Here is a 43230-nt window from a genome sequence, read left to right as displayed (position 1 = left end):
AGTATTCAATTTTGCGTCACGTTTTTCAAGCACGATATCAAACGGTTTCGCGCCTTCATCCAGCTCAGTCACGTTGATGTTTGGAGCAATAAAGTCATTTTGCATCATCAGAACCGAATAAATCGCTGTGAGGAATTAAACGTCTCAATTGCGCTAGCACCTTTTTTTCAAAAGCATCTTTCAAATTATCATTTTTTATATTTAACAAATGAGGAAATGAGTCAGCTTGTTAGACATGCTTTGGATGATGATTCACTGCATGACAATGTTTTAGAACGGCTGAAAAAAACCTTTATAGAGTTCCCTCAGGTTTCTATTTATCCATATTTGATTGCACAATTTTATAGTGATTGTGAAAGTGATTTTGATGAGCAGAATAAAGATATGAATTATCTTTATCATAGATATTTGCAAGGTAAAGAAATTAGTCCAACTTGGAAAGCAGGCTTAGATAATTTTATTAAAGAAAAAGAACGTAATGATGAATATAAAGATAACTATATAAAGTATTTAAAAATTGCTGCTGATTTAGGAAGTTTTCCTGCTCAGCTAGAACTTTATCAATTTGGAGATAATGATCATTACGTTGATGACGACGATTTTGATGAAGATATGTATGACTATAGTCATTCAAATTATCCATCAGATATAGAATTGGAATTAACAAAGCGTGGTAATGAAGAATGCCTAAGAGATATATTTGATCGAATCGTCTGTGATGGATTCGATGAAATCAAAAAATTAAAAGAGAATGATTTGATTGAAGCATGGAAATGGCAAAAATTTGCTCATTATTTTGGTCATGATTTAGCTCAAGGTAATTACAAGACAGAAGCAATATATGATCAGGGTAATATTTTTGCAGCCGAAAGTGGTCGTCATGATATACATTTGCCAAAATTAACATTAGAGCAAGAAAATATAGTCGATCGAGAAGTAAATAAATTAATTCATTTTTATGAAAATTTAAATGAATTCACTTTTACTCGTTATTTAGATGATTCTTCTTATATCAATTGGGAGGATGAGGATTTTGATTGGGAAGAAGAGTAAATAAAAATCCCCTCATTTGAGGGGATTTTTTGAATCAAATTACAGCATTAAAGCGCCGCAATCTGCTCCATATTTGCTTTAATCTTCGCTAACTGATCAGCAAACTCAGCAAGTTTCACTTTCTCGCCTTCAACCACAGCCGCAGGTGCTTTCGCTACGAAACCTTCGTTAGAAAGTTTAGTTTCAATTTGGTCATGCTGTTTTTGAACCTTGTCTAAGTCTTTTTGTAGACGACCCAATTCCGCTTTAGGGTCAATTAAGCCCTTCATTGGAACGAATACAGATACATGACCGATAACACTTGATGAAGACAATGGCGGTTGTTCAGCATCGCTCAAGAACGTAATGCTTTCAACTTTCGCCAATGCTTTAAACAACGGTTCAATACGAGCAATCTGTGCTTTTTCTGCATCTGTCGTGTTTTGAAGCAGAACAGGCAACAAACGCGCATTACCTAGACCCATCTCACCACGAATGTTACGTACCGCACCAATCAAACCTTGCAGCCATTGCATATCTGCTTCAGCTTGGTCGTTGATGAGCGCTTGGTCAGCAACAGGGTACTGCGCTAACATGATTGTTTCGCCAACGATGTTGAGTTTCGGCGCAAGTGTTTGCCAGATTTCTTCTGTTAAGTAAGGCATCAACGGATGCGCTAAACGTAAAGATGCTTCCATTACAGCAAGAAGAACACGACGAATTTCAGCTTTACGCTCAACTGAAATGTTTTCATCATTTAGAACAGGCTTGGTTAACTCAACATACCAGTCACAGTATTCATTCCAAATGAACTCGTAAATTGCTTGTGCAGCCAAGTCTAAACGGTAAGTAGCAAATGCAGTTTGCACCGCTTGTTCCGCTTTTTGCAGACGGCTGACGATCCACTGTTCAGGCAATTCCCAAAGGTCTTGGCGAACTTCCTGACCAATCACTTGCTCTTCACAGTTCATCATCACGAAACGGGTTGCGTTCCAGATTTTGTTGGCAAAGTTACGGTAACCTTCCACACGTTTCATGTCGAATTTGATGTCACGACCGGTGTTGGCAAGCGCACAGAATGTGAAACGAACCGCATCTGTACCGTAAGATTGAATCCCTTCAGGGAATTCTTTACGGGTTGATTTTTCAATCTTCGATGCCTGTTTCGGGTTCATAAGTCCTGTAGTACGTTTTTGTACTAAGGTTTCAAGATCAACACCGTCAATCAAGTCTAATGGGTCAAGCACGTTACCCTTAGATTTAGACATCTTCTGACCTTCGCCATCACGTACCAAACCATGTACATACACCGTTTTGAACGGAACTTGTGGCGTACCATCTTCATTTTTCATGAAGTGCATGGTCATCATGATCATGCGGGCAACCCAGAAGAAGATGATGTCGAAACCAGTAACAAGTACATCAGTCGGATGGAAGGTATTTAAGAAATAGTTTTCTTTATCTTTCGCTTCGTCGCCCGTCCAACCTAAAGTTGAGAATGTCCAAAGACCCGATGAGAACCATGTATCTAACACGTCTTCGTCTTGATCTAATTGAACATCAGCAGGGATGCCATTTTTCTCACGCACTTCAGCTTCATCACGACCTACGTAAACATTACCTTCAGCATCGTACCAAGCCGGGATACGGTGACCCCACCACAATTGACGAGAGATACACCAGTCTTGAATGTTGTTCATCCAGGCCATGTACATGTTGCTGTATTGCTCAGGTACGAATTTGATGTCGCCATCTTTAACCGCTTTGATCGCAGGTTCAGCAAGCGGAGCGATCTTCACATACCATTGGTCTGTCAATAACGGCTCAACGATCACACCTGAACGGTCACCGCGAGGTGGCTTCAATGTGTACGGTTGAATTTGTTCTAACCAGCCTTCAGCTTCGGCCTGTTCAACAACTTTCTTACGTGCTTCAAAACGCTCTAAACCAATGTACTCTGCAGGTGCAGTAATAGTTTTAGAAATTTGCTCGCCCGCTTTGGCGATATATTCAAACTCAGCAAGCACTTCAGCATTTTTGTTGAAGATGTTGATGATTGGCAATTCGCAGCGTTTACCTACTTCATAGTCATTGAAGTCGTGTGCAGGGGTGATTTTTACACAGCCGGTACCGAATTCTTTGTCGACATATTCATCTTTGACAATGGCAACACTACGACCGGTAATTGGCAGGATAATGTTTTTACCCACCAAGTCTGCATAACGTTCATCATCAAGGGCAACTGCAACCGCAGTATCACCAAGCAATGTTTCAGGACGTGTTGTTGCAACAACGATGTAATCCTTACCATCGTGGGTACGAAGTGACTTGTCTTCAAAGAAATATTTGAAGTGCCACAGTGAACCTGCTTCTTCTTTATCAGACTCAACTTCCAGGTCAGACAGCGCAGTTTGGAGTTTTGGATCCCAGTTAACCAGGCGTTTACCACGGTAAATCAGACCTTGTTCATGCAGTTTAACAAATACTTCTTTAACCGCATTGGATAGACCTTCATCCATGGTGAAGCGTTCACGTGACCAATCTACAGACGAACCTAAACGACGGATTTGACGGGTAATGTTACCGCCAGACTGTTCTTTCCATTCCCATACTTTTTCGATGAACTTTTCACGACCCAGGTCATGACGGCTAATGCCTTCTGCACCGAGCTGACGCTCAACAACCATTTGCGTTGCAATACCTGCATGGTCCGTACCCGGCTGCCACAGGGTATTTTTACCCGACATACGGTTATAACGCGTCAATGCATCCATAATGGCATTGTTAAAACCATGACCCATGTGCAGGTTACCGGTGACATTCGGCGGCGGAATCATGATACAGAAAGACTCGCCCTTTTCAGACGGCTTGAAGTAGCCACGTTCTTCCCAAGTTTGGTACCATTTTTTCTCGATCTCAGTCGGATCGTAAGTTGTCGCGATATTTTGCGCTGAATCAGTCATAGTCTAAACAGATCAAAAGTAGATGAAAAATTGGATCTATTGTAGCAAAAAAAATAGTGCATGCGGCAGCTTAACCAAATGCAAACTTTAGACAATTGGCATGCAGAGCAACTCGTCGTATGATGCAAAGATAAAAAACGCGACTCATCGCAGAAGATTAAAAAGGATAACAAGATGAGCTATAGCATTTCCCTGAAGATCCAGCCTGAAACCCATCAGCGCTTTATCGACCTTCATTCTAGATTAAATGCCGGTGATCCAGACAGTCTGGCTAAACCGCTCGGTGAAAATCTGGCCGATATGGCCTGTGAAATTATTGACCAGATTTTTGGTCAGATGGTGCAGATCGCGAAATCTCCCGACAGTGAATCTGAAAAAGTGATTCAGCACATTATTGAGACGACACGTAAATATATGCCTTGGTCGGTTTCCTTATTTGGCAATGAACGGCTCATGCCCATGGTGAATTATCTGCATCGCATGACCTATACGCATGACGGCGATGTTTTTGTGCGTTATCCGGTGGAAAAGATGCTGGTGATGGAGTTACTGGGTTGTGTGGATCAGATGAAAACCGGCAATCATCAGTATGTCTCGCCGGCACTCAAAGCCTTTACCCAGGTCGTTGATCAGGGCGTGACCTGTCTGATCCGTGAACCGAAAAACCTGTTGAAGTTTAATGTTGTGGTCGATAAAACCTTAAATGGGGTGATTCACCTAACCACCCAGCTCGGCTATAAACGTTTTGACAAGCTCGGTAGCATCTATGATGCTGATACGATGCGTTATTATTTCGAGCATTTACTGGCATTTCTGGAAGATGAAAGGCCGCACCATATTTATTAAAACAAAGGAAACAGGATTTCATGGCGAAAGTTGAAAGTTTAAATGGAAAAGTGGTCTGGATTACTGGCGCATCTTCAGGGATTGGCAAGGCGATTGCACAGCAATGTGCCGCACAGGGAGCGCAGGTGGTATTGACTGCGCGCCGTCATGAAGAACTGGAAAATGTGCGCCAAAGCCTGATCAATCCGGATCAGCATATTTCCATCACGGCTGATATCACCGATGAAAGTCAGGTTCGCCATGCCTATGAGCAGGTTGTGCAACAAAAAGGCCGGATTGACTGGCTGATCAATAATGCCGGACTCAGTCAGCGTGCCCTGATTGCAGAAACCACCATGCAGACTGAACGCGCCATTATGGAAGTCGATTATTTCTCGCAGGTATTTTTGACCAAAACCGTACTGCCAAATTTTCTGGCACAAAAAACCGGCCGTATCGTGTTTATTTCCAGTGTTGCAGGTTTGCTCGGTACACAATATCGCGCGTCTTATTCCGCAGCCAAAGCAGCAATTCATATGTGGGCCAACAGCCTGCGTGCTGAAGTGACAGATCAGGGGGTTGGCGTATCGGTGATTTTCCCCGGTTTTGTTAAAACCAATGTGTCCCTGAACGCTTTAAATGGTCAAGGGAAGCCGCAAGGGCATGCAGATGAAGCGATTGAAAATGGTCTGTCCGCAGAAGATTTTGCCCGTCAAACTGTACAAGCTTTGCAGAGTGGCGAAGAATATATCGTGATTGGCGGCAAGAAAGAAAAACTCGGGGTACTGGTGTCGCGTATTTCGCCAAAAGTCCTGTACAAGATGATTCGCAGAACCAAGGTGAAATAGATCATCCAGACTCAATAAAAAGGGCAGTATTGCCCTTTTTTGATCGCTCTTAAAAAGAAAATTATGAACAAACCTACAATTTAATTTCTGGAGGAGCTGACGCAAAGTGTGCACAACCCATCACACAGATATGCAGAAAATTACCTTTTCACTCTGGTACTTAAGTCAAAAACCGCTATGTTAGTTAAAAATAATAGTGAATTGGAATACGCTCATTCGATGAAAACACCGGTGCCAGATTATCTCAAGCATGTTTTAAGCTCCTGCCAAGACAATGATAAAGGGGCCTTGGCCGACTATATTCCTGAGCTGGCAGCAGTCGATCCAGAGAAGTTTGCTTTGGCACTCTCCACCGTAGATGGCACGATCTATTCCACCGGTGATGACGAGGTTGAGTTCACCATGCAGTCCATGTCCAAGCCTTTTGCCTATGCCTTGGCCTTGCAGAAAGTTGGCCTGACCAAGGTCATGGAAAAAGTGGGCGTGGAACCTTCGGGCGAGGCCTTTAACCAGATTTCACTGGAGAAAGACACCAATATTCCGAAAAATCCGATGATCAATTCGGGTGCCATTACTGCCCATTCCCTGATTCCCTATAAACGCACAGTATCCCGGGCGGAACAGTTGCGCCGTTTTTTAAGCGGTTTGGCTGGACGTGAACTGAGTTTTGATACCGATGTATATACCTCCGAACTGAAAACAGCGTTTCGTAACAGATCCTTGGGTTATATGCTGCGTACAGTAGGAGTATTGGAAGAAGATCCAGAAGCGATTGTCAATGGTTATATCAAGCAATGTTCAATCAAGGTGACGGTCAAAGACCTGGCGATGATTGCCGGGGTACTCGCCAACGGTGGGATTCAGCCGCAGACCGGTAAAAAATTATTGGATCGTTCTGTGGTGCGGCAAGTCCTGAGCGTGATGCTCACTTGCGGGATGTATGATGCTGCCGGTGACTGGCTGACCACGGTGGGCATTCCGGCAAAAAGTGGGGTCGCAGGCGGCATTATTGGCGTATTGCCTGGACAGGTGGGCATCGCCGTATTTTCTCCACGAATTGATGAACATGGGCATAGCGCGCGTGGGGTCGATATCTTTGAACGTATATCCCGGGAAATGGGGCTACATTTAATGGAAGGGACGCCGTCGGCACAAACCATTTTACAAAACCGTTATCTCACTGGAAAACGCGATCATGTGGTGGTGTATGAACTGCGTGGCGTATTGCAGTTTACTGAATCGGAAATGCTGCTGCGTATTTTGGAAGATGAACCGGAAGGCAAAAAACGAATTATACTGGATCTGACCAATTTGACCCTAATTCATAATGTCGGCGCCCGCATGTTATTTGAAGGCGTGGCGCGTTTGAAAAAGGATGGTCATCCTGTTGTGGTGGTTGACTCGGAAGGAATTTTGAGTGAAGCACAGATGAAGGGCAATAAAAGGGTCGTGGTCAAAGAAAACCTGAACAAGTATCTAGAAAAATTTCAATAGACGTTCTTTCTGCTGTCTTGCTTGAGCACCGGCTGTATCCTGGAAATAAAAAAAGCCCCGATGATTCGAGGCTTTTTTAATAAATGATTTATTTAATATGTGCTGCAATGTCGCTAAAGATCACACCTAAACCATGTGCACCGGCATCCGGATAGCCTAAGCTACGGTCACCGACCGTACCGGCACGGCCCATACGTGCCACAATCTCTTGAGTCGATTCTGCACCTTTTACCGCAGCCGCTGCACCCAAGACAAAGTTTTCTTTAAAAGTCTTGCCGGTATTGGCAGACCATGAATCTGCACATGGTACTAGGGCATCAATCAGGGTTTTATCCCCCACCACGGCACCACGACCAAATGAACGCTCACCGGTCACTTGAATGCCTTTGACTGCCGCCTGCAACATTTCAGCAAAGTCAGCGACAGTTAAACTGGTTTTATCTTGAATGGCCTTACTCGCGGCACGGAAGGCTGAACCCCAGATTGGACCTGATGCGCCGCCACAGTGTTCCATAATGATCATTGAGCAGTTCAGCATGAATTCATCCATATGCTGTGCTTGAATCAGACTTTGCCATTCACGTTTTAGCTGTTTAAAGCCTTTGGCCACGCTCATGCCGAAATCACCATCGCCGGCATGTGCATCTAACTCGCAGAAAGGCACTTCATTTTTAATAATGCAAGCCGCCATGACATCGACGACATAACGCATATTCTCAATCGTGAATTGCTCATTGCTGATTATTGCATGTTCAGGTTGGGTTTCAACTTCGGTATTGGCGCTGCGTTCAGCTGCTGCATTTTTTGCTGCAAATTCAAAAGGTAGTGCAGGTGAACCATCCGTTTTAAATGCAGGGGTATTGGCTTCTGCATCTAAATAGGTTTTAAGTTCAGCATCCAGCGCAAGTAAAGATACTGATGCACCGTTCATGTCGATACTGGTCATGTAGTTACCGACAAAAGTACGATAAATTTTGATGCCTTTACGTGCCAAATGTTCGCAAACATCGTTGTTAAAGACATACAGCTCCTGCATTGGCGTTGAACCAAAACCATTGACCAATACCGCTACTTCAGTCAGGTCAGGACGGTCAAGAAACAGGTCATCGATAATACGTTGTGCCAGTTCTTTTGATGGCAATATTTTTTCACGACGAATCCCTGGTTCACCGTGGATGCCCACGCCGTATTCCATTTCATCATTGGCAAGAGTAAAGGTTGGTGTGCCCTTGGCAGGAACGGTACATGAGCTATAAGCAAAACCAAGACTAATGACATTGTCCGCAGCTTTTTGAGCCACAGCTTTGACTTCCGCAAGCTCTAAACCTTTTGATGCAGCTGCACCGGCAATTTTATGCACCAATACTGTACCGGCAACACCACGACGACCGACAGTATATAAGCTGTCTTTGACTGCAATGTCATCTGCTACTTTGACGTAATCCACGTTAATGCCGTCATCTGTTGCAAGCGCTGCACCATTCTGGAAATTCATCATATCGCCAGAATAGTTTTTAATGATCATCAGCACGCCTTTGTCTGTTGCGACATGCTGCAATGCTTTGTAGACCTGAATTTGTGAAGGTGATGCAAATACGTCACCACAAACGGCTGCGTCTAACATACCTGCGCCGACAAAGCCTGCATGTGCCGGCTCGTGACCGCTGCCGCCACCACTGATCAGTGCGACATTATTATGTTTTGCTTTTCTTGAAATGATTTTGTGTGACTCGGTAAATGCGAGTTCTGGATGAGCGAGGACAAAGCCTTTGCACATTTCGACAACCAGGTTTTCAGGGTTGTTGATGAGTTTTTTCATTGGAACACCAAGAGTGATTGATTTGGGAGATAAATTTATTGCTCTATTATTATAGAAAGTAATGATTTTTGCAGAGTTAAAAATGTAAAAGCGGATAAATTTTAATGAATGAGTCAGAAAAATAACGTTTTTGATATGTATATTGTTTGATTTAATTTCTCTATTAAGAAGTAAAACCTATTACCTTTTACAAAGATGAACTGGAATTTGATTGTGCTATTAGATTAGTGAGCTTTCTTTGATATATCATTCAATTTATTAATTAAGATTTAGAGAAAATATTATCGTGGCTGAACTCATTCCTCCAAATATACAACACTTAAGATCTGCCAGTAGTGGGGAAAGGAAAGTTTACCAATTATTGGAACATATATTTCAAGATGAAAATGCTATTATCTGGTATGAACCGAAAGCATTAAATCGTTATACTGATTTTTTGGTGTGGTTGCCAAAGCATGGTTTATTAGTAGTTGAAGTCAAGGATTGGTCAAAAGAACGATTTGAAACACTAAATCCAGATACATTCACAGGACGTTTTTATAATAAAAATGACACTAAAATAGTGTCTGTTCAGAATCCTGAAATGCAAGTACGTAAGTGCATGCTAAATATTTTAAATCAATTCAAAAAGACTGCGATATTTTTACAAAAGAGTGGTCCCTATCAAGGAAATGTTAAGTTTCCGATCAGTAGTTGTGTGATTTATACTGAATTAAAACAAGAGGATGCTAAGGGGATTGGACTCAGCTTTCCAGCTATTAGCTCCGAGCATAAGACCATATACAAGGATGATTTACGTTTAGTTGCCGAAAATAAAACGTTTAAACAAAAATTAATTAAGGCTTTCCAAGATGTTGCATTTCCATTTGAACCTTTAACTCAGGCGGAAGAGAAATTTCTTCGGTATATGATTTTTCCGGAAATTCGTGTCAATGAGTTTAAACAAGATGAGCTATTTGCCTTAGAGCCACAAGAAATTAAAGCTTTAGATTTAACACAAGAATCAATTGCCAAAAATATTGGTGATGGGCATCGTATTTTAAAAGGTGTAGCAGGAAGTGGCAAAACTTTGGTTTTAGCATGCCGTGCCAAGTATCTAAAAACAATTTATCCTGACTATAAGATTTTAGTGGTTTGTTATAACAATTCTTTATGCAACCATTTAAAGCATATGTTCGGTGATGATTTTAATAAGAAAATTGAAGTTCTTAATTTTCATAGCCTTGTCAAGCAGCTAACTGGAGCGAATTTATCTATGCTGCTTCAGGAAAAGCAGTCCGAATATAATACCCGGGTGGGGCACATTTTACTGGATTACCTGGAAAAGAAGGATGTACTAGACGCTGAATTATATGACGCTATTCTGATTGATGAAGGACAAGACTTTGCGCAGGAATGGATTATTGGGCTATCTAAACTAGTGAAATCTGAGAGTAACAATATTTTGTTCTGTTATGACCCTGCACAAAATATTTTCAACCGCAAAAAGCCAAGCTGGCGCTCTGTTGGCTTGCAGGTTCAAGGTAAAAAACCAGTAGAACTATATAAATGTTATCGTAATACTAAAGAAATTTTAGATATTGCCAAAGCATTTTTGAATTCTAAACAACCGGATAGCTTACAAAATAATGACGAATACGATCGTATTTTAGATCCTGACACAGGCGAATGTAAAACAGGAGAATATCCAAGTATTTATCATAAAAATGATGTCCGTCACTTGGCCGATTTGATCGCTCGGAAAATTCGTCAATTGTTGCAATCAGAAACTGCACCAAGGGAGATTGCTGTATTACAGGCAAAATCAGCCGTATACGATATTTTTGTGAGTGAGTTGAAGTCAAAATTAAATACTTATATACCAAATGTTGAAGCAGAATTTATTTTTAGCAGCGTAGAGAAGAAGGCATTAGACTTAAATAAAAATTCAATTAAAATTATGAATGTGGAGTCATCCAAAGGTTTGGAGTTTCCACATGTTTTTTTCGTTGGGCTAGATTACATGCCACGACTCGGTGAAAATCGTGATTTAGATTCCGAGCGAAAACTTGCTTATGTGGGTATGACTCGTGCACAAAATAAACTATTTATCCTGGGATGTGAAAATAAAGGATTTCTTGCCGATGTTAAAAAGATCTATGAGCAAGCAACTAGTTTATTGGACGTCGAAGAAAGCTCGGTGGAAGTTAGTATTGAAAAATCTGAAGTAACCATTTCCCAAGAAGATATAGAAAATATCAATGATTCAATGATTGGGCAAAAGTGGACAGAAGATGAGGAAGTTCGTCTGATTGATGCATTTATGGATGAAAAGCTGTCTATTAAAGAAATTGCAAAACGACATTCACGTAAAGAGGGTGGTATTCGTTCGCGATTGAGAAAGTTAAGACTAATTGATTGAAAAATAAAAAATCCCCTCACTTGAGGGGTTTTTTATATTCGATACGAATGGAATCTTCCCCCTTTATCAAAGGGGGATCGAGGGGGATTAAACCACTGAATCATCCAAATTCGGCGCTAACCAACGTTTCGCTTCATCCAGCGTCCAACCTTTACGCTTCGCATAATCTTCCAACTGGTCGCCAGAGATTTTACCCACGTTAAAGTATTCAGTTTCAGGATTTGCATAATAGAAACCGCTGACTGATGAAGGTGGCCACATTGCAAAACTAGAGGTTAAGTAAGTTCCAATCTTGTCAGTTGTACCTAACCAGTCAAAGAGTGGCGCTTTTTCAGAATGTTCAGGACACGCAGGGTAGCCCGGTGCAGGACGAATACCGACATACTTCTCTTTAATCAAATCTTCATTCGACAATTGTTCATCTGCTTGGTAGCCCCAGAATTCTTTACGGATACGCTGGTGCAAATGTTCAGCAAATGCTTCAGCAAATCGGTCACCTAAAGCCTGCGCCATAATTGCAGAATAATCATCGCCTTTGGCTTTGTATTCTTGCGACAGCTCTTCCGCACCAAAGATTGAAACTGTAAAACCACCCAAATAATCCTGAGCCACATCTTTCTGTGCAATAAAGTCCGCCAAAGAATAGTTGGCTTTGCCTGTCACTTTATCCGACTGCTGACGTAGATGTTCAAAAGTATGGGTCACATTGCCATTTTCATCTGCCACAGCAACAGTGTCGCTTGCCACACGGTTGGCAGGATAAATGCTGAAGGTGGCACGCGCATCGAAACGTTTATTCTCGATGATATCTTTCAGCATAATTTGTGCTTGTTCAAACAAGTCACGTGCTGCTTCGCCAACTACGTCATCTTCCAGGATTTTCGGGAATTTACCCGCCAGACTCCAAGAAATAAAGAACGGTGTCCAGTCAAAATATTCCACCAAGGTTTCAAGTGGATAATTGGTGAAAGTTTCCGAACCAATGAAGTTTGGTTTTACTGGAGTGTGTGCACCAAAATCAATTTTAAAGCCATTTTCAATTGATTTTGCATAAGACAATTTGGCGGCTTTCGGCTGCTTATTGGCTAAACGTGTACGGATTTTTTCATAATCCGCCGCATAGTCCGTTGCCAGTTTTGGTTTCATCTCGGCAGAAAGCAATTGTGTTGCCACACCCACGGCACGTGAAGCATCAGCTGTGTAGTACACACCATCATTTTGATATTGCGGTGAAATCTTCACAGCCGTATGCGCTTTAGAGGTAGTCGCACCCCCAATCATTAGTGGAATGTTAAAGCCTTTACGCTGCATTTCTTTGGCAACAAAGACCATCTCGTCCAGAGACGGCGTAATCAAACCAGACAAACCGATAATATCGACTTTTTCATCAATTGCGGTTTGCAGGATTTTCTCGCACGGCACCATCACGCCCAGATCCACGATGTCATAACCGTTACAGCCCAGCACCACGCCGACAATGTTCTTACCGATGTCGTGTACGTCACCTTTTACCGTCGCGAGCAGGATTTTACCTTTGGCTTCAGCTTGGGTTTTCTCAGCTTCAATAAACGGATTCAGCCAAGCCACTGCCTGCTTCATCACACGCGCAGATTTTACCACCTGCGGCAAGAACATTTTACCGGCACCAAACAGGTCGCCAACCACGTTCATACCTGCCATCAATGGGCCTTCAATCACATCCAGTGGACGGGTTGATTTTAAACGGGCTTCTTCAGTGTCTTGGTCAATATACGTCGTGATGCCTTTGACCAGTGCATATTCAAGACGTTTTTCAACAGATTCATTACGCCATTCCAGGTTTTCTTCGGCTTTTTGCGTACCACTTTGACCACGATATTTTTCAGCGACAGCCAGCAGCCGTTCTGTTGCATCCTGACCACTTTCGCCTTGATTCTGGTTTTGAACCACATCTTCAACGGCAGCTTTTAATTCTTTATCAATGTCATCATAAATCGCCATTTGACCGGCATTCACAATCCCCATGGTCATGCCTTTTTGAATGGCATGGTACAAGAACACTGAGTGAATCGCTTCACGTACTGGCTCATTACCACGGAATGAGAACGAGACGTTAGAGACACCACCTGAAATCATGGCATGGGGTAGATTTTCTTTAATCCAGCCAGTCGCTTCAATGAAATCAACCGCATAGTTATTATGTTCTACAATCCCTGTCGCAATCGCAAACACGTTCGGGTCAAAGATAATATCTTCAGCAGGGAAGCCCACTTCATTGACCAGCACATCATAAGAGCGCTTACAGATCTCTTTTTTACGTGCTGCTGTATCGGCCTGACCATCTTCATCAAATGCCATCACAATCACTGCTGCACCGTACTGACGGCACAGGCGGGCACGTTCGACAAATTCGTCATAACCTTCTTTTAAGGAAATCGAGTTCACCACGGCTTTACCTTGCACGCATTTCAAACCTGCTTCGATAATCTCCCATTTAGAAGAATCGAGCATGATCGGCACACGTGAAATATCCGGCTCAGACGCAATCAGATTCAGGAAGTGCACCATGGCACCTTGTGAATCCAGCATGCCTTCATCCATGTTGATATCGATAATTTGTGCACCGGCTTCAACCTGCTGACGGGCAACATCGAGTGCTTCGGCGAAGTTTTCTTCACGAATCAGACGCAGGAATTTTTTCGAACCGGTGACGTTGGTACGCTCGCCGACGTTCACAAACAATGAATCCTGGGTGATGTTAAATGGTTCTAAACCGCTTAAACGACAGGCAGGCGCAATCTCAGGAATTTGACGCGGGCTAATGCCTTCCACTGCTTGTGCAATTGCGCGGATGTGATCCGGTGTGGTACCACAGCAACCACCGGTAATATTGATCAGACCGCTTTCCGCAAATTCTTTAATGAAAGCTGCAGTTTCTTCCGGTGTTTCATCATATCCACCGAAGGCATTTGGCAAGCCAGCGTTAGGATGTGCTGAAACAAAAGTATCCGCTACATCCGACACGGTTTTGACGTGTGGACGCATCGCATCTGCACCAAGCGCACAGTTAAAACCAATCGAGATCGGTTCTGCATGACGCATCGAGTTCCAGAACGCTTCTGCGGTTTGACCGGTTAAGGTACGGCCAGATGCATCGGTAATGGTGCCTGAAATCATGATTGGCAGTTCATAGCCCAGTTCTTTAAAGACTTCTTTCACCGCAAAGATCGCAGCTTTGGCATTTAAAGTATCGAATACAGTTTCAATCAGGATGATGTCGACACCACCTTCAATCAGCGCTTTGGTTGATTCAATATAATCCACTTTTAAGGCATCAAAAGTGATGTTGCGGAAGGCTGGATCGTTAACGTTTGGAGAAATAGACGTGGTACGTGATGTCGGACCAATCACACCTGCCACAAAACGTGGTTTTTCTGGGGTTGAATATTTGGCACAGGCTTCTTTGGCCAGACGCGCGGCTTCACGGTTAATCTCGGGAACCAGATCTTGCATATGATAGTCAGACATCGAAACCCGCGTACCGTTAAAGGTATTGGTTTCAATAATGTCGGCGCCAGCTTCCAAGTAAGCTTCATGAATACCTTGAATGATTTGTGGTTGTGTCAAAACGAGCAGGTCGTTATTGCCTTTCAGATCATAAGCCCAATCAGCAAAACGCTCGCCACGGTAATCGGCTTCTTCCAGTTTATGGCGCTGGATCATGGTACCCATCGCACCATCGATAATTAAAATTTTCTTGGCAAGAAGTTCTTTTAAGGTGGCAAGTGTCGACATTCAAACTTTCTCAGTAGAAATCAAAAAACATCGGCCATATTAGCAGAATTAATGCTTGAATTCTGCGCCTCCTTTCTCAGAATGATGGATATACATGATATGAAAATTTGATAAGTCAGTTAGAACAAGACAGGTTTTTGTTATCCGGTCTATGCCGTATTCAGCTTTAAAATGGGATCTGGCTAAAACTGGCAAAAATATATTTGAAAAATTAAGCTGATGCTTTTATTCATGAAATTGTCATATTTATTGACTATGCTCTGTACATAGAAATTATGGTCATCTTAAGCGTAGAGGGAGTTTCAAAGCTTTAAGCGCAAAAACAGGACACGTTTTTGAGTTCTGAAAAGCTGGAATTTTATCTTAAGTTGATGATTTCTTGAATCAAACAGCAGTGTTTTACTCGGGATTAAACAGGACGAATAGCAGCAAGAAAATCTAATTATTGCTTCATATGACAGCAGTTTGTCATATAATTGTCACAATTTAACTGAACAATAGGGGAATTCTTGAATCCTCTATTCCTGCTTGCATGAATCCTAATCAAACTCCCATAGATTCAGCACACGAGTCGGCTTCGCACAAGTCGACCAATGTTCACGTGCCGACACCAAAATTCTTTATGCCAGTTTTTCTAACTGTCATTATCTCTACTCTTATTTATATCGGTTTTCAATTGTCTGCCGATTTAGCGCATGTTCCTGCACTGGGTTTATATTCAATTATTCTCCTGGCGACGGCATTGTTTATTGCGCTGGGCTTTGAATTCGTCAATGGCTTCCACGATACTGCCAATGCGGTTGCCACGGTCATTTATACCAATGCACTTTCTGCGCCTGTCGCTGTAATGTGGGCCGGTTTCTGTAACTTCCTTGGGGTTATGGTGGCCAGTGGTGCGGTAGCTTACGGTATTATTGCACTGTTACCTGTTGAGCTGATCATGAATGTCGGCTCCGGAGCAGGTTTTGCCATGGTGTTTGCCATGCTGATCGCTGCGATTGTCTGGAACCTGGGAACATGGTTTCTTGGTATTCCTGCATCCAGCTCACATACCCTGATCGGTTCGATTCTGGGGGTGGGCATCATGAACTACATTCTGCACGCGAGCAGCGGTGCATCGGGTATAGACATGGAGCAGGTGATGAAAGTCGGTAAGGCGCTGTTATTTTCGCCTTTAATCGGTTTTGCATTTGCCGCTGTGCTGTTCTTGCTGGTGAAAAAAATCTTCAAGAAACAGGTGGAGCTGTTCCAGCCACCTGAAGGTAATAAACCGCCACCCCCTTTAATTCGTGCCATTTTGATCTTTACCTGTACCGGTGTCAGCTTTGCGCACGGTTCAAATGATGGTCAAAAAGGCATGGGGCTGATCATGTTGATTTTAATTGGCTGTGTACCAATGGCGTACTCACTCAACAAAAACTTAGATCAACAGCATATCCAGACTTTTGGTCAATTGTCTGCGCAAACGGCCAATGCGATTTATCCAGACCATGCGGATATTGAAGATGAAAAAGCGCGTCAGATCATCACGACTTATATCCAAACCAAAGAAATCACCCCTGAAGTGGTGCCTGCATTGGCGAGCCTCACAGATCATTTAGGTGAAAAAGTCGGTAGCTATAGCAGCATTAGGGAAGTGCCTGAAGCACAGGTTTCAGAATTCCGGAATGACATGTACTTAAGTACCACAGCTTTCAAGCGTTTGGACAAAGCAGAAGCTTTACCTGCAATGACGGCTGAACAGGACAAAACGGTAGATCAATACCGTGACAGTCTGGATTCATTCTTGCAATACATCCCGACCTGGGTGAAAGTGGCCGTTGCTCTGGCGCTGGGTCTGGGTACTATGGTTGGCTGGAAGCGTATTGTGGTGACAGTCGGTGAGCGTATTGGTAAGCAGCATATGACCTATGGTCAGGGTATGTCTGCTGAACTGGTGGCGATGTCGACCATTGCGGCTGCGGATGGTTTCGGGATGCCGGTATCGACCACTCATGTATTGAACTCTGCGGTTGCAGGTACCATGGTGGCGAATAAGTCAGGTCTGAACTTCCAGATGGTGAAAACCATTCTGTCTGCCTGGGTTTTCACTTTACCCGCCACAATTTGTTTATCAGGTACTTTGTACTGGTTGTTACTTAAAGTTTTCTAATATTATTAGATAAGTAAAAAAACGCTGCTTCGGCAGCGTTTTTTTATGAAGTTTTTTAAAATCCTCTCCCTTGGAGAGGGTTGGGGAGAGGGGGAGAATTTTGAATAAAAATAATATTGACTCTAGGAGAAGGGTAGAGTCAAGGAAATCAATTACTTCTTAAGCTTACTCAATAATCCCTTGGGTAACTTCTCTGTCGCAAAACCATACAGGGCAGCAAAAGGTAATGCAGTTCGCGCCAGATAAGCCACTCGCCACAAACCACCATGATTCGCACCCTGCATCATCAATTCCAGTGGATGATTCAGCTTCACTTCAGGATTGGCCACAGAGGTAGCATTACGCAGATCATGAATCCACAGGGCTGCCATCAGTGCATTTGTGGTTTCAGGTGCAAAAGCTTCGACATCAAACAGGCTGGCACCATTGAACGCAGCTTTTAATAGCGGATTCTTGGTGACTGAATAAGTGGTCGTAGAAGGCGCAATATTGATGCTAACTCGTTGGCCTTGAGCACGCGCTAAGGTAGCACGCCATTGCTGGATACGTTTTGCCAGCGCGTAGTTTGGGCCTTGTTCAACGACCAGACAGTCACAAATCCCATAAGACTGGTCACCAGATTGAATCAGCTCATGCGCATTTTTCTGAAAAAAGTGTTTGCGGCTTACAGTCGATACACCTTTGGAAATCAGTGTCTGTGCTTTCGAGCGCTCCGCATATTTCACTTTTGATGCTTCAATCACTTCACTTGGAACCGCATAGACATCGGTCGGGGTACACATATACATCAGGCTGGTATTGGCTTTTTGTTCGCTGACATATTTCATGATGGCATCCATCGCCATCGAAACACGGACATGCTTCTCGCCATCCAGATAGGCAATTGCGGCCAGATCCAGATCCGGCTCAAACTGTAATAGCCATTTAGCAATCTCGGGAATCTGAGTCAAAAGATTGGCACCGAGTTTTTCTTTTAGAACATCGTCAGGCGTATCTTCTGCAAGTGCTTCAGTACAGGGCGCATACAGCGTGGCATTGCCTTGGCTGATGGTATCGACAATCTTGCCCCATACCCGGGTGTTTGGCAGGTCAATCGCTACAATATTGGCTTTCCATTTTGCCAGCCAGGTCAAAGGGCCAGCTTCAGATGCAGCACCAAACAGCACCATGGTTCGATCTGACAAATCAAACCATTCTGGGTGCGCCACACATTCACGCAGGGCATTGGCATGGCTGCTTTCCATAATACCTTGGTTTTCCCAGCGTTCAATCTGCTTCACTAAGGCATCGCCTTGCAGCTTCTGGCCGTGGTAGGGCACATACCATTCTGGTGCAGCCTGACTGCTTCCCGTCAATTTAAAGCTATGTAGTTGATCGGCGGGCAAGGTGAGGGCATCTTTCAGTAAATGCTTCTGGCCATCACGGTAAAATTCAAAGGTCTGATGCGCCTGTGCCAGACCATCTTCAGCAATTTTCAGGCTGGCTTCAGGCGAGCTTAGCCCTTGCTCGACCAGTTGCTTAAAATGCACGGTATATTGTTTGCGCCAGTTTTTTTCTGATTGTGCCTGTGCAGCACTGTGCTGATTCACATTGGCCAAAGCTGCTGCGATGATCGCGCGTCCTGTTTTTGAGCTACTTGGTTTTTGTTGATTGGACTGAAGCGGAAATTGAAGACCGTCTGGTGTAGTGGACATGCAAAATATCTCGTAAATGACAGTAATTAATATACAGATGTATACATTATCGCTGCAAAATTCACTCCAAGATTGGCAATAAGTGACATCATGACTTTTTAATATATTACGAGATGTTTCAAATAAATAAGAGAGCCATGGCGCTCTCATTTATTTTTAGCGGAAATATCAAGCTTATCTTATATGTAGCCTTATTTCTCTAGCCTTCAATAACCCTGATTAAAACGGAACCTGCATCAGTTTATTCAGGAAATGCGGAATCAGGCGTGGCTCCAGAATAATGGTCATGATCACGCCGTAGGCTGCTCCCCACAAATGCGCGCTATGATTAATGTTGCTATTGCCTTTTTTGCCTGACCAGATGCTATAGGCCACATAGAGCACGGCAAAAATAATCGCAGGAACCGGTATAAAGAACACAAAAATCAGCTTCCACGGCTCAAACAGAATATAGGCAAACAGCACTGCAGAGACTGCACCTGATGCACCAAGGCTGGCCCAACGCGGATTATTTTTATGGGTCAGATAACTTGGAATAATAGCTGCAATCAGACCGCCCAGATAGAACAGAATAAAACCCAGATCATATAAATACTGACGATAAAAGCTCTCGATCACACTGCCAAAAAAGAACAGGGTAATCATATTGAATAGCAGGTGAGTTCCATCGGCGTGAATAAAACCATGGCTAATAAAGCGGTCATATTGTCCACGTTGCAGTGCCGGTGGCCAGAAAATCAGGCGATTCATCACCGTCTCTTTAGAGAAGGCAATAAAGGACACAATACAGGTGATCAGAATAATGGTAACGGTGTGATTAAAAGGTAAATCAAGCATATAAAGTAATTCTAATGGTGCCTATTTGCCAATTATGATGCCATTAAAATTGCACTAAAGTTGTACTTTTATAATAAATCCGACAATTTTAGTTGATTTTTAAAAATTCCCCCCGATCTTCAGTTAAAATAGCCGTCTGAGCTTGAGGAAATTATTGTTATGTCGACTGAGAACAGCAGCACTCCAGTTGTTGGTGAAATTCCCAACTTATTGATTACACCAACAGCACAAGAGTATTTAAAGGATTTACTGGATAAACAGAACACCCCGGGTATTGGTGTGCGTGTTTTTGTAGAACATCCGGGTACTCCTCGCGCTGAATGTTGCATGGCCTATAGTGCACCTGATGAAGTTGTACCGACAGATTATAAGCAGGAATACCCTGAGTTCCCTGCTTTTATCGACTCGCCATCTATTCCGTATTTACTTGATGCCGTGATTGACTACAACAAAGACCGTTTTGGTGGTCAGCTGACCTTCCGTGCACCGAACTCTAAAGTGCCACGTGTGGGGCCAGATGCGTCGGTAGAAGAGCGTATTACCTATGTATTGCAGTCTGAAATTAACCCGGGTCTGGCAGGGCATGGCGGTAACTGTGCACTGGTTGAAGTCAAAGAAGACCCAGAGCATGGCTTAACAGCGGTGCTTAAATTTGGCGGTGGTTGCCAGGGTTGTTCAGCGATTGATATCACCTTGAAACAAGGGGTAGAAACCACGCTAAAGCAGCATATTCCTGAATTGATGCATGTCGTTGATGAAACGGATCATAGCCAATCTGAAGGTGCGTATATGAAATAAGCTGTTCTATAGAACAGTTCATTTATCGCATTCTAAAAAACCTCGAACTTTCGAGGTTTTTTTATATCTGGCTTTAAGTTTAATAAATGTTAATGATAATAATTATCAATAGTAATTGCATTTGTGGAAATCCCTGTTACACTTCGCAACCGAATAAACATGATCTCTTCATAACTCTTAGGACGTGCAAGGTATGAATAAGCCCTTCTTAAAAACAACTTTAGCTTTCGCAGTATTTACAGCAATGACTGTTTCAGTCCAAGCGCAAGACCAAGTTACTGAAGAAAAAGAGGGAATCGTACAGGCTGATGCGACCAAATTACAAACGATTGTGGTGACTGCGAGTGGACAGGCAGTTGATGTTAAATCTGCGCCAGCTTCAATTAGTGTCATTACGGCAGAAGACATACAGAAACAGCCTGTTTCAAGTCTGGCCGATATCTTGAAACGCGTGCCCGGCGTAACAGGGGGCCTAAGTTCAAATGGGGCAGGTTCAAAAATACAATTACGCGGGATGCCTGACAATTACACGCTGATCTTAATTGATGGTAAACGTGTGGGCTCTTCTCGAGATACCAATTATCGTGCAAACCTAGGACATCAAGATCTAAACTGGGTGAGACCAGAAATGATTGAACGTATTGAGGTTGTACGTGGACCCATGTCTTCTTTATATGGCTCTGATGCGATGGGTGGAGTGATCAACATCATTACCAAAAAAATCCCTTCAGAATGGGGTGGCTCATTGACCTTAAACCATACCATGCCAACGACATCTTCGGATTTAGGGCGAACCATTCAATCAGGACTCGTGGGATATGGCCCTTTAACCGATACATTAGGTATGCGTGCGACAGTCGGGATCACTGAACAGGAAGCGGATCAAGGCTATCAAATCTCTGACCGTAATCTTCCCGGAATGGCAGGAAGTAAAGCAACCGGACAATCGGGTAGTCGTGATCAGAATGCGAACTTAAAGTTCGATTATACGCCGAACGATATTCATAGCTTATCTTTAGAGCTGGGTTATGGCTTGCAAGAGAATAATGCCTCGACCACGCCTCAGGTGGTGGATGGTAAAGAACAGGCTTTATTAGCATGGGGTCCATCTGAGTTAGAACATCGTTCAGTGTCTCTATCACATGATGCTCAATGGGGTTTCGGTGATTCAAAAATTACGGCTTACTACAATGATTATGATCAAAGTCAGGTGACAGAGACTGGGCCGACCACACAAAAATCCAAGGAAAGCATTGTAGAAGCTAATCTCAATATTCCGTTTAAATTAGGTGTGGAGCATGTTGCAACAGTGGGAGGTCAATGGAAATCAGAAGAACTGGTTAATACCCGTAATATTGGGCTGGCTATTCCAAGTTATGACGGCAAAGAATATGGTTCAGAGCTAGAAGGAGATACTTGGGCATTGTTCGTTGAAGATAAAATTGTTTTTAATGATCAAGTCAATTTGACCCTTGGTAATCGTTTTGATCATCACGATAAATTTGGCACACATAATAGTCCACGTGCTTATTTGGTGGTGCAACCAAATGATGCATTGACCATTAAAGGTGGTGTTGCTCAGGGCTTTAGAGCTCCTTCACTCAAAGAGAATACTGCAGGTGCAGCGACGCGTTCAGGGGGGAATGGATGTACATCCTTGAAACCTTTAGGCTATGTATCGGGCGGATGTTATATGGCGGGTAATGCAGACCTGCAGCCTGAAGAAAGTACCAACTATGAACTTGGATTTAATTTTGCTCAAAATGATTTTGATCTCGGTTTAACTTATTTCCACACAGATTTTAAAAATAAAATTGAATATCGTGCTTTAGGAGAAATTAATGGGGTGTGGTGGACACAATATCAAAATGCTGAAAAAGCGCGTGTACGGGGCTTGGAAGCAAGTGTGGCATTACCACTTTTAGAGAATTTAAGCTGGAAGACCAATGCAACCTATTATTTTGAATCAAAAAACTTAGTAACTGGCAGAAATCTTTCAACGATTCCCGAGTTATCCGTTTATAGTGCACTCAACTGGACCCCCACTGATCCACTTTCATTGGAACTTGCAGCGCAATATACCGGTGAACAATATACGGCAAGTATTGAAGATACGGTGGTGATGCAAAAACCACATACGGTATTTAACTTATCTGCGAATTATGAAGTGAACGATCAAGTGACTGTTAGAGGTGGTCTCAATAATTTATTTGATAAAAAATTAGTAAATGCTTCAAATGATTATTATCTGGATCGTCAGGAAGTCTTTGTCGGACTGACCTATAACTTCTAAACAATTTAAAAGCCGCTCTCGAGCGGCTTTTTAAACTTTATACTTTAAGAATCTTCAAAGTATCTTCTGAATAATAAAACTGTTCCAGATATCTGCGTGTACGTTCACGTAAATGACCTTGTGAAACCATCTGTTGAATGATTGGGTTCAACAATTGCTGTAATTCATGCTGGATTAAGGCTTCATCAATATTCAGATCACGCAGCAAGCTGTCAAAAGTATGTTCCTGATTGCGTACATACCAGGTATGAACTCCATCATGAACTTGCTGTTTTAGATAATCCGTCTGACGTAAATGATCCCAGATCTCATGTCCTAAACCGACTGTCTGATTTAAATCCTGAAGCTCAATATAATTTTTCAATACCGATACCGGCATATCTTTAATTTTATGCCAGAGATTGGCCTGAAAATGATAGAGTTTTTCATCATCAAAGTGCTGGTTCAGCACATGTTCACTCATCTGGCTCAGTTTTAAAATATTCTTTTGCAGATAACGCGCAATAGTACTGTCCAGATCCGTATCGGTGACATTTTCCAGTACCGACTTGCCCATTTTCATAAAACGGGAAACCCCGGGCACGCTTTTAGCTATGACAGAATTATCCAGATAATCCTGAATGGAATGCTGGATCAGTTGCGTGATCATGGCCGAAAATGCCGGATTATTCACGACGGTCTTAATCAGACGCTGACGATGGCCACTTTTACTGGCAACATATTGTGCGATTTTATCCACGGTCAGGACTGGAATCACATCGGCAATTTTGGTCGTATCGTTGGCCGGATGTACCAGTGCAAAACGGATATGCTCAGCAATCTGCTCAATCAGAAAGCTGCTGGCAGCAGTATCCAGAATCTGTTTTTGTAAAAGCTGATGAATCAGATCACAGCTCCATAGATCTTTCAGGTTCTGTTTACGTAACCACAGATAAAACGCATGAAACTCAGTTTGAATCGTTTCAGATTGAGAAAATGCCTGATCGAGAAAATCAAGTTGAGCATCGATCAACTGCTCAATCATCGGGTGTTTCTGCATAACGGCTCTGAAACTTAATTTAAAGGAATGAGTTTATCAGCAAGCGGGTTTTTTAGGGTCTGGGTCTTGGCCAGAAAAGGCAAATAATGTTGTGCCACCTGTTTTTCTGCTTCCAGAATCGGCATATGCCCGACATTGTTCAGAATCACCGGCGTTTCGGCACGTTTCAACAGGGCATGCAGTTCTTTAACCACTTCGACATTGATGATCCGGTCCTGTCTGCCCCATAAAATCAAGGTCGGTGCTTCAACTGTGCGGGTCAGGCGGGCAAAGGTTTCCGGTGTATAAATCCGGTTCAGCATCACGACCTGATCAATCGATTTACTGGTCTGCTCAGAACGTGAAATTAGCAGTTTTTCCTGTGCATACTGGAGCTGATAAGGAATCACCGGCGGGTTCTGCATCAGCTGTCTGGAGACATCTTGCAGATCACCGGGCTTGCTGACGATCAGGTCTTTTAGGGCTTGCGGGTCTTTGGTATAGGGCGTATTGCCCATTTTATACAGGCCGGCACTATTGATTAAAAACAGGCTTTGCGTATCGAATGGATATTGTGAGGCATAGACCGTGGCAATCGATCCCCCCAGGGAATGTCCGGCAATATGTAAATTCTCGTCTACATTTAAGGTTTCAATGAATAAACGCATCTGAAAAGTCACATTGGGCACAGAAACATCGAAATTCTCCGGAACCTTGGTATCGCCGTTGCTCGGCAAGTCAGGAATAATCACATGATAATGTGGAGTCAGAAACTGTGCGACCCGATTCCAGTTATCTCGCGTTCCTGCCAGACCATGAATCAGCAGAATTGAAGGCTTGTTCTTTGCACCACCTTCACTGTAGCTCCAGGTCACATCACCGATTTTAAGTGTCTTGGATTGAAGTCCAGCCTGTGTTCGTTCCTGCAGCAGATGTTGTTGTAATATTTTGGCAGGCTTTTCATTCGGCTGGCTAAACATATATTGACTATGTGCAAAGCTCGGCAATGCCATCGTAAACGCGACTAAGGTCGAGCAGATTATTTTCGAGCGCAACTTTATTATTTTCTTCATTGGCACATTCCCCAAAAAATACACAGCGAGCAAATTGCTCAAATACTTCCATGTTGTAAATTTGCTATTTCAGTCAAATAAAAACATTATTCTTCATTCTATTTTAAATCAATCCTGGCGCTTGTCACCCATTAGTTTTTTGCTGAACAGCATTGAATGATTTGAAAATGTGATGTGCTGCACATAAAACCCCTGCTGAAATGAAATTAGATAAATGTTAAAAATTTAAGCAGCTAAGATTTTTTGCAAGTGACATTCAAAAAAACTGGCAGTAAAATATTGCAACTAAAACATCGGTGATAGAAAAGAATGCTCACAGCTCAAGAAGCTTTAGAACGTCTTAAACAAGGGAACCAACGTTTTGTCAGCGGTGATACCTCGCATCCAAAACAACTGAGCCACCAACAGCGCGCAGAAATGGCAGAGGATCAGAACCCATTTGCAATTGTACTGGGCTGTTCAGATTCGCGTGTCCCGGCTGAAATGGTTTTTGATCAGGGTCTCGGTGATCTTTTTGTGATTCGTGTTGCAGGCAATATTGTCGCTCCATCACAGGTCGGGAGTGTTGAATTTGCGGCGGAACGCTATGACTGCGCTATTGTTGTAGTCTTAGGTCATAGTCATTGTGGCGCGATCCAGGCCACCATTGATACCTTAATGTGCCCAGATTGCCCGCCGTCGGCAAACCTGATGTCGATTGTGAATCGAGTACGTCCTTCAGTTGAAACCTTAATGCAAACTGAACTGAAAAATGACTTGGCAAAATTGTCCAAGCATGCCGTGCGTTCTAACGTATTTGCATCGGTTAACCAACTACGTCATGGTTCAGCAGTATTAGAAAATCTGATTGGTCAAGGACAACTCAAAGTGGTCGGTGCTGAATATTCACTGGAAACAGGTGAAGTATTGTTCTTTGATTTTTAGGCAAAATTTATTTAAATACAATCTAAAATAACTTAAAGGCGCTTTATAAAGCGCCTTTAATGTATGGATAGGCATTATTTAGCAGGATGGTTTGTGCTTTGGCATTTGGATGAATCAGATCCTTTTGCATCAGGGTTTTATTGCCGGCCACACCCTGCATAAAGAACGGTAACAATTTCACCTTATATTGCTGGCTCACTACCTTATAATTATTTTCAAAGGCCTTGCTATAGGCCTGTCCATAATTAGGCGGCATCTTCATACCAAATACCACGACTTTGGCCTTGGCTTTCTGGCTTTGCTGAATCAGGCTGGCTAAATTTTTTTGAATCATTTGCGGCGGCTGTCCGCGTAAGCCGTCATTACCCCCCAACTCAATGACCACAAGGTCTGGACGATGCGTCTGCAACAGTTTCGGCAGTCTGGCCAGCGCTCCACTGGTGGTTTCTCCACTGACACTTGCATTGACCACTTTATGCTGTTTCGGATACTGTTGCTCTAAACGTTTTTGTAATAAATGTACCCAGCCTTGTTGTGGCTGAATACCGTAACCAGCACTTAAACTATCACCTAAAATCATAATCGTCTTTGCTGATACCCCGAGCGGTAACAGGCACAGACTGAGCAAAAACAAGTAAGACAATACCCGAGTTTTCTGATTAAGATCTTTCATATAGGACACGTATGATTCAAAGTAGCAACGATTCGAACATCATGCCACAGGCGATTATTTCTGCCCAGAAATTGACACAAAAGATACAACTTTCACAAAAACAGCTGACTATTTTTGAGGGTCTTGATCTGGAGATTATGGCAGGCGAGCAGGTGGCAATTACCGGTCGTTCCGGCTCGGGGAAATCCACATTGCTAGGCATTCTGGCGACGCTTGATCAGTCCAGTTCAGGCCAGCTCATCGTCAGTGGCGAGTCGGTTTCTACCTTGAATGAAGAACAACGTGCGTTGGTGCGCCTGAAAAATATCGGGTTTGTGTTTCAGTCTTTTCAGCTCTTGCCACATCTGACTGCCCTTGAAAATGTCATGTTGCCACTGCGTTTACAGCCCAGTTTCAAATATGCAGAAGCTGAACAAAAAGCCTTGGCGCTACTGCATAAAGTTGGTCTGGATCGGCAGGCACAACAAACCCCGAAAGTCCTGTCTGGCGGGGAGCAGCAGCGTGTCGCGATTGCCCGGGCATTGGTCAGTGAACCGAAAATTATTTTTGCCGATGAACCCACAGGCAATCTCGACGGTGAAACTGCCAAGGAAATTGAACAGCTTTTGTTTCAGTTGAATCGGGAACTGGGTACGACCTTGGTGCTGGTGACGCATGACCGCAAACTGGCACAGCAATGCCAGCGACATTTTGAACTGCTGAATGGCCAGTTGATTGAACATCCGAGTGGAGGATGAGATGAACCCTCTATTTCGTCCTCTACTCACACAAAGTTTTAAAAGTACCGGAATTTATCTGTTAATTATTGCCTTAACTTTGGCGATTAGTGCAACAACAGCGCTCAAGTTTAGCAATGAACAGATTCAGAATGCAGTGGCCTTACAGGCCGCAGAAATGCTGGCCGGTGATCTGGTGCTTTCGGACAATGAGCCTCTACCAAAAGAATGGCGTGATCAGGCCAAACAGCTGGATTTACAGCAGTCCGAAGTCACTTTCTTTAGCACCATGGCTTATACCGATGAACAGTTTGTCATGGTCAATGTTAAAGCCATCGATCAGGCTTTTCCCTTGCGTGGCGAGCTGCGGCTGCAACCTGCAAAAACGAAGATTCAATCGGGTGAAATCTGGCTCAGTCCACGGGCTATGGACCTGCTCAAAGTCAAACTGGGCGATCAGCTGAATATTGCCGATGCGGCGTTTAAAGTTACCGCCAAGATTGAACAGGATTCTAATCAGGAGCTCGGATTTTCTGGCTTTTCGCCAACGGTGATTATATCTCAGGCGGATGTGGCGCGAACCAATGCGATTCAGGTGGGTAGCCGGATTGAATATCGCTTGCTCATGGCGGGTTCTCCAGACAGTACGCAAGAATATGAAGCTTTATTTAAGCAGCAGCTCAAGTCCGAAAACGGCTCGGCTGAAACGCCAGCAGAAGTGCAGGGACAGGAATTTGAGGAGCAAAGCAGTCTCCGGTTACGCAATGCCAGTGAGGGCAATACCCGCTTAATGAAGCCGATTGCCAACCTGGATACCTTCCTGCAACTGGCCAATATTCTGACCATTTTATTATGTGGTATCGCGATTGCTCTCACTGCGCAGCGTTATGTCCAGCAGAATCAAGATCATATTGCCTTGATGCGTTGTATCGGTGCGACCAAACAGCAGATTTTATCGGCTTATCTGGCCTTGCTCGGCACAGTACTGCTGATTGCCATGTCGATTGGTACGGTGGTCGGCATTGGTCTGGGTTATGGGTTATTACAGTTAATGCTGCAACTGATTCCCAACTTAGAAATTGAATTCTCTGCTATGGCGATGCTGCTCGGGCCATTACCAGTCGCGATGCTGACCAGTGCGGTGGTGCTGTTGGGCTTTGTCATGCCGAGCCTATTGCAACTGTTGAACACGCCACCAATTCGAGTAATCCGCCAGCAGGAAAAATCAGTGCAATCCATGCTGTGGATGCTGCTGACCGGAACGCTGAGCCTGATTATTTTTAGCGTGATTCTAACCGAAAATCTGCTCCTGACTGCCTGGGTAATTGGCGCGATTATTGTGTTATGTGCAGTGTTGTATCTGACGGTATGGTTGATCTTAAAACTGCTGCGCAATCAGAAATTGAATCTGTCAGCCTATGTACGAACACCATCTCAAACAGCCTTACAGATTACCGCTTTGGCCTTGGGTCTCAGTCTGATTACAGTATTAGCCGTATTGCGCACAGACCTATTAGAGCGTTGGCAGCAACAGTTGCCGCAAGGTACACCAAATCAGTTTGTGTATGGTTTGCCGCCGTTTGACATGCCAGACCTAAAAGCTCAAATTGAGCAGAATGGCTGGAAAAGTACACCACTTTATCCGAACGTTCGTGGGCGTCTGGTGGCTAAAAATGATCAGCCTTTTGCTCCAGAATTAGTCAAAAGCAATAATACTTTAAAACGCGAGCTGAACCTGACCCAGTCCGACAGCTATCCACAGGATAATGTGATTATTCGTGGTGACGCAGTTTTGCAACAGGTCGGCACGGTATCGGTCGAAGCCAATACTGCTGAAGAATTAGGTATCAAGATTGGCGACAAGCTCAGTTTCAGTCTGCCTGAAGGTGTGCTGGAAGCGAAGGTCATCAATTTAAGAACGGTCGAGTGGGAAAGTTTTAGTCCGAATTTCTTCTTTATTTTTGCCCCGAATAGCATGGATGCCAATGCCGGAAGTTATCTGGGCAGTTTCTATGTGCCGGAACAAGATAAGGACAAACTGGTGTCTGTGATCCAGCAATTTTCCAATACGGTATTTATTGATGTCAGCCTGATTCTGGAAGAGATCAAACGTATTGTGAATGTACTGGTGCAGATCGTGACGATTCTGGCCGTGCTGGTTAGTATCTCCGGTTTTCTGGTACTGATGGCTTGTCTGAATCTGCTCATGGATGAACGCAAACGTGAAGTGGCCTTGCTACGGTCATTTGGCAGCTCCAAACAAAAACTGAAAACCATGATGAGTCTGGAAATTGGTTTTATCGGACTGTTTGCCGGAGTGGTTTCCTGTCTGTTTGCCGAAGTGATTAGCGCAATCGCCAGTTATCGTATGGATTTAATGATTCAGCCACACTGGGAAATCTGGATTATCCTGCCGATTTTCATGACTGTGTTATGTGCGCTGATTGGCCGTTATCGTCTGAGCTATCTGTCGGACATTCCGCCCTTACAAAGCTTGCGCGAGATGAATCAGTAAGATTCATCTCCATGGCTTTTTAAATTCGCTGGTATTTAAAGCGGCAATGATTTAAAGCTGCAATTGTTGTCGCATCAGGTCGAGAATCTCTTGCCACAGTGGGCGAATTGCTTCGATCAAGGCCAAGTTATGTTGATAAAGCAGCACACAGAGGCCAAAACCAATCACTAAAGCGATCAGGTTGATCAGGCGGCTACGCTGCATTTTTTGTCCGGCATACCACAGCAAGGTTAAAAAAGCGCCCATCAACATGCCACCAATATGTGCGGCATTGTTGATTCCGCTGATCATAAAGCCCATGGCCAGGTTCAGACCCATCACCATCACCAAGGTCTTTTTATCTAGAATAAAACGTTGCTGGGGCAGCATCGGCAACAGGGCCAATACCGTCAGTGAAGCGCCGAGTCCCATCACCGCACCGGATGCACCGGCACTGACCGCCGGCAATAAACTTGGGTTGGCCACACCCCCTGCAATCAGATCATAGCTGTCCTGAATGTTCATATAGCCACTGAGCAAACTGCCCATTAAGCCGGCACACAGGTATAAGCCAATAAAATACATCCGGCCAAACAGTTGTTCGGCAACACTACCAAAAATATACAAGGCCCACATATTCAACATCAGGTGAATCAGGCCAAAATGGAAAAACATGCTGCTAAACAAACGCATGGGTTCCGCTAAATAGGTTAAAGGTGCATAATCGGCACCCCAGAGAATCGCATCTCGGGTACTCGGCTGGCTGATATCCATACCATTGATGGCCTGCCAGCCAAATAATCCGACATTAATCGCGATTAAAATGGCCGTGATCCACCAGAGCTGCATTTCAAGTTTGCGGTGTACGACAGGGGGAGCGTATTTAGACATGCTATTTTTTTTGCTGTGATTGTATATTTCGAATAAGCTTAACACGAAAAATCAAATTTTCAGGAGTAACGCACTGACATGAAAGCCTTTCTGATCCGCACGATATTAGTCATCGTCAGTGTGATTTTACTGATTCAATTGTGGATCTTTGCCAGTCTGGCCTGGTGGCGAACCAATCCGGTCAATACCACCATGATGATGCGGATTGATTACTGGACGGAACCTTCCAAAGCCATTCAACATCAATGGCGTCCCTATGATGAGATCAGCCTGAATCTGAAACGTGCCATTGTCACTGCAGAAGATGGAAAATTCATTCATCACCATGGTTTTGACTGGGACGGCATTCAAACTGCGCTGAATAAAAACCGGGATCAGGGCCGGGTGGTGGCTGGGGGGTCTACCATTTCCCAGCAATTGGCGAAAAACCTATTTCTGGTTAATAAGCGTTCATTTGTACGTAAAGGCCAGGAAGCGGTGGCCACCTGGATGATGGAACGCATGTGGTCGAAACAGCGGATTCTGGAAGTCTATTTAAACTCGATTGAATTTGGTGACAATATCTATGGCGTGGAAGCCGCAGCCAAACATTATTTTGGCAAAACTGCGCAAAGCCTGACTCAGGATCAAGCGATCTTTCTGGCGGCCATTCTGACCAATCCAAAATATTTTCAGGATCATCGCAACTCCTCTGCCTTAAATGCACGCAAGCGCATGATTCAGCGTTATATGCGTTATGCAGAATTGCCTTAAATAATTATTTAAAGAAAAAGCCCAGTTTTTGGGCTTTTTTTTATGAAATTGTCATCAATTTGAAGCATACTTGAACTGATAAGCACAATTTTAAATCCGCATAGGTTTGATATGAATACGGCAGCCAGCACTACTTCAGCACAGCCCGAATATACATATAATGATCGTTATATAAATCGTGAACTGTCTATTTTAGACTTCCATTTACGCGTCCTGGAACAGGCTGTCGATCCTTTACATCCCTTGCTTGAACGCATGAATTTCCTGTTAATTTTCTCGCGTAATCTGGACGAATTTTTTGAGATTCGGGTCGCAGGAATGATGGAACAGTTAGATTTGGACAATGAAAGTCGCAGTCCAGATGGCCTGACCCCAAAGCAGGTGCTGGAACAGATTTCCAAAACTGCACATGCTGCGATTGAACGCCAGTACCGTATTTTAAATGAAGAAATTTTGCCAAAACTGCGTGAGGAAGATATCTGTTTCTTGCGCCGTGGTGAACTGACTCCGGCACAATCGGCCTGGGTGAAAAAATATTTTCAGGAACAGGTTGCGCCCGTCCTGACGCCAATTAGCCTAGACCCTGCACATCCGTTTCCACGTCTGGTGAATAAATCACTGAACTTTATTGTGACTCTCGAAGGTAAAGATGCCTTTGGCCGTCAGATTGATCTGGCTGTGGTGCCAGCGCCGCGTTCGTTACCACGCGTGGTACGTCTGCCAGATGAATTAACCGATGGCAAAGAGCATCATGTGATGCTGTCCGCGATTATTCATGAACATGTTTCGGATCTGTTCCCGGGCATGACAGCGACCGGTTGCTATCAGTTCCGTGTCACGCGTAATGCCGATCTGGCCCTGAATGAAGATGTTGAAGATTTGGCTAAGGCGCTTAAAGGCGAACTCAGTTCACGCCGTTTTGGCCGTGCTGTACGTCTGGAAGTGACAGAAAACTGTCCGCAGCATATTTATGAATATCTGCTGAATGAATTTGATCTGGAAGAAGAGCAGCTTTATAAAGTCGCAGGCCCAGTCAATCTGGCGCGCTTACTGTCTAATTTCAAGCGCCCGCATTTACGCTATGATTCACATACCCCGATCATTCCCAAAGTACTGAAAAAATCTGAAAATATTTTTAGTGCCATGCAAAAACAGGATATCTTGCTGCATCATCCGTTTGAGTCTTTTGCACCGGTCATTTCATTGTTGCGTGAAGCTGCACGTGATCCACAAGTGCTGGCGATCAAACAGACCCTGTACCGCAGTGGCCCGGATTCTGAAATCGTGCAGGTGCTGGCGGAAGCTGCCCGCAATGGCAAGGAAGTCACGGCCGTGATTGAATTGCGTGCACGTTTCGATGAAGAATCCAATATCGAAGTGGCCAATGTCCTGCAAGAAGCCGGTGCGGTGGTGGTCTATGGCATCGTTGGCTATAAAACCCATGCCAAAATGATTCTGGTGGTACGCCGGGAAAATAATAAACTGGTGCGCTATGTACATCTGGGAACCGGCAACTATCATGCCGGTAATGCGCGAATCTATACTGATTATGGTTTGCTCACCACGGATAAAGACCTGTGTGAAGATGTGCACCGTATCTTTCAGGAGCTGACCGGTATGGGGAAAATGGCCAAGCTGAAAAAGCTGTTACATGCGCCATTTACCTTACATACCCAACTCATTAATTATATTGATAATGAAATCGTGAATGCCAAAGCAGGCAAGCCGGCGCAGATTATTGTCAAAGTTAATGCGCTGACCGAGATGCAGTTGATCAATAAACTCTATGAAGCTTCTCAGGCCGGGGTACAGATTGACCTGATTATCCGCTCGATTTGTAGTTTGCGTCCGGGATTGCCAGGTTTGTCTGAAAATATTCGGGTACGTTCGATTGTCGGGCGTTTCCTAGAACATACCCGCGTGTATTATTTCAGCAATAACGGTAATGCACGGGTTTACTGTTCAAGTGCAGACTGGATGGATCGCAACCTGTTTAACCGGGTCGAAGCCTGCTTCCCGGTAGAAGATGAAGCGTTGAAAAAACGCATCTATCAACAGGGGCTGCTTAACTATCTGAAAGATAATCAGCAATCCTGGTTATTACAAGGGGATGGAACCTGGCTGCGGGCACAGCTGCAAGAAGGTGAAAAGCCACATAATGCTCAACGCATTTTATTGGACTTGTTTAAATAAATGCTCTCAAGAGGCTGAAAATTCAGCCTCTTTTTTATCCAGAAAATAGCATTCAAGGGTTTTAATCAGAGGATATCAGCAGTTTGCGATAGATCTGTTTGACCTGGGCATACATCTGATAGTCAGTCAGCTGGAGCTGTATGTCTACTGGGGTTTTTTGCTGGCTGAGTAAGTGTAAGAGCTGCAATTCGGTTACCTTGAGACAGGTTTTGTCAGTGAGCTGGTACAGGATATGTTCTGCCAGTTCAGCATGGATATAGGCACCGCCACGCAAGACAATTTTCAGGCTTTCAGTAAACTGGATGAATGAAGCCTGAGGTTGGATATAGCTATTTGCACCAGATAAGATTGCTGAATAAATGAGTGCTGTGGATTCACTCTTGAGTACGGCAACTACAGGTGTATTTGGGGTATGCCGTTTCATCTGGCCGATGAAATGAATCTGTGAGGCTTCTGTCAGGTGATAAAGAATCAAGTTAGGCAGATGTTCGGCAATCATCTCTTGTGCAGATTGGAAATTGTCTGCATACAGCAGCATATCTGGTTGATAGCCCAGTTGTTGTAGCACAGTCTGAGTTTTGGACAGGTCCAGGTCAGTAGATGAAGCGATGACTAAAACCGGTGCAGGCAAGAGGGCAGCCAATAAGCTCAATCCTGTTGATTCTGAGAGAAGGCTATACTGTGGATGAAGCAAAATAAAATGAATATCCCAAAAAATAGGGATTTAACGATAATTACCTCATCTTCGTCTTAAATAGCATTTATTACAGATTAAAACCAATGACAGCAACAGTCAGTTTGAGACTTTAGCAGGTCTATGATGGTTGGCTATATCCACTTTGAGATATAAAAAAAGGAGCAACGGGTGTGCTCCTTTTTATCATCTAAAATTTTAGCTCAAGCAGCATTGTGCTGAGTGATTTTTTGGAAAATCTGTAATAACACATCAAATTCGCTTTGTAGCGGTGTACTTTTACGCGTCACCAATGCCAGGGTGCGGCTTGGTGCAGAGTTGATTGGCTTGACCAGAATCTCAGGATTGGCTTTGATCATATTGGTATAAATCGCAATTTCTGGCAATAAAGTAAAACCAAGATTTGCAGAGACCATTTCGATTAAAGTCGGCAAAGAGCTGGCTTTTAAACGATGATCATTTTTACGCTCACCAATCGGGCAGGCACTCAGGGCATGATCACGTAAGCAATGACCCTCCTCAAGTAGCATCAGGCGAGACAGATCCAGATCTTCCAGAGAATTCGCTTGTGCAGCGTGTTGATCTGATTTTTGATAAACCAGATACAGATTTTCTTTGGCAATCTCGGCCACTTTCAGGCCGCGTGTATCGAAAGGCAGCGCCAAGGCCACCATATCCAGGTTGCCATGTTCCAGTTTTTCTACAATTTTCTCGCTTTGTGCTTCATGCAGATGCAACTGGATTTTTGGTAATTGTTTATGCACTTCTTCTAGCAGCTGTGACAGCAGGAAGGGAGCAATCGTAGGAATCACGCCAAGATGTAAATCACCGGTTAAGGGTTCACTCATCTCACGACTTAAACGCATCAAGTCCTGAGCATCAGCCAGTAGAACACGTGCGCGTGCAACCACTTGTTCACCAAGAGGCGTTAAACGAACATTCTGGCGGTCGCGTTCAACAAGTACGCCACCGAGTAAACGCTCCAGCTCCATAATGCCGCCAGACAAAGTTGACTGGGTGACAAATGAGCGGCGAGCAGCTTCTGTAAAATGTAGCGTCTCTGACAGTGTTACGAGGTATGACAGCTGTCTTAAGGAGGGTAGTGCAGCCATAGTGTCCTAATGTTTATGATTTAAAATGATCAGCAAATAATTCGCTAAGATATGGAATAAAATGCGGTGGGATATCATGCCCCATTCCATCAATTAATTCAAATTTAGCCCCTGGAATCGCTTTTGCAACGGCCTTGCCATGACTAGGAGGCAGCAATCGATCACGAGCACCATGAACCACCAGGGTCTCTTGCTTGATTTGCTTGTTCAGTTGCAGCAATGAACCTGTACATAATATTGCTAAAAACTGTTGAAGTACACCGGCAGGATAGTAACTTCGTTTATATAATTTACGTGCGGTCTGCACCGCTTCCAGATGATTGACATAACCTGGCGAACCGATGATGTTAAACAGTTTTAGACTATGATCTACAATACCATCTTCATCTGTTGAAGCCGGTTTGTCAATCAAACTAAAGAGTTGCTTGGGAAAGGGCGGCGGCAGTAGTGGCTGATTGTTGCTGGTAAACAGTAAACCCAGTTTTTTGACTTTGTCCGGATAGCGTGCCGCCAGAATCTGGGCAATCATGCCACCCATGGATGCACCCAATACATCAACCTGATCCAGCCCCATTTTTTCAATCAGCAGACTGACATCTTCAGCCATATCATACAGGTCATAAGGTGCCCCCTGATTGCCCAGACCGAGCACAAAACGGCTCATCATTTTCAGGGTGTTCAGGCGTGGGCCCTTGTTATGGATTTTTGAAGACAGGCCAATATCGCGATTATCAAAACGTACCAGATGGAAACCTTGATCAATCAATGATTTACAAAAAAAGTCAGGCCAGTACAGCACCTGTGCACCCAGTCCCATAATCAGGAGCAGCGTAGGATGTTCCGGATTTCCACCCACCTCGACATGTAATTCCACACCATTACCCAGATCAACTCTGGTTTCACGCATGAAAGAACTATATGGAGAAAGATTAAACTGTAATGCGCTGTGCATAATTGCTGTCCTAATTAAAGGATATTTTGTTTAAAAAATATCCTGAGTATTAAACCTCTAAACCACAGCAGGAATCAAGTCAGGAACCTGCTTGGTCAAAGACAGACGTTGTTTGCCCGCAGTTGCACCCAAGAGTACAAAGCCACGTAAAGTGCCGCTACCGTCGATGGCTTTGGCCAGCATGCCATCTTCCAGCTCTTCAGTTTCCCAGGTGACCTCAACATCGACTGGTGCAGGCAGGACAGTTAAAGGTGCAGCAGGCGTTTTCACTGCCACTGGCATAGCCGGATAATGTACAGCCGTATGTTCGCCATTCAGGGTTTTTGCTAGCGCGCGCGCCTGTTGCATGATGGGCATGACATAAGGCAATAAGGTACCATTCACTTCAGCACAGTCACCTACGGCATAAATATCGGCATGATTGGTTTCCAGTTGTGCCGTGGTTAAAATTCCACGACTGGTATGAACATCTGCCTGTTTGGCCAAAGAAATATTCGGCTGTAGACCTACCGCAGACAAAACAACATCAGCAACGAGAGACTGACCATTGGCCAGCATGACCAAATAGTCACCATTTTCAGCACGAGAGACCTTCTCGACCGTGGTGCCCAAGACGAAATGAATGCCGGTTTCTTCAAGGTTTTTCTGGAAGGCCGTTGCAACATGTTCAGGTAATAAACGGCCCAGCGGTTGAGGTGCCAGATCGATCACTGTGACCTGATGCTCGGTATTTTGCAGGTCATTGGCAAATTCGCAGCCAATCAGGCCTGCGCCTAAAATCACCACGCGTTTATCTTCACGTGCCGCCAGATTGCTGCGGAACGTCTTATAGTCACTTAAATTATTCACCACATGAATGTCATCACTGGCATCACCGGAAATGGCTAAACGTACCGGGTTGGCACCGACCGCCAAGACCAGTTTGGAATAATTCTGCGTGCTTTCCTGACCATCTTTCTCAAGTACCAGCTGATGATCTTCCGGATGAATGGCTTTGACCCAAGTCTGCTGTTCAATCCGCATATTCAGTTGTGCCGACATTTTTGCAGCATCGCCCAATGCAATCTGTTCAGGCGCTTTTTTGCCAACCAAAGCATTGGAAAGGGTAGGTTTGGCATAATTTATCGCATCATCCGCGCAAATCATCCGCAGTTCATGCTCTGGATTAAGTTTGCGAAATTCACGTGCTACAGCATAACCTGCCATACCTGAACCAATAATAACGATAGGATGCATAGTCGTTTCCATGCTGTAGGGCTCCATGCTGTTTTATATGAGGATAAAAAGGACATAAAAAAAGACCATATCGACATGGTCTTTAACTGGGCGTGCTCAGACTTCGATCATTTCGAAATCGACTTTAGACACGCCACAATCTGGACAGGTCCAGTCATCGGGGATATCTTCCCATTTGGTTCCCGCCACGATGCCGTCTTGAGGCCAACCTTCCGCCTCGTCATAAATCCATCCACAAACGATGCATTGATACTTTTTCATGTAACTCTCCAAAACTGAGCAAGTGTAACCGTCAGCTTAAAATCCATAAAATGGCAAGACTCTAAAAGAATATGACTTTTTAACAGTGAACATATTTGGCTAAATTTTTACGCAGTTCTATTCAGAAAGTAAAGTGAATAAAAGCTTAATCAGCGAAATTAGCAGCAGAATGACTTTGGGATTCAGTATTTCTCTGAAAATGAGTCAAATCGGCTTTGCTGGCAAATGCTGTGGAGTGATGAAGCGGCTGCTGTGGCAAAATTTAGCTTAAATGATGCGTTATAGACCAAAGTCGTGCAGTAAAAACTGAGGTTTTTATATAATTTAGAATCAGTAAAGTCTGGATTAAATATTTTTATAATAAATGAATATAATAAAATCAATAACTTGTGCTTAAATATTGGGTTTTTATTATACAGCTCGGCTTGTTCATTGGCTGGAAATAGGTTTAAAATTCGCATATTCCTTTTCTTTTTTAAGATCTCCCATGAGCAATTTGTCTACTTCTTTGTGGTCTCACATTCGTACGGTCCAAGATTTTCCAAAACCAGGAATTTGCTTTTATGATTTGACCCCACTTTTCATGAGCAATATTGGTCCATTGACTGATGCCCTGATTGCCAGCATTCCTGCTGACAAACTGGCAGAAGTAGAAAGCTTTATCGCAGTGGAAGCACGTGGTTTTGTGTTGGCGAGCCTGTTGGCACAACGTACCGGAAAAGGTTTGTTATTGGTGCGTAAAGCAGGAAAATTGCCGCCTCCAGTCGTGGGTGTCGGTTATAGCCTGGAATATGGTCTGGATCGTTTAGAAATGTCTGCGGAAGTTCAGTCTCAGAAAGTCATCATTGTTGATGATGTTCTGGCAACAGGCGGAACTTTAAAAGCGGTAAATGAATTGGCACTCAAATGTCAGCATGAAGTACTAGGTGCAAGTATCTTTCTTGATCTTCCTGATTTGCATGCTGAATTAGGTCTGGATATCTGGTCAGTACTGGATGATAAATCTCAGCCTGAAGCTGCGGTTGCCTAAATTGTAGATTTAAAAAAAAGCTCCTCAATATCGGTAATGCCGGTCAGTTAAGAAATTGACTGGCATTTTCTTTTTTAAATTCATGATCATATTTGACAAGTAGAAAAGTCATCCGCAACTGTTTGAGGCAGGACTAGATTTAAAAATGATTGTTTCTGCGACAAATTTACTAGTCGATGGTGGCTGACGAGTTTTGCGGACGATAAATGCCTTTGGTTACTTTGGGCGAAACCAAAGTAACAAATTATTTTCAAGTATTTGATTTATAAAGTTAAGACTCCGCCGTGAATGACTAAAAAGTTAAAGAGTCTATTTCTAAACTCCTTAACTGATCAGCATTACCTCAATATCGGGGCTTTTTTATTGTCTGATAAAATGATGTTCAATTTCCTGAATCAGCGTATTAATCTGTTCAGGATGTTCTAGTCGATGATGGCCGCCATCAACTGCCTGAATTTGCATATAGTCTTCAAGCTGTGCCTGAACTGCATGCATATCCAGAATTTCATCGCCCAGTTCGAGATAGGCAAACTGCGGAATGTCATGCTGTAAATCGCCATGACAAATTTCCGGATAATCATCTCTGAAATTGGGTTGCAAAATGGGATTCGCCACCACACAGGGAAGGTGATAAGCCTGCGACATTTTCAATGCCCAATAGCCGCCAAGATTATGGCCCACCAGAATATCTGGTTTGATGGTTTCAATCATCTCATGATAAAAATTGGCGACCGAATTATAGCTCAGATTACGATAATCGACATCAATACAATATTTATGCACGACATCAATTGCATGAAACTTGGTGGATTCTCTGGAGGAATCTAAGCCATGTAAAAACAAAATCTTAGACATAATCTTACTCATTTTTATGGGGCATGCCATATTGGTATTTATTGATTGGCACATCATCTTCAATCTGAGCATCATTGTAGAACGTGTGGACATTCAAGGCAGTTAGCTATTGGTCTAAGCCAGCATTTTTCTGCGCAGTGATTGGCTCTACCTCGTCACACACTAGGACTTTCATCTAAGTAATCGCATAATCGGTCCCAAATCGAGCTGAATTGTATTGGTAGAGTGGATTAGATTGACGGGATAAGGTTGGGAAAATGCCAAGATAGTGGATTTTTCCAAAGAAAAGCCGCTTCCTGAGAGTGTTTAAGCTACGATTTGGGTAGGATTTCTGCTATTCTATGCAACTTCTATTTTTTAACTAATCTTATTCGAGGCAGAGATGACGCAAACTAACGCTCAATCGACTTCTGAACAAATCATTTCCGAAAACGATTTAATTGCACAGCGTCATGCCAAGTTAAAGCAAATCGAAGCTCAGGCACAAGAAACTGGTAAAAGCCCATGGCCAAATACCTTTAAGCGTGAGCATTATGCCCAAGATTTACAAGACCAGTTCGCTGATAAATCTAAAGAAGAAATTGAAGCAGGCGAAAAGGTCTACGTCAAAGTTGCCGGTCGTGTGATGTTAAACCGTGGTTCATTTATTGTGATCCAGGACATGACAGGTCGTATCCAGCTTTATGTCGCCCGTAAAGAACTCGCTGCAGATGTACTTGCGACCATCAAAGGTTTAGACCTTGGCGACATTATTGCAATCGAAGGTTATATCGGTCGTTCAGGCAAAGGCGATCTGTATGTACACATCGAACATTTTGAATTATTAACCAAATCATTGCGTCCGCTGCCAGACAAGTTCCACGGTCTGAATGATACTGAAGTAAAGTATCGTAAACGTTATCTTGATCTGATCGTGAACGAAGAAACCCGCAAAACCTTTGAAATTCGTGCCAAAGTGGTTGCAGGTATTCGTGCCTTCCTGACTGAAAAACGCTATATGGAAGTTGAAACGCCAATGATGCATGTGATCCCAGGCGGTGCTTCTGCACGACCGTTTGAAACGCATCATAATGCACTAGACATGCCATTGTTTTTGCGTATTGCGCCAGAGCTTTATTTAAAACGTTTGGTGGTGGGTGGTTTTGAACGTGTGTTCGAAATTAACCGTAACTTCCGTAACGAAGGGGTATCTACGCGTCACAACCCAGAATTCACCATGATTGAATTCTATCAAGCCTATGCAGATTATAAAGATCTGATGGAATTGACTGAGCAGATGCTGGAAAAACTGGCGCTGGATATCTTGGGTTCGACCGATGTGCCTTATGGTGATGAAGTGTATAGCTTCAAAGGGCCATTCAAGAAAATTTCAATGTTTGATGCAATTCTGGAAAATAACCCGCAATTTACTCCGGAAAATGTCAATGACCGTGAGTTCCTGGCAAAATTCCTTCAGGAAGAATTGAAAGAGCAAGTGAAGCCAGGTTTTGGTCTGGGTAAGCTGCAAACGATTGTGTTTGAAGAAACAGTTGAAACCAAACTGCGTCAACCAACATTCATTACGGAATATCCAGCGGAAACTTCTCCATTGGCACGTCGTAATGATGACAATCCGCACATCACTGACCGTTTTGAATTCTTTATTGGTGGTCGTGAACTGGCAAATGGCTTCTCGGAATTAAATGATCCAATCGACCAGGCGGAACGTTTCCAGGCACAGGTTGCGGAAAAAGATGCGGGTGATGATGAAGCGATGCATTATGATGCAGACTTTGTAGAAGCACTGGAATATGGCCTACCGCCAACAGCCGGTGAAGGTATTGGTATTGACCGTCTGGTGATGATCTTTGCCAATGCAGCAAGTATCCGTGATGTGATCTTGTTCCCGCATATGCGTCATAAAAACTAAGCTTAAGCTATGTTCAATAACCCACCATTGTGTGGGTTATTTTTTTTGGTAGAAAGGTTTAAATGCCTGAGTAAAAAACAACAGTTTAGTCGTTGAAAATTAACATGAGAGCGATTATGGTGAAGCAGAAAATAAACTTGAGAATATGCATCCCATGTTTCTAAAAAAATCATTATTGAGCGTGCTGTTGACTACGCTTTCCCTCCCTGTATTTGCCCAGGGGCTAGTTTTAAATGATGCGAACTTACGTACCGATTTAAACTGGTTAAACCAGCAGGGCGTAATTCAGATCAGTACATCGACTTGGCCATTGAGTGGGGATGAAATTCGACGTGCCTTATCTAATGCACAAGTCAATAATACAGTCCAGCAGCGTGTGATCGACTCAGTTCTTGCTAAATTAAATGCGGATAATCAGCAGGTAAAATTAGGTTTATTTGCTGAGACGGATCAAAAAAATATTCCACAGGCTTTTGGGGATCAGCAAAAATCGCAATTTCAAGTTGCTTTGGAGCTGAATGCCGGTAACAGTAACTGGGATGCCAAGCTTCGAGTAAATGCTGAAAAAGATCCACAAATTGATAATGATCAGGATGTGAATCTTGAAGGCTCTTATTTAGCTGGGAAACTCTGGAATCAATGGCTAATTGCTGGCCAGATCCCAACGTACTGGGGCCCAGGCCATGATGGTAGCTTGATTCGGGGCGATGCCAGTCGTCCAGTTTATGGTTTTAGTGCGCAACGCGCAGAGCAAAAAGCCTTTGAAAATAAATGGCTCTCTTGGGTAGGACCATGGCAATATCAGGCTTTTGCAGGTCAACTCGATGACTATAGTGCAGTTCCAGATGCCAAATTGATTGGACTGCGTGTTACGGCTCAGCCTTTATCTTATCTAGAGCTCGGTGCATCTCGTGCTATTCAATGGGGGGGTGAAGGAAGACCTGAAAGTTTAAGTTCGCTGTGGGATGCGTTTGTCGGTAATAAAGATAATGGAGGTACCGGTGAGCCAGATCCATCGAATCAGATTGCTGGCTTTGATGCACGTTTAAATCTATTTCCTCTTGTACAGGTTCCCATGGGTGTATATGGCCAATATGTAGGTGAAGATGAAGCAGGTGGTTTGCCTGCGAAAAAAATGTATCTTGCCGGCATTGACTATTCTTCCACTGTAAAGAATATGCCTTATCAACTCTACACAGAATGGGCAGATACGCGAACTAATGGCAAGGTTCAAGGTATTTCCTATAACCATACTAATTATACTGATGGTTTTTATCAGCATGGTTATCCTCTAGCACATGCTTTAGGGGGGGATGCACAGATGGTTTCAGTCGGTGGTGATATACGGATTGACCCTATGAATCGTTTATCTGGTCGAGTGTTAGTTGCTGATGTAAATCAGGCGGAGCGTGCTGCTTCAAACAATGCAGCCTTCGCCTTTGATGATAAAATTAAAGCGCTGGATGTGACATGGTCGCATTATATTCGACCCGAAATGCCATTAATAATTAATGCT

General features: G+C 43.6%; 31 protein-coding genes and 1 pseudogene. 16 read left to right on the top strand and 16 right to left on the bottom strand.

Features of this window, described 5'->3' with window-relative positions:
* A pseudogene (locus FTV48_RS09210) lies at positions 1–126 on the bottom strand (beta-ketoacyl-ACP synthase I); the annotation flags it as partial.
* A 90-nt stretch (positions 127–216) separates the two neighbouring features.
* Here FTV48_RS09210 and FTV48_RS14955 point away from each other — a divergent pair.
* Positions 217–1053 carry a hypothetical protein gene (locus FTV48_RS14955; RefSeq protein WP_257222946.1) on the top strand — a complete coding sequence of 279 codons (837 nt, stop codon included), beginning with the start codon at positions 217–219 and terminating at the stop codon, positions 1051–1053.
* A 47-nt stretch (positions 1054–1100) separates the two neighbouring features.
* Here the strand turns inward: FTV48_RS14955 and FTV48_RS09200 are convergent, their stop codons facing one another.
* A complete protein-coding gene (locus FTV48_RS09200; RefSeq protein ID WP_180000105.1) occupies positions 1101–3995 on the bottom strand; it encodes a valine--tRNA ligase in 2895 nt (964 codons plus the stop codon).
* Between the two features lie 174 nt (positions 3996–4169).
* On the opposite strand from FTV48_RS09200, the gene FTV48_RS09195 reads away from it, so the two are divergent.
* The 3 genes from FTV48_RS09195 (at position 4170) to FTV48_RS09185 (ending at position 7162) form a co-directional block, all read left to right on the top strand.
* Positions 4170–4841 (top strand): hypothetical protein, encoded by a 672-nt coding sequence (locus FTV48_RS09195; protein ID WP_005172058.1) that lies wholly within the window; start codon positions 4170–4172, stop codon positions 4839–4841.
* A 20-nt stretch (positions 4842–4861) separates the two neighbouring features.
* Positions 4862–5668, top strand: coding sequence for an SDR family oxidoreductase (locus FTV48_RS09190; RefSeq protein WP_159516416.1), 807 nt, complete (start codon positions 4862–4864; stop codon positions 5666–5668).
* A gap of 219 nt (positions 5669–5887) precedes the next feature.
* Positions 5888–7162 carry a glutaminase gene (locus FTV48_RS09185; RefSeq protein ID WP_100355297.1) on the top strand — a complete coding sequence of 425 codons (1275 nt, stop codon included), beginning with the start codon at positions 5888–5890 and terminating at the stop codon, positions 7160–7162.
* Between the two features lie 88 nt (positions 7163–7250).
* Here FTV48_RS09185 and dhaK read toward each other — a convergent pair whose 3' ends face one another.
* Entirely contained in the window at positions 7251–8981 is a 1731-nt protein-coding gene (gene dhaK / locus FTV48_RS09180; RefSeq protein WP_005172053.1) for a dihydroxyacetone kinase subunit DhaK, read from the bottom strand.
* 286 nt (positions 8982–9267) lie between these two features.
* Here dhaK and FTV48_RS09175 point away from each other — a divergent pair, with 286 nt between their 5' ends.
* Entirely contained in the window at positions 9268–11382 is a 2115-nt protein-coding gene (locus tag FTV48_RS09175; protein ID WP_159138423.1) for a nuclease-related domain-containing DEAD/DEAH box helicase, read from the top strand.
* 87 nt (positions 11383–11469) lie between these two features.
* Here FTV48_RS09175 and metH read toward each other — a convergent pair whose 3' ends face one another.
* Positions 11470–15156, bottom strand: coding sequence for a methionine synthase (gene metH / locus FTV48_RS09170; RefSeq protein WP_005172040.1), 3687 nt, complete (start codon positions 15154–15156; stop codon positions 11470–11472).
* Between the two features lie 532 nt (positions 15157–15688).
* Between metH and FTV48_RS09165 the strand changes: the two genes are divergently transcribed.
* Positions 15689–17308 (top strand): inorganic phosphate transporter, encoded by a 1620-nt coding sequence (locus FTV48_RS09165; protein WP_005096235.1) that lies wholly within the window; start codon positions 15689–15691, stop codon positions 17306–17308.
* A gap of 152 nt (positions 17309–17460) precedes the next feature.
* On the opposite strand, the gene FTV48_RS09160 is transcribed toward FTV48_RS09165, so the two are convergent.
* Both FTV48_RS09160 and FTV48_RS09155 read right to left on the bottom strand, forming a co-directional pair.
* A complete protein-coding gene (locus FTV48_RS09160; protein WP_180000103.1) occupies positions 17461–19002 on the bottom strand; it encodes a hypothetical protein in 1542 nt (513 codons plus the stop codon).
* A gap of 219 nt (positions 19003–19221) precedes the next feature.
* Positions 19222–19839, bottom strand: coding sequence for a rhomboid family intramembrane serine protease (locus FTV48_RS09155; RefSeq protein WP_005096237.1), 618 nt, complete (start codon positions 19837–19839; stop codon positions 19222–19224).
* Positions 19840–19998: 159 nt separating this feature from the next.
* Here FTV48_RS09155 and nfuA point away from each other — a divergent pair, with 159 nt between their 5' ends.
* Positions 19999–20637 carry a Fe-S biogenesis protein NfuA gene (gene nfuA / locus FTV48_RS09150; RefSeq protein WP_005096238.1) on the top strand — a complete coding sequence of 213 codons (639 nt, stop codon included), beginning with the start codon at positions 19999–20001 and terminating at the stop codon, positions 20635–20637.
* 193 nt (positions 20638–20830) lie between these two features.
* Positions 20831–22930, top strand: a complete 2100-nt coding sequence (locus FTV48_RS09145; RefSeq protein ID WP_074383098.1) for a TonB-dependent receptor domain-containing protein — start codon at positions 20831–20833, stop codon at positions 22928–22930.
* Between the two features lie 37 nt (positions 22931–22967).
* Here FTV48_RS09145 and FTV48_RS09140 read toward each other — a convergent pair whose 3' ends face one another.
* Positions 22968–23969 (bottom strand): hypothetical protein, encoded by a 1002-nt coding sequence (locus tag FTV48_RS09140; RefSeq protein ID WP_100328825.1) that lies wholly within the window; start codon positions 23967–23969, stop codon positions 22968–22970.
* A gap of 14 nt (positions 23970–23983) precedes the next feature.
* Positions 23984–25021: an alpha/beta fold hydrolase gene (locus FTV48_RS09135; protein ID WP_074383096.1), complete on the bottom strand. Its 1038-nt coding sequence runs from the start codon at positions 25019–25021 to the stop codon at positions 23984–23986.
* Positions 25022–25330: 309 nt separating this feature from the next.
* Between FTV48_RS09135 and FTV48_RS09130 the strand changes: the two genes are divergently transcribed.
* A complete protein-coding gene (locus FTV48_RS09130; protein WP_005096244.1) occupies positions 25331–25945 on the top strand; it encodes a carbonic anhydrase in 615 nt (204 codons plus the stop codon).
* Between the two features lie 43 nt (positions 25946–25988).
* On the opposite strand, the gene FTV48_RS09125 is transcribed toward FTV48_RS09130, so the two are convergent.
* Positions 25989–26618, bottom strand: a complete 630-nt coding sequence (locus FTV48_RS09125) for an arylesterase (protein WP_005096245.1) — start codon at positions 26616–26618, stop codon at positions 25989–25991.
* An 11-nt stretch (positions 26619–26629) separates the two neighbouring features.
* Between FTV48_RS09125 and FTV48_RS09120 the strand changes: the two genes are divergently transcribed.
* Together FTV48_RS09120 and FTV48_RS09115 are read left to right on the top strand one after the other, a co-directional pair.
* Positions 26630–27355, top strand: coding sequence for an ABC transporter ATP-binding protein (locus tag FTV48_RS09120; protein WP_180000101.1), 726 nt, complete (start codon positions 26630–26632; stop codon positions 27353–27355).
* A 1-nt stretch (position 27356) separates the two neighbouring features.
* Entirely contained in the window at positions 27357–29849 is a 2493-nt protein-coding gene (locus FTV48_RS09115; RefSeq protein WP_005096250.1) for an ABC transporter permease, read from the top strand.
* A 51-nt stretch (positions 29850–29900) separates the two neighbouring features.
* Here FTV48_RS09115 and FTV48_RS09110 read toward each other — a convergent pair whose 3' ends face one another.
* On the bottom strand, positions 29901–30719 hold the full coding sequence (locus FTV48_RS09110; protein ID WP_005096251.1) for a rhomboid family intramembrane serine protease: 819 nt from the start codon (positions 30717–30719) through the stop codon (positions 29901–29903).
* Positions 30720–30797: 78 nt separating this feature from the next.
* Here FTV48_RS09110 and mtgA point away from each other — a divergent pair, with 78 nt between their 5' ends.
* Positions 30798–31472 carry a monofunctional biosynthetic peptidoglycan transglycosylase gene (gene mtgA, locus FTV48_RS09105; RefSeq protein ID WP_005096252.1) on the top strand — a complete coding sequence of 225 codons (675 nt, stop codon included), beginning with the start codon at positions 30798–30800 and terminating at the stop codon, positions 31470–31472.
* A gap of 111 nt (positions 31473–31583) precedes the next feature.
* Positions 31584–33665, top strand: coding sequence for a polyphosphate kinase 1 (gene ppk1 / locus FTV48_RS09100; RefSeq protein WP_100355284.1), 2082 nt, complete (start codon positions 31584–31586; stop codon positions 33663–33665).
* 61 nt (positions 33666–33726) lie between these two features.
* On the opposite strand, the gene FTV48_RS09095 is transcribed toward ppk1, so the two are convergent.
* The 5 genes from FTV48_RS09095 to rubA form a co-directional block, all read right to left on the bottom strand.
* Positions 33727–34308, bottom strand: a complete 582-nt coding sequence (locus tag FTV48_RS09095; protein ID WP_180000098.1) for a response regulator transcription factor — start codon at positions 34306–34308, stop codon at positions 33727–33729.
* A gap of 254 nt (positions 34309–34562) precedes the next feature.
* Positions 34563–35471 carry a LysR family transcriptional regulator OxyR gene (gene oxyR / locus FTV48_RS09090; protein WP_005172010.1) on the bottom strand — a complete coding sequence of 303 codons (909 nt, stop codon included), beginning with the start codon at positions 35469–35471 and terminating at the stop codon, positions 34563–34565.
* Between the two features lie 13 nt (positions 35472–35484).
* Positions 35485–36423: an esterase EstB gene (gene estB / locus FTV48_RS09085; RefSeq protein WP_100357259.1), complete on the bottom strand. Its 939-nt coding sequence runs from the start codon at positions 36421–36423 to the stop codon at positions 35485–35487.
* Between the two features lie 57 nt (positions 36424–36480).
* Complete coding sequence (gene rubB / locus FTV48_RS09080; RefSeq protein ID WP_100328821.1) at positions 36481–37659, bottom strand: rubredoxin reductase RubB; 1179 nt, start codon at positions 37657–37659, stop codon at positions 36481–36483.
* Positions 37660–37755: 96 nt separating this feature from the next.
* Positions 37756–37920: a rubredoxin RubA gene (gene rubA / locus FTV48_RS09075; RefSeq protein ID WP_005096258.1), complete on the bottom strand. Its 165-nt coding sequence runs from the start codon at positions 37918–37920 to the stop codon at positions 37756–37758.
* 487 nt (positions 37921–38407) lie between these two features.
* On the opposite strand from rubA, the gene FTV48_RS09070 reads away from it, so the two are divergent.
* Positions 38408–38950, top strand: coding sequence for an adenine phosphoribosyltransferase (locus FTV48_RS09070; protein ID WP_005096259.1), 543 nt, complete (start codon positions 38408–38410; stop codon positions 38948–38950).
* A gap of 360 nt (positions 38951–39310) precedes the next feature.
* On the opposite strand, the gene FTV48_RS09065 is transcribed toward FTV48_RS09070, so the two are convergent.
* The gene (locus FTV48_RS09065; protein WP_005172003.1) at positions 39311–39805 is read right to left on the bottom strand and encodes a YqiA/YcfP family alpha/beta fold hydrolase; all 495 of its coding nucleotides are present in this window, start codon (positions 39803–39805) and stop codon (positions 39311–39313) included.
* A 382-nt stretch (positions 39806–40187) separates the two neighbouring features.
* On the opposite strand from FTV48_RS09065, the gene lysS reads away from it, so the two are divergent.
* Together lysS and FTV48_RS09055 are read left to right on the top strand one after the other, a co-directional pair.
* Positions 40188–41714, top strand: a complete 1527-nt coding sequence (lysS, locus tag FTV48_RS09060; RefSeq protein ID WP_180000096.1) for a lysine--tRNA ligase — start codon at positions 40188–40190, stop codon at positions 41712–41714.
* A gap of 154 nt (positions 41715–41868) precedes the next feature.
* Positions 41869–43230: capsule assembly Wzi family protein (locus FTV48_RS09055; protein WP_180000094.1), on the top strand; the 1362-nt coding region annotated here is incomplete at its 3' end.

It is taken from the genome of Acinetobacter sp. YH18001 (genome assembly GCF_013416975.1).
GTDB lineage: Bacteria > Pseudomonadota > Gammaproteobacteria > Pseudomonadales > Moraxellaceae > Acinetobacter > Acinetobacter pseudolwoffii.
The sequence above is the reverse complement of the archived record's forward strand: the minus strand, read 5'-3'. Positions and strand labels throughout refer to the sequence as shown.

Coding starts and splice junctions, on each gene's coding strand:
- FTV48_RS14955 (WP_257222946.1), top strand. CDS start 217: ATGAGTCAGCTTGTTAGACATGCTTTGGATGATGATTCACTGCATGAC.
- FTV48_RS09200 (WP_180000105.1), bottom strand. CDS start 3,995: ATGACTGATTCAGCGCAAAATATCGCGACAACTTACGATCCGACTGAG.
- FTV48_RS09195 (WP_005172058.1), top strand. CDS start 4,170: ATGAGCTATAGCATTTCCCTGAAGATCCAGCCTGAAACCCATCAGCGC.
- FTV48_RS09190 (WP_159516416.1), top strand. CDS start 4,862: ATGGCGAAAGTTGAAAGTTTAAATGGAAAAGTGGTCTGGATTACTGGC.
- FTV48_RS09185 (WP_100355297.1), top strand. CDS start 5,888: ATGAAAACACCGGTGCCAGATTATCTCAAGCATGTTTTAAGCTCCTGC.
- dhaK (WP_005172053.1), bottom strand. CDS start 8,981: ATGAAAAAACTCATCAACAACCCTGAAAACCTGGTTGTCGAAATGTGC.
- metH (WP_005172040.1), bottom strand. CDS start 15,156: ATGTCGACACTTGCCACCTTAAAAGAACTTCTTGCCAAGAAAATTTTA.
- FTV48_RS09165 (WP_005096235.1), top strand. CDS start 15,689: ATGAATCCTAATCAAACTCCCATAGATTCAGCACACGAGTCGGCTTCG.
- FTV48_RS09160 (WP_180000103.1), bottom strand. CDS start 19,002: ATGTCCACTACACCAGACGGTCTTCAATTTCCGCTTCAGTCCAATCAA.
- FTV48_RS09155 (WP_005096237.1), bottom strand. CDS start 19,839: ATGCTTGATTTACCTTTTAATCACACCGTTACCATTATTCTGATCACC.
- nfuA (WP_005096238.1), top strand. CDS start 19,999: ATGTCGACTGAGAACAGCAGCACTCCAGTTGTTGGTGAAATTCCCAAC.
- FTV48_RS09145 (WP_074383098.1), top strand. CDS start 20,831: ATGAATAAGCCCTTCTTAAAAACAACTTTAGCTTTCGCAGTATTTACA.
- FTV48_RS09140 (WP_100328825.1), bottom strand. CDS start 23,969: ATGCAGAAACACCCGATGATTGAGCAGTTGATCGATGCTCAACTTGAT.
- FTV48_RS09135 (WP_074383096.1), bottom strand. CDS start 25,021: ATGAAGAAAATAATAAAGTTGCGCTCGAAAATAATCTGCTCGACCTTA.
- FTV48_RS09130 (WP_005096244.1), top strand. CDS start 25,331: ATGCTCACAGCTCAAGAAGCTTTAGAACGTCTTAAACAAGGGAACCAA.
- FTV48_RS09125 (WP_005096245.1), bottom strand. CDS start 26,618: ATGAAAGATCTTAATCAGAAAACTCGGGTATTGTCTTACTTGTTTTTG.
- FTV48_RS09120 (WP_180000101.1), top strand. CDS start 26,630: ATGATTCAAAGTAGCAACGATTCGAACATCATGCCACAGGCGATTATT.
- FTV48_RS09115 (WP_005096250.1), top strand. CDS start 27,357: ATGAACCCTCTATTTCGTCCTCTACTCACACAAAGTTTTAAAAGTACC.
- FTV48_RS09110 (WP_005096251.1), bottom strand. CDS start 30,719: ATGTCTAAATACGCTCCCCCTGTCGTACACCGCAAACTTGAAATGCAG.
- mtgA (WP_005096252.1), top strand. CDS start 30,798: ATGAAAGCCTTTCTGATCCGCACGATATTAGTCATCGTCAGTGTGATT.
- ppk1 (WP_100355284.1), top strand. CDS start 31,584: ATGAATACGGCAGCCAGCACTACTTCAGCACAGCCCGAATATACATAT.
- oxyR (WP_005172010.1), bottom strand. CDS start 35,471: ATGGCTGCACTACCCTCCTTAAGACAGCTGTCATACCTCGTAACACTG.
- estB (WP_100357259.1), bottom strand. CDS start 36,423: ATGCACAGCGCATTACAGTTTAATCTTTCTCCATATAGTTCTTTCATG.
- rubB (WP_100328821.1), bottom strand. CDS start 37,659: ATGCATCCTATCGTTATTATTGGTTCAGGTATGGCAGGTTATGCTGTA.
- rubA (WP_005096258.1), bottom strand. CDS start 37,920: ATGAAAAAGTATCAATGCATCGTTTGTGGATGGATTTATGACGAGGCG.
- FTV48_RS09070 (WP_005096259.1), top strand. CDS start 38,408: ATGAGCAATTTGTCTACTTCTTTGTGGTCTCACATTCGTACGGTCCAA.
- FTV48_RS09065 (WP_005172003.1), bottom strand. CDS start 39,805: ATGTCTAAGATTTTGTTTTTACATGGCTTAGATTCCTCCAGAGAATCC.
- lysS (WP_180000096.1), top strand. CDS start 40,188: ATGACGCAAACTAACGCTCAATCGACTTCTGAACAAATCATTTCCGAA.